The organism is Acidimicrobiales bacterium, assembly GCA_022452145.1.
In the GTDB taxonomy this organism is placed as follows: Bacteria; Actinomycetota; Acidimicrobiia; order Acidimicrobiales; family MedAcidi-G1; genus UBA9410.
This window is the reverse complement of sequence record JAKURY010000019.1, coordinates 1-41,390: the sequence shown is the minus strand read 5'-3', so window position 1 is coordinate 41,390 and position 41,390 is coordinate 1. Positions and strand designations below refer to the sequence as shown.

General features: G+C 68.8%; 42 protein-coding genes, 2 tRNA genes and 1 other RNA gene. 29 read left to right on the top strand and 16 right to left on the bottom strand.

The window, feature by feature from the left end:
- Positions 1–174: 174 nt before the first annotated feature.
- Positions 175–2,622, bottom strand: coding sequence for an FAD-dependent oxidoreductase (locus tag MK177_08130; GenBank protein ID MCH2427283.1), 2,448 nt, complete (start codon positions 2,620–2,622; stop codon positions 175–177).
- A gap of 193 nt (positions 2,623–2,815) precedes the next feature.
- Here MK177_08130 and MK177_08125 point away from each other — a divergent pair, with 193 nt between their 5' ends.
- The 8 genes from MK177_08125 to MK177_08090 all read left to right on the top strand — a co-directional run bounded on the left by MK177_08125 (position 2,816) and on the right by MK177_08090 (position 12,834).
- Positions 2,816–4,186: an aminotransferase class III-fold pyridoxal phosphate-dependent enzyme gene (locus MK177_08125; GenBank protein ID MCH2427282.1), complete on the top strand. Its 1,371-nt coding sequence runs from the start codon at positions 2,816–2,818 to the stop codon at positions 4,184–4,186.
- Positions 4,187–4,303: 117 nt separating this feature from the next.
- Entirely contained in the window at positions 4,304–5,110 is an 807-nt protein-coding gene (locus MK177_08120) for an ABC transporter ATP-binding protein (GenBank protein MCH2427281.1), read from the top strand.
- Positions 5,107–5,958 (top strand): ABC transporter permease subunit, encoded by an 852-nt coding sequence (locus tag MK177_08115; protein ID MCH2427280.1) that lies wholly within the window; start codon positions 5,107–5,109, stop codon positions 5,956–5,958. Before MK177_08120 ends, MK177_08115 begins: the two co-directional genes overlap by 4 nt.
- Positions 5,959–5,989: 31 nt before the next feature.
- The gene (gene eutD, locus MK177_08110) at positions 5,990–6,895 is read left to right on the top strand and encodes a phosphate acetyltransferase (protein MCH2427279.1); all 906 of its coding nucleotides are present in this window, start codon (positions 5,990–5,992) and stop codon (positions 6,893–6,895) included.
- A gap of 15 nt (positions 6,896–6,910) precedes the next feature.
- Positions 6,911–7,708 carry an EamA family transporter gene (locus tag MK177_08105; protein ID MCH2427278.1) on the top strand — a complete coding sequence of 266 codons (798 nt, stop codon included), beginning with the start codon at positions 6,911–6,913 and terminating at the stop codon, positions 7,706–7,708.
- A gap of 87 nt (positions 7,709–7,795) precedes the next feature.
- Positions 7,796–8,371, top strand: coding sequence for a WHG domain-containing protein (locus MK177_08100; protein MCH2427277.1), 576 nt, complete (start codon positions 7,796–7,798; stop codon positions 8,369–8,371).
- Positions 8,372–8,427: 56 nt separating this feature from the next.
- On the top strand, positions 8,428–9,966 hold the full coding sequence (nrfD, locus tag MK177_08095; protein MCH2427276.1) for a polysulfide reductase NrfD: 1,539 nt from the start codon (positions 8,428–8,430) through the stop codon (positions 9,964–9,966).
- A gap of 21 nt (positions 9,967–9,987) precedes the next feature.
- Entirely contained in the window at positions 9,988–12,834 is a 2,847-nt protein-coding gene (locus MK177_08090) for a molybdopterin-dependent oxidoreductase (protein ID MCH2427275.1), read from the top strand.
- A gap of 54 nt (positions 12,835–12,888) precedes the next feature.
- Here MK177_08090 and MK177_08085 read toward each other — a convergent pair whose 3' ends face one another.
- Positions 12,889–13,554 (bottom strand): TetR family transcriptional regulator, encoded by a 666-nt coding sequence (locus tag MK177_08085; GenBank protein MCH2427274.1) that lies wholly within the window; start codon positions 13,552–13,554, stop codon positions 12,889–12,891.
- Between the two features lie 107 nt (positions 13,555–13,661).
- Here MK177_08085 and MK177_08080 point away from each other — a divergent pair, with 107 nt between their 5' ends.
- Genes MK177_08080 through MK177_08070 form a run of 3 tightly spaced genes read left to right on the top strand, consistent with a single transcriptional unit; the run spans position 13,662 to position 17,178 of the window.
- The gene (locus MK177_08080; protein ID MCH2427273.1) at positions 13,662–14,942 is read left to right on the top strand and encodes an amidohydrolase; all 1,281 of its coding nucleotides are present in this window, start codon (positions 13,662–13,664) and stop codon (positions 14,940–14,942) included.
- A 47-nt stretch (positions 14,943–14,989) separates the two neighbouring features.
- The gene (locus MK177_08075; protein MCH2427272.1) at positions 14,990–16,285 is read left to right on the top strand and encodes an amidohydrolase; all 1,296 of its coding nucleotides are present in this window, start codon (positions 14,990–14,992) and stop codon (positions 16,283–16,285) included.
- Entirely contained in the window at positions 16,285–17,178 is an 894-nt protein-coding gene (locus MK177_08070; protein ID MCH2427271.1) for an SDR family NAD(P)-dependent oxidoreductase, read from the top strand. The genes MK177_08075 and MK177_08070 overlap by 1 nt, the downstream gene beginning before the upstream one ends.
- A gap of 26 nt (positions 17,179–17,204) precedes the next feature.
- Here MK177_08070 and MK177_08065 read toward each other — a convergent pair whose 3' ends face one another.
- From MK177_08065 to MK177_08050, 4 genes are read right to left on the bottom strand one after another with little or no spacing between them, the layout of a single operon-like run.
- A complete protein-coding gene (locus MK177_08065) occupies positions 17,205–18,035 on the bottom strand; it encodes an SDR family oxidoreductase (protein ID MCH2427270.1) in 831 nt (276 codons plus the stop codon).
- A complete protein-coding gene (locus MK177_08060) occupies positions 18,032–18,253 on the bottom strand; it encodes a hypothetical protein (protein ID MCH2427269.1) in 222 nt (73 codons plus the stop codon). The genes MK177_08065 and MK177_08060 overlap by 4 nt, the downstream gene beginning before the upstream one ends.
- A gap of 33 nt (positions 18,254–18,286) precedes the next feature.
- Entirely contained in the window at positions 18,287–18,562 is a 276-nt protein-coding gene (locus MK177_08055) for a hypothetical protein (GenBank protein ID MCH2427268.1), read from the bottom strand.
- Positions 18,563–18,586: 24 nt separating this feature from the next.
- On the bottom strand, positions 18,587–19,639 hold the full coding sequence (locus MK177_08050) for a hypothetical protein (GenBank protein ID MCH2427267.1): 1,053 nt from the start codon (positions 19,637–19,639) through the stop codon (positions 18,587–18,589).
- Positions 19,640–19,694: 55 nt separating this feature from the next.
- Between MK177_08050 and MK177_08045 the strand changes: the two genes are divergently transcribed.
- The 3 genes from MK177_08045 (at position 19,695) to MK177_08035 (ending at position 22,760) form a co-directional block, all read left to right on the top strand.
- Positions 19,695–20,279, top strand: a complete 585-nt coding sequence (locus MK177_08045; protein MCH2427266.1) for a WHG domain-containing protein — start codon at positions 19,695–19,697, stop codon at positions 20,277–20,279.
- Positions 20,276–21,142: a sugar phosphate isomerase/epimerase gene (locus MK177_08040; GenBank protein ID MCH2427265.1), complete on the top strand. Its 867-nt coding sequence runs from the start codon at positions 20,276–20,278 to the stop codon at positions 21,140–21,142. The genes MK177_08045 and MK177_08040 overlap by 4 nt, the downstream gene beginning before the upstream one ends.
- Positions 21,143–21,215: 73 nt before the next feature.
- Complete coding sequence (locus tag MK177_08035) at positions 21,216–22,760, top strand: hypothetical protein (GenBank protein MCH2427264.1); 1,545 nt, start codon at positions 21,216–21,218, stop codon at positions 22,758–22,760.
- A 36-nt stretch (positions 22,761–22,796) separates the two neighbouring features.
- Here MK177_08035 and MK177_08030 read toward each other — a convergent pair.
- The 3 genes from MK177_08030 to ffs form a co-directional block, all read right to left on the bottom strand.
- A tRNA-Ser gene (locus tag MK177_08030) sits at positions 22,797–22,886 on the bottom strand.
- 56 nt (positions 22,887–22,942) lie between these two features.
- On the bottom strand, positions 22,943–23,428 hold the full coding sequence (locus tag MK177_08025; GenBank protein MCH2427263.1) for a nucleoside deaminase: 486 nt from the start codon (positions 23,426–23,428) through the stop codon (positions 22,943–22,945).
- Positions 23,429–23,474: 46 nt separating this feature from the next.
- An RNA gene (ffs, locus tag MK177_08020) (signal recognition particle sRNA small type) lies at positions 23,475–23,573 on the bottom strand.
- Between the two features lie 105 nt (positions 23,574–23,678).
- Between ffs and MK177_08015 the strand changes: the two genes are divergently transcribed.
- From MK177_08015 to MK177_07995, 5 genes are all read left to right on the top strand, one after another.
- Positions 23,679–23,765 (top strand) — tRNA-Ser (locus MK177_08015).
- 57 nt (positions 23,766–23,822) lie between these two features.
- The gene (dnaX, locus tag MK177_08010) at positions 23,823–25,619 is read left to right on the top strand and encodes a DNA polymerase III subunit gamma/tau (GenBank protein ID MCH2427262.1); all 1,797 of its coding nucleotides are present in this window, start codon (positions 23,823–23,825) and stop codon (positions 25,617–25,619) included.
- Positions 25,620–25,640: 21 nt separating this feature from the next.
- Positions 25,641–26,243, top strand: a complete 603-nt coding sequence (gene recR / locus MK177_08005; protein MCH2427261.1) for a recombination mediator RecR — start codon at positions 25,641–25,643, stop codon at positions 26,241–26,243.
- 318 nt (positions 26,244–26,561) lie between these two features.
- Positions 26,562–26,963, top strand: coding sequence for a methylmalonyl-CoA epimerase (gene mce / locus MK177_08000; protein MCH2427260.1), 402 nt, complete (start codon positions 26,562–26,564; stop codon positions 26,961–26,963).
- Between the two features lie 21 nt (positions 26,964–26,984).
- Positions 26,985–27,875, top strand: coding sequence for a flap endonuclease (locus tag MK177_07995; GenBank protein ID MCH2427259.1), 891 nt, complete (start codon positions 26,985–26,987; stop codon positions 27,873–27,875).
- Between the two features lie 36 nt (positions 27,876–27,911).
- Here the strand turns inward: MK177_07995 and MK177_07990 are convergent, their stop codons facing one another.
- Entirely contained in the window at positions 27,912–28,478 is a 567-nt protein-coding gene (locus MK177_07990; protein MCH2427258.1) for a TIGR00730 family Rossman fold protein, read from the bottom strand.
- A gap of 66 nt (positions 28,479–28,544) precedes the next feature.
- Here MK177_07990 and MK177_07985 point away from each other — a divergent pair, with 66 nt between their 5' ends.
- On the top strand, positions 28,545–30,101 hold the full coding sequence (locus MK177_07985; protein MCH2427257.1) for an acyl-CoA carboxylase subunit beta: 1,557 nt from the start codon (positions 28,545–28,547) through the stop codon (positions 30,099–30,101).
- 17 nt (positions 30,102–30,118) lie between these two features.
- Complete coding sequence (locus MK177_07980; protein ID MCH2427256.1) at positions 30,119–30,295, top strand: hypothetical protein; 177 nt, start codon at positions 30,119–30,121, stop codon at positions 30,293–30,295.
- Positions 30,296–30,308: 13 nt separating this feature from the next.
- On the opposite strand, the gene aat is transcribed toward MK177_07980, so the two are convergent.
- Together aat and MK177_07970 are read right to left on the bottom strand one after the other, a co-directional pair.
- Positions 30,309–30,986 (bottom strand): leucyl/phenylalanyl-tRNA--protein transferase, encoded by a 678-nt coding sequence (gene aat / locus MK177_07975; GenBank protein ID MCH2427255.1) that lies wholly within the window; start codon positions 30,984–30,986, stop codon positions 30,309–30,311.
- 33 nt (positions 30,987–31,019) lie between these two features.
- Entirely contained in the window at positions 31,020–31,811 is a 792-nt protein-coding gene (locus MK177_07970) for a peptidylprolyl isomerase (GenBank protein MCH2427254.1), read from the bottom strand.
- 106 nt (positions 31,812–31,917) lie between these two features.
- Between MK177_07970 and MK177_07965 the strand changes: the two genes are divergently transcribed.
- The 4 genes from MK177_07965 to MK177_07950 all read left to right on the top strand — a co-directional run bounded on the left by MK177_07965 (position 31,918) and on the right by MK177_07950 (position 36,009).
- A complete protein-coding gene (locus tag MK177_07965) occupies positions 31,918–33,135 on the top strand; it encodes an aspartate kinase (protein ID MCH2427253.1) in 1,218 nt (405 codons plus the stop codon).
- Between the two features lie 8 nt (positions 33,136–33,143).
- Positions 33,144–34,199, top strand: a complete 1,056-nt coding sequence (locus MK177_07960) for a hypothetical protein (GenBank protein MCH2427252.1) — start codon at positions 33,144–33,146, stop codon at positions 34,197–34,199.
- Entirely contained in the window at positions 34,199–34,915 is a 717-nt protein-coding gene (locus tag MK177_07955) for a hypothetical protein (protein ID MCH2427251.1), read from the top strand. The genes MK177_07960 and MK177_07955 overlap by 1 nt, the downstream gene beginning before the upstream one ends.
- A 68-nt stretch (positions 34,916–34,983) precedes the next feature.
- A complete protein-coding gene (locus MK177_07950; GenBank protein ID MCH2427250.1) occupies positions 34,984–36,009 on the top strand; it encodes an aspartate-semialdehyde dehydrogenase in 1,026 nt (341 codons plus the stop codon).
- Between the two features lie 27 nt (positions 36,010–36,036).
- On the opposite strand, the gene MK177_07945 is transcribed toward MK177_07950, so the two are convergent.
- Entirely contained in the window at positions 36,037–36,288 is a 252-nt protein-coding gene (locus MK177_07945; protein MCH2427249.1) for a pyrophosphohydrolase, read from the bottom strand.
- 82 nt (positions 36,289–36,370) lie between these two features.
- Between MK177_07945 and MK177_07940 the strand changes: the two genes are divergently transcribed.
- A complete protein-coding gene (locus tag MK177_07940; protein ID MCH2427248.1) occupies positions 36,371–36,676 on the top strand; it encodes a hypothetical protein in 306 nt (101 codons plus the stop codon).
- A 59-nt stretch (positions 36,677–36,735) separates the two neighbouring features.
- On the opposite strand, the gene MK177_07935 is transcribed toward MK177_07940, so the two are convergent.
- Together MK177_07935 and MK177_07930 are read right to left on the bottom strand one after the other, a co-directional pair.
- Positions 36,736–37,254 carry a hypothetical protein gene (locus MK177_07935; protein MCH2427247.1) on the bottom strand — a complete coding sequence of 173 codons (519 nt, stop codon included), beginning with the start codon at positions 37,252–37,254 and terminating at the stop codon, positions 36,736–36,738.
- A complete protein-coding gene (locus tag MK177_07930) occupies positions 37,251–38,168 on the bottom strand; it encodes a DMT family transporter (protein MCH2427246.1) in 918 nt (305 codons plus the stop codon). The genes MK177_07935 and MK177_07930 overlap by 4 nt, the downstream gene beginning before the upstream one ends.
- 66 nt (positions 38,169–38,234) lie before the next feature.
- On the opposite strand from MK177_07930, the gene MK177_07925 reads away from it, so the two are divergent.
- The 3 genes from MK177_07925 (at position 38,235) to MK177_07915 (ending at position 40,859) form a co-directional block, all read left to right on the top strand.
- Entirely contained in the window at positions 38,235–39,725 is a 1,491-nt protein-coding gene (locus MK177_07925) for a sulfatase-like hydrolase/transferase (protein ID MCH2427245.1), read from the top strand.
- Positions 39,726–39,925: 200 nt separating this feature from the next.
- Positions 39,926–40,150 carry a hypothetical protein gene (locus tag MK177_07920; GenBank protein ID MCH2427244.1) on the top strand — a complete coding sequence of 75 codons (225 nt, stop codon included), beginning with the start codon at positions 39,926–39,928 and terminating at the stop codon, positions 40,148–40,150.
- A gap of 40 nt (positions 40,151–40,190) precedes the next feature.
- Positions 40,191–40,859, top strand: a complete 669-nt coding sequence (locus tag MK177_07915; GenBank protein ID MCH2427243.1) for a class I SAM-dependent methyltransferase — start codon at positions 40,191–40,193, stop codon at positions 40,857–40,859.
- 20 nt (positions 40,860–40,879) lie between these two features.
- Here the strand turns inward: MK177_07915 and MK177_07910 are convergent, their stop codons facing one another.
- Positions 40,880–41,074: a hypothetical protein gene (locus tag MK177_07910; GenBank protein ID MCH2427242.1), complete on the bottom strand. Its 195-nt coding sequence runs from the start codon at positions 41,072–41,074 to the stop codon at positions 40,880–40,882.
- Positions 41,075–41,390 lie beyond the last annotated feature (316 nt).

Below are 41,390 nucleotides of genomic sequence, written 5' to 3'. Positions count from 1 at the left end.
GGAGCAGACCCTCTACGCGGAGATCGGGGAGGGTGACCGGGAAACGCTGGCGCGCCTACTGGAGACCCTGCTCGACGCCCAACTGGACTGAGCGACCCGACGAAGACACGTTCCGATCCCGTCCGATGGGCCACGGCGTACGGGCCAGCCGCAGACTGGCCAGCGGCGGACGGGCTAGAGGCGGACCCTGTTGCTGTCCGGATCGTAGAACGGGCGGTACGAGGCGGTCGCCTGGACCCGTACGCCGTTCACGTCGACCTCGAAGGCGCCCTCGAGCACCTGGGCTCGCGGCGTGCCGGGCTCACAGCCGACGTATGACATGCCGAGCGCCGCTCCCACGGTGTGGCCGTACATGCCGGAGGTGATGCGTCCCACCAGGTGGCCGTCCCGTAGGACCGGCTCGTCGTGGTAGAGCAGCGGCTCGGGGTCGTCCAGGCGGAACTGCACGAGGCGCCGGGTCACGCCGGCGTCCCGTTGGGCCACCAGGGCGTCGTGGCCGATGAAGCCACCGGGCTTGTCGAACGCCACACCCCACGAGAGCCCCGCCTCCAGTGGGGTGTCCTCGTCGGCGATGTCGTCGCCCCAGTGGCGGTAGGCCTTCTCCATCCGCAGGGAGTTCATGGCGTGGTATCCGGCCGCAACCAGGCCGTTTGGGGCACCCGACTCCCAGAGGGCGTCGAAGGCTCCGAGGGCGAACTCGGTGGGTAGGTAGAGCTCCCAGCCCAGCTCACCCATGTAGGTTCGGCGCACGGCGATGGCCCGGGCGTAGGCCAGGTCGACCTCCTGGAGGGTGCCAAACGGGAAGGCCTCGTTGGAGAGGTCGGCGTCTGTCAGCGGTGCCACGATGTCGCGGGCACGGGGGCCGAACACGCCGAGCACCGCGTAGCCGGACGTCACGTCGGTGACGGTCATACAGGCGCCGTCAGGGGTGTGGCGGGCGATCCAGTCTGCGTCCTTCACCTGCGCGGAGAAGGCTGTGACCACCAGGAACCGGTCCTCGCCGAGGCGGTTCACGGTCAGGTCGGCCTCGATGCCACCGCGGTCGTTCAGCCAGGTGGTGTATACCGACGTACCCGGCTCCACGTCCACTTCGGCCGATGAGATGCGGTTCAACACGGCGCAGGCGTCCGGCCCCTGGACCAGCAGCTTGGCCAGCGACGTCTGGTCGAAGTAGGCGGCGCCCTCTCGGCAGGAGCGGTGCTCGGCCGCCGAGTGCTCGAACCAGTTCTGTCGACCGTAGGTGTACTCGTAGACCGGCTCGACGCCTTCGGGGGCGTACCAGTTGGGTCGTTCCCAGCCGCCGCTCTCGCCGTGGCAGGCCCCCAGGCCCACCAGTCGGTCATGGACCGGCGAGCGGCGCACGCCACGGGCCGTCTCGACCTGGCGGAACGGCCAGTGCATGGCGTACAGCAGGCCGAGGGCCTCGATCGACCGGTCGTGGAGGTACCGGCGGTTGGTCTGGAAGGGCTGCATGCGCCGCACGTCCACGTCCCACAGGTCCATGGGGGGCCGACCGTCGACGATCCACTCGGCGAGGACCTTGCCGGCGCCTCCTGCCGACTGCATGCCGATCGAGTTGAAGCCGGTGGCCACCCAGTGGTTCCGCAGTTCCGGTGTCTCGCCCAGCAGGTACCGGTCGTCGGGGGTGAAGGACTCAGGGCCGTTGAAGAACAGGCGGATGCCCACGTCGGCCAGGGCCGGGATGCGCTCGCAGGCCGCCTCGTAGACTGGGGCCAGGTGTTCCCAGTCTTCCTCCAACTGCAGGAACGGCTGGTCGGTGGGAAGGCCGCCCATGCCGTAGGGCTTGGCCACCGGCTCGAAGGCGCCGACCATCAGGCGCCCGGCCTCCTCCTTCACATAGATGCAGTTGTCGGTGTCGCGCAGCACCGGTAGGCCCGACGGCAGGTCCGGGATCGGTTCGGTCACCAGGTAGAAGTGCTCGCAGGCGTGGAGGGGGATGTTCACCCCGACGTCGCGTCCCAGTTGGTGTGACCACATGCCGGCTGCGGTGACGACGTGCTCGGCGTCGATCGGCCCCTGGTCGGTGTCCACGCCGATGGCACGGCCGTGGGCGGTGCGGATGCGCTCGACCGAGACGCCCTCGAAGATCTGGGTGCCCCGCTCTCTGGCCACGGCGGCCATGGCCATGGTGGTGTCCACGGGCGATGCCTGGCCGTCACCGGGCAGCCAGACGCCACCGACGATGCCTTCGGGGTTGAGCAGCGGGTACCGACCGCACAGGGCCTCGGCGGTGATGACCTCGACTTCCACGTCGAAGGCGTTGGCCATGCCGGCACCCCGTACCAGCTCCTCCATGCGCTCCGGGTTGTCGGCCACGCTGAGCGAACCCACCTTCTTGAAGCCGGTGGCGTGGCCCATGTCGCGTTCTAGCGACTCGTAGAGCTCGGCCGAGTAGGCGGCCAGGCGGGTCATGTTCTGCGTGGCTCGGAGGCAGCCGACCAGGCCGGCGGCGTGCCAGGTGGTTCCGCTGGTCAGGGTGTTGCGCTCCAGGAGCACGACGTCGTTCCAACCCAGCTCGGTGAGGTGGTAGGCGATGCTGGTACCGACGATGCCACCACCGATGATGACGACCTGTGCCCGCTCGGGGATCTGCTTTGCCATAGGAGACGTGTCCCTGGTGTGGTCGGCGGAGGCTCTGACGGGTTCCGGGAAGGGGCGAACCCCTTGTTGTTAGATGCCTTTGTGATTAAGTTACAGACTCTAACTCCAGTGACGCCGGTCACCCGGCTGCCGTCCGCAGGAGTGTACGGCCCGATCGATCGGTGGAACCCATGAGTACGCAGACGGAGAACCCATGAGCACCCCCCGGGAACTCGCCCAGAAGCACCTCGTTCCCCACTTCACGAAGAAGGGGGCCTGGCACACCGACGCCCTGCCGATCATCGAGCGGGGTGAGGGTTGCTACCTCTACGACACGGACGGCAACGAGTACCTGGACGGCCTGGCCGGCCTGTTCTGCGTGAACATCGGCCACGGTCGGTCCGACCTGTCGGCTGCCGCCGCCAAACAGATGGACACGCTGGCCTACTCCACCAACTGGGGCTTCGCCCACCCGCCGGCCATCGAGGCGGCCGCCATGATTGCCGGCTTCGCCCCCGGCGACCTGAGCGAGACGTTCTTCGTGAGCTCAGGCTCGGAGGCGGTCGAGTCGGCGATCAAGTTCGCCCGCAACTACCACGTGGCCCGGGGTGACGAGAGCAGGTACAAGGTCATCTCCCGCAACTGGTCGTACCACGGGACCACGCTGGGAGCGCTCTCGGTCACCGGCATCCCGAAGTTCCGCGATCCCTACCTCCCGATGCTCTGGGGCGGCACCCGGCACGTGCCCAACACCCACCAGTGCACCTCGCCGGCCGGCACCCCGGCCGCCGAACTGTCCTGTGTCCGGGCCATCGAGGAGATGATCCTCGCCGAGGGCCCCGAGACGGTCTCCATGGTCATCGCCGAGCCCGTCCAGAACGGTGGCGGTGCCCTGGTGCCACCCGCCGGCTACTGGCAGGAGCTCCGCCGGATCTGCGACGAGAACGGAGTGCTCCTGGTAGCCGACGAGGTCATCTGCTCGTTCGGCCGGTTCGGCCACTGGTTCGCCAGCCAGCGCAACGGCGTCGTGCCCGACATGATCACCTTCGCCAAGGGGGTGACGTCGGCATACCAGCCCCTGGGCGGCGTGGTCATCCGCGGCCCGCTGGTCACCGAGCTGTTCGACTCCCCGATGGGCTCATACGTGCATGGTTCGACGTTCGGTGGCCACCCGGTGGCCACGGCGGTGGCCGTGGCGAACATGACGGCCATGCGCGATGAGGGCCTCATGGGGCACGTGCTGGCCAACGAGGGGTACTTCGGCCAGCAGCTCCGGACCATGGCTGCCGCCCACCCGAGCATCCGCGAGGTCCGGGGGACCGGCTACTTCTACGCCGTCGAACTGTGTGCGGACTCGGCCGTCGACCGCGACCTGAGCGGCACCCAGGAGGCGGCCCTGCAGGGCGGCGTGCTGGGGGGCTTCGTCCGCGATGAGCGGATCACCATCCGCCCGGACGACCGGGGCTACACGGGCCTGACGATCTCGCCGCCCCTGATCGCCGACAGGATGGTCATCGACGACCTCGTCGGCAGGGTGGACCGGATTGCCGATCGGGTCGACGGGTGGCTGGCAGAGAACGACTGAACGACGGGTTGGACGGATGGCTGGCAGAGAACGACCGAACGATGGGTGCCCGCCGGGCACCCTTCTACGATCTGTGAGGCTACGTCCGGCGAACGACGTGGCAGGGGGGACGATCAGATGAAGGATCTGTCGGTAGACGGGCTGGGCATGATCTACGAACTTCCGAAGGGCGGTTCGGTCCAGGCCCTGCACGAAGTCTCATTCGACCTGGAGGCCGGGCGCCTGCTGACGCTGCTCGGGCCCTCGGGGTGTGGCAAAACGACCCTGCTCAACATCGTCGCAGGCTTCCTGGCGCCGACGTCCGGATCGGTCACCCTGGGAGGTGATCCCATCACGGGGCCGGGCCAGGAGCGGGGCATGGTCTTCCAGCAGGGCGCCCTCTTCGAGTGGCAGACGGTCGCCCAGAACGTGGCCTTCGGGCCACGCATGAATCGGAAGGGGAAGTCGGAGACCCATGACCTTGTCCAGGACCTGCTGTCCACGGTCGGCCTCCAGGGATTCGGCGACAAGGCGGTGTACGAGCTGTCGGGCGGTATGCAGCAGCGTGTGGCCCTGGCGCGCTGTCTGGCCAACGATCCCGAAGTCATCCTCATGGACGAACCCCTGGGAGCCCTGGACGCCCTCACCCGAGAGAAGATGCAGGGCCTCATCCTGAAACTCTGGCAGGAGACGGGCAAGACGATCGTGCTGGTCACCCACAGCGTGGAGGAGGCCCTCTACCTGGGCGACCGGCTGTTCGTGATGGCCCCCCGCCCGGGCCGGATCGAGCGCGAGTACGAGCTGCCGTTCGCCCAGCAGGGCCTCCACGTCGACCCGCGCGAGATGAAAGCTTCACCCGAGTTCATCCAGAAGCGCGAGGAACTGCTGTCCCTCATCTGGGAAATGGAGGAACAGATCATGGGCCACGAAGGGGGCACGCCATGAGCCTGCACGAGAAGCTCCGGGGTGGAGGCAGGGGCTCCAACACCCGCAAGACGGTCACCTTCGGCGATGCCGCCGAGGTCAAGGGCTCGCCGGGATGGAGCGTGGTCTCGCTCCTGGGGCTCGTCGGCCTCTGGTGGTTCATCAAGCAGGGCTCTGAACCGATCGTTAACGACCGCACCTTCCCGTCGCTCCGCCAGACCTGGGATGCCCTGATCGAGTTGATCAACAGGGGCTACCGGCGTGTCGGGCTGTGGGACCACACGTGGGCCAGCCTCTGGCGGGTGCTGAAGGGCCTGCTCTACGGCGTGGTGGTAGGCGTGCCGGTCGGCTTCGCCATGGGACTGTCGAACCGCCTCCGGGGGATCTTCGACCCGATCGTGGAGCTGCTCCGCCCGGTACCGCCGCTGGCCCTGCTACCGCTGTTTATCGTGTGGTTCGGCATCGGCGAGGGTTCGAAGGTCAACCTGCTGTTCTTCGCCGCCGTCTGGATCATGGTCATTGCCGCTCGGGCCGGCGTCCTGGGCGTCCAGCGTTCCAAGGTCCACGCGGCCTACTCGCTGGGCGCCAACAGGTGGCAGATCCTGCGCTACGTGATCCTTCCCAACGCCCTGCCGGACATCTTCACCGGCATGCGCGTCGCACTCGGCGTCTGCTGGGGGACCCTGGTGGCCGCCGAGCTGACCGGTACCACGACCGGCCTGGGCGCCATGATCTTCGCGGCCTCGAAGTTCTTCAGGATGGACATCGTTGTGGTGTCGATCATCATCATCGGGGTCATCGGCGTGACCATGGACCTCGTCATGAGGTTCCTGGAACGACGCCTCATCCCGTGGCGGGGCAGGGGCTGAACCTCCTGGCGCACGAACGGGAGGACCGCGGGTGAACGGGCGCTCCCGATCGGGCGTGCTGGCCGACTGGCATGCCCGGGCGGCGACGGATCCGGCACGGGTCGTGCTGGCCGACCTCGGCGACCCCCGGGCCGACGCCGCTGCATCCGTTCTGGTAAGCGGCGGGTTGACGATCCCGGTCGACCCGGTGCTGGACCGGTCGGTCGGAGCCGTTGCCGATGCCGCCGCCCACGCAGAGGCCGGTGGGCTGGACCCCGACGACCCGGTCGTGGCGGCAGCCGTCCTGGTCCGGGCCGGGGTGGTCGATGCGGCAGTTGCCGGGGCCACCCGCCCGACTGCCGACGTCCTGAGGGCCGGCCTGAGGGTGCTGGGGCTGGCCCCCGGTACCGACGTGGTCTCCAGCTGCTTCCTACTGGTCCTGCCGGACGGTCGACCGGTGGCCTTCGGCGACTGCGGGGTGGTGCCCGATCCCGATGCCGAGCAGATGGCGTCGATTGCCATCTCGACGGCCCGGACGTACGCCGCCCTGGTCGATGCCGAGCCGCGGATCGCCATGCTCTCCTTTTCCACGAAGGGCAGCGCCGAACACGCCCGGGTCGACAAGGTACGGCTGGCCACGGCGCTCGTCGGTGAGCGGGTACCGAACCTGGTCGTCGACGGAGAGCTTCAGTTCGACGCCGCCTGGGTTCCCGAGGTGGCCGAGGCCAAGGCACCGGGATCACCGGTGGCCGGAACGGCCAATGTGTTCGTCTTCCCCGACCTGGACAGCGGGAACATCGCCTACAAGGTCGCTGAGCGAATGGGTGGAGCCCGGGCGTTCGGCCCGTTGCTACAGGGGCTGGACGGCGTGCTGCACGACCTGTCGCGTGGCTGTTCGGCCGAAGACATCGTCGACGTGGCGGTGATAGCGGGGCTGCAGGCCCGCGCCACCACCTGATCGGCGCGGCTACCCGTGCCGACCTCCGCCGTACTCCTCGTCCTGGCCTCGACGGTCCTGCACGCCGGGTGGAACGCCCGCCTGCACAGGACAGCGGACCCGGAGGTCGTCATCGCCCTCGCCTACCTGGCCGTCGGCATCGCACTGCTGCCTGCAGCGGTCGTCGACCCACCGGTCGAGGTGATCGGCGCGGTCCTGGCATCGTCGATGGCCCACGGTGCGTACCAGACCCTGCTGGGAACCGGCTACCGGGATGGCAGCCTGGGCGTGGTCTACCCAATCGCCCGGGGCACCGCCCCGCTGCTGATCGGCCTGGGCGGTTGGTTGCTGCTGGACGAGAGCCCGTCCGTCGCCACGGCCGTAGGGCTGGTCGTGCTCCTCGTCGGCCTCCTGCTCCTGGCCGGCCTGGGCAGCCGACTCCAGGAGCGCAAGGCCGTGGTCCTGGCTGTGGGGACCGGCCTCTGCACGGTGAGCTATTCGCTGATCGACGCCCGTTCGGTCGACCTCACCGGGGCCCTCGGCTACCTGTCCGTGATCATGGTGCTCAGCTCGTGCACCGTGCTGCTGGTACGTCGGCCCGGGTGGGGTCGGCTACGGCCCGTGCTGGGGGTCGCCTCGTTGGTGGGAGTGGGCCAGGGTGGGGCCTACGCCCTCGTGCTGCTGGCCTTCCAGCGGGCCCAGGCGGGCCAGGTGGCCGGCCTCAGGCAGGTCTCGGTCGTGCTGGGTGTCCTCATCGCCCGCGAGGCTCTCGGGACCCGCGCTCTCTGGGGAGCGGTGCTGGTGGCGGCAGGTGCCGCCCTGGTGGTTTGGTGACCGCTCCGGGAGCACCAGGGTGATGGCTCACGAAAACGACAGCGCTCATAACTAGCGCGTGAGAGTCTCTAACACTAGGATCCGGACATGAGCAGGCGAACTCTCGACACCGACCAGGTGGTGGACTGCGCAGCCGAGTTGGCTGACGCCGAGGGGCTGGATGCCGTCACCCTGACCCGTGTGGCCGAACGCCTCGGCGTCCGACAGCCGGCCCTGTACCGCCACGTAGACAACTACGACGCGCTGATCCGGGCGCTGGGCCTGCGGGGTCGTGAGATCCTCGCCAACCGCCTGGGCGAGGCCGCCGTGGGGCTGGCGGGCGACGACGCCGTCCGGGCGATGGGCGGCGCATGGCGGGCCATGGTCGGTGACCATCCCGGCCTGTATGCGGCCACCGACCGCTACCCGTGCTCGTCCGACGCCGAGTTAGAGGCTGCCGTGGAGCGGGTCGTCCAGGTGCTGGGCCAGGCCCTGGCCTCCTACGGGCTGGCCGACGACGAGCGCATCCACGCTGCCAGGACCCTGCGGAGTGCCTTCCACGGCTTCGCCCACCTGGAGGCCGGCGACGGCCATCCCTTCGCACTCAACCTGGACGGCAGCTTCGACCGGATGGTCGTGCTGTTGTGCGCCGGGATCCGACAGATGGCCACGGTCGCCGCCTGACCGGCAGACCCGACCGCCTGCCAGACCTGGATAGCCACCCCTATGACACACCTCCTATGACACGCCTCGGCTTCGTCCTGGATTCCGGAAGCTGCATCGGCTGCCACGCCTGCACCGTGGCCTGCAAGAGCGAGCACGACGTGCCGCTCGGGGTGAACCGCACGTGGCTCAAGTACGTCGAGACCGGCACCCATCCGGACAGCGAGAGGCACTTCTCGGTCATGCGGTGCAACCACTGCGACGATGCACCATGCATGGCCATCTGCCCGACCTCGGCGCTGTTCCGTGCCGAGAACGGTGTGGTCGACTTCGACGACGACAACTGCATCGGGTGCAAGGCCTGCATGAACGCCTGCCCCTACGACGCCATCTACCTCAACCCGCAGACCGGCACGGCGCACAAGTGCAACTTCTGCAACCACCGGATCGAGGACGGCCTCGAGCCTTCGTGCGTGGTCGTGTGTCCCACCCGGGCTATACGGGTCGGCGACCTCGACGATCCGGGGTCCGAGATCTCGCTGCTCCTCACCACCGACGGTGCGGTGCGTTCCCCGGAGCAGGGGACCAGCCCGAAGGTCGTGTACAAGGACGCCACTGCGTCCTCGCTGGATCCGCTGGCCGCCTACATCGCTGCCGACGGGATGATCTGGGCCGAGACACGATCCGACCATCCCACCCCCACGCCAGTCGCGCTCACAGCCGCACCCAGCCGGGACGATGGTGAGGCCATGGCCCGTACCACCTACACCACCCAGCATCCGCCTGCCTGGGGTTCGATGGTCTCGGGCTACCTGGTCACCAAGGCCATAGCCGCCGGCGTGATGCTGGTGGCCTCGATGCTGGTGCTGCTGGGCCACGGGGGCTCACGGGCAGCCGTGGGCGTCGTGCCCCCGATGCTGGCCGGTGCGTTCCTGGCCCTCACCGGTGCCCTGCTGGTCGCCGACCTCAAGCAGCCGAAGCGCTTCGTGTACCTCCTGACCCGGGGCAACCGCACCTCGTGGTTGGTGAAGGGCGCCTACGTACTCGGCGGGTTCGGGGCCGTGGTGGCAGCCTGGTGGGTGGCCGGGCTGACCGGCGCCGATGGTCTGTTACCCGTGCTGGTGGTGCCGACGGTGCTGCTGGCGCTGGCCACCGCCGGCTACACCGCCTTCCTGTTCGGTCAGTGCGAGGGTCGGGACCTCTGGCAGGAGCCGCTGCTGCTTCCCGTCCTGCTGGCCCAGGCCGTCGTCGCCGGGGGCGCGTCGTACTCGTTGCTGGCGCTGTTCATCGACGTGCCGGGGGCGGCCGCCATCCAGTGGGCGTTCCTGATCGGCCTGGCCGCAAACGGGCTGCTGGTGGGCCTCGAGGTGCGCGGCGACCACTCGCGGCACGTGACCATGGCCCTGACCGAGATGACGAGCGGCGGCCAGCGGAGGTCCTTCAGGCAGTGGCGCCTCAACGGGCTGGCCATACCGCTGGTCCTGGTGGCCGTGTCGATCGCCCTGGGGCCTGATGGCCTCTTCCTGTCCGCCGTAGCCGCACCGTTCGTGCTTCACGGCCTGTTCGCCTACGAGGACGCCTATGTGAGGGCCGGCCAGTCGGTCCCCCTCTCGTAGCGACGGATTCGGAGCACCACGATGACCATCGACGACACTGCCCCACCCCGGAAGGAGGGGACAGGCCTCTCGAGCTATCCGCCCGAGGAGACCTGGGACCACGTCGACGCGCTGGACGCAAAGGCGTGGCCGACCAGGGTCCGGCGGGCCCACCGGCTGGTGCCCACAACGTGCTTCAACTGCGAGGCCAACTGCGGCCTGCTGGCCTGGGTCGACAAGGAGACCGGCCGGATCTCGAAGTTCGAGGGCAACCCTGTCCATCCGGCCAGCCGTGGCCGCAACTGCGCCAAGGGCCCGGCCACCATCAACCAGGTCGAGGACCCCGAGCGGATCCTGTATCCGATGAAGCGGGTCGGCGACCGGGGCGAGGGCCTCTGGGAGCGCATCTCCTGGGAACAGGCCCTCGACGAGGTCGGTACCCGCATCGGGAACGCCTTCCGGGAGGAGCGCCACCACGAGGTCATGTACCACGTCGGTCGGATGGGCGACGACACCTACATGGAGCGGGTCCTCCACTCATGGGGCATCGACGGCCACAACAGCCACACCAACATCTGCTCCAGCGGTGCCCGGGTGGGCTACGCCTCCTGGATGGGATTCGACCGCCCCTCGGCCGACTTCGCCAATGCCAAGGTCATCTTCCTCATCTCGTCGCACCTCGAGGCCGGGCACTACTTCAACCCTCACGCCCAGCGGATCATCGAGGGCCAGGCCAACGGCGCCACAGTCATCTGCGTCGATCCCCGCCTGTCCAACACGGCCTCCAAGGCCGACCACTGGTTCTCGGCCTGGCCGGGTACCGAGGCCTTCCTGCTGCTAGCCATCGCCCGCCTGCTTATCCTGGGCGGCACCTGGGACGCGGCGTTCTTCGAGCGCTGGGTGAACTGGGAGACCTTCCTCCGGGAGGCCCGCCCCGACCTGGAGCCTGTGTTCGCCAACGTAGGCCCAGCCCTGCTGGAGCTCTACGCCGAGTACACGCCGGAAGCCGCAGCCCGAATCTGCGGCATCGACGAGGACCGCATCCGCACCGTCGCCCGCATCATCGGCGAGGGCCTCGGCAGGTTCGCCTCCCACACCTGGAGGGCTTCGTCGGCCGGCAACGAGGGCGGATGGATGGTGGCCCGTTGCCTGCAGTTCCTCAACGTGCTGACCGGGTCCGTCGGCACCGTGGGTGGTACCAACGCCAACGGCTGGAACAAGTTCATCCCCGTCACACCGATACACCCCGAGCCCCAGGGGCGGTGGAACGAACTGCAGTGGCCGATCGAGTACCCGCTCAGCCACCACGAGATGTCGATGCTGTTGCCCCACTTCCTGAAGGCAGGTCGGGGCTACATCGACACCTACTTCACACGGGTCTACAACCCGTTGTGGACCAACCCGGACGGCTTCACCTGGATGGAGGTGCTACGCGACCCCGACAAGGTCGGATGCCACGTGGCGCTCACCCCCACCTGGAACGAGTCGGCGTGGTTCGCCGACTACGTGCTGCCCATGGGCATCGCCTCGGAACGACACGACGTGTCCAGCTTCGAGACCCACAACGGACGCTGGATCGGGTTCCGCCAGCCGGTCCTCCGTCGCCACCGGGAACTCGACGGCGAGACCTTCGAGCGGACCCATGAGGCCAACCCGGGCGAGGTCTGGGAGGAGCAGGAGTTCTTCATCGACCTGTCGTGGCGGATAGACCCCGATGGTTCGCTGGGCATCCGTTCGCAGTTCGAGAGCCTGGAGAACCCCGGCACCCCGCTCACCCTGGACGAGTACTACGCCATGCTGTTCGAGGGCTCAGTGCCGGGGCTGCCCGAGGCGGCCGCGGCCGAGGGCCTCACCCCGCTGGAGTACATGCGGCGCAGAGGCTCGTTCTCGCTGCCCGGAGACCAGACTCAGGTCTACGAACGCCACGTGCCCGCCGCTGACCTGGAGGGCGCATTCCGGGACGAGGCCGGCGTCTGGCGTCGACCGGGTACCGCCGGCTCCCACGAGGCGTTGGAGGACATCGAAGGCCACATGCCGTTCATCGGCGACGGCTCGCCGGCCGTCGACATCGACGGCGAGGCCAGGCTCGGATTCCCCACGCCGTCCAGGAAGCTGGAGTTCTTCTCGGCGACCATCCGCGACTGGGGCTGGCCCGAGTACGCCATGCCGACCTTCATCAGGAGCCAGGTCCACTGGGAGGACCTGGACATGTCAGCCGGCGAGCGCATTCTGGTGCCGACGTTCCGCATCCCGACGCTCATCCACACCCGGTCGGCCAACAGCAAGTGGCTGAACGAGATCAGCCATCGCCATCCGCTCTGGCTGCACCCCACCGATGCCGAGCAGCTGGGCATCGAGGAGAACGGGCTGGTCCGGATCACCACCCGAATCGGCCACTTCGTCATCCAGGCGTGGCGTACCGAGGGAATCCGCCCCGGGGTGGTGGCTGCCAGCCACCACATGGGTCGGTGGCGCCTCGAGGACGACAAGGCCCGGTCGTGGGGTGCCGGGAAGGCCTCCATCGAACGGGACGATGACGGTAGGTGGCGGCTCCGGCGGGACCACGGGGCGGAGGCGTACCAGAGCGACGATCCGGACACCGACCTGATCTGGTGGACCGACACCGGGGTGCACCAGAACCTCACCTTTCCTGTCCAGCCCGATCCGGTCAGCGGCATGCACTGCTGGCTGCAGAGGGTGACCGTCGCCCCGGCCGAGGTCGGCGACGCCTACGGCGACGTGGTGGTCGACACCGGGGCGTCGCAGCGGATCTTCGAGGAGTGGCTGGCCAAGGCCCGTCCGGGTCCCGGCCCCGACGGCCTACGCCGCCCGCTCTGGTTCGCCCGCCCGGTCAAGCCGAGGGCGACCGCATACCGCTACGAGGGCTGATCCCGGCCTGTCCCACCGTTGCGACGGTTGATCCCGGCAGGTCCGGGGTCGGTGCTACAGGTAGGCGTTGACGGAGAGGTCGGCGGGGACGACCGAGTTCACGACGGCCCGCAGCGTCGCGTCGAACAGCGACGGGAGGTGGCTGCTCGTGGCCAGGGAGGCGCGGGTGCCAGGGTCCAGGTCCGGGTCCTCCAGGTGGGCCAGGACCGAGGTACGGCGGTGGTCCGTCGGGATGACGTCGTCGAGCATGGCGGCGACGATGAAGCCGCCGACACAGGCGGTGATGGCCCGTAGGGCGTCCCGAGCGGCATCGCCCACCACGCCGGCCTCCTGGAGTTCCCGCGCCATGGCCAGTTCGAGGTGCTGGGCGTGGAGCGAGGAGGCCCCGTGGGTACTGGCCAGTCTGGTGATCTCCCTGTGCTCCAGGGAGCCCTCCCAGATGAGGCGGGCGACGGCCAGCACCCGGTCGCGGGACGTGTCTCCGGTGACCGGCGCCTCGGCCAGGTGCTCGCCGTGGCGACTCACCATCGCCGTGACCAGCTGCTCGCGGTTGCCGACGTGCCAGTAGATCGACGTCGTGGCAACGCCCAGTTCGGAGGCCAGTCGGCGCATCGTCAGGGCGTCGGCACCCTCGGCCTCGACCAGGGAGATGGCACGGTCGAGGATCTCTGCGGGATCGAGGCCAGCGTGACGGCCGGTCCTGGCTGGGGTGTCGTCCATGGGTCCTCCAGCGCCCGGGTTGCGGTCCTGCGTACTCTCTGCGACAGTGTACAAGGAAGTCTGTGACGCTGTCCAAGAGAGCAGCGCCCCACGAGGAGAGGCCCACAGTGGATCGAGAGGTAAGCACCGGTAGCGAGCCGTACATAGTCGTCTCGTCGGACACCCACGCCGGACTGCAGTGCGAGGAGTACCGCCCGTACCTGGAGTCCTCGCTGCACAAGGAGTTCGACCAGTACGTCGCGGAGCGCCACGAGCACCGACGGATCGCCGAGGAGGTGAATGCCGAGTTCATCGCCGAGTGGGAGGGCGAGAACGAGTGGGGCCTCCAGGGCGCCTACGACCCCGAGGTCCGTGATCCGGTGCTGGATGCTGACGGTGTCGCCGGCGAGATCATCTTCGCCGACGGTGACGCCGTGACAGGCCAGGAGTCCCCGCCGTTCGGCGCCGGGCTGCATGCAGGCCAGATCACCGACCCCCGACTGGCCTTCGGTGGAGCCCGTGCCCACAACCGCTGGCTGGAGGAGTTCTGCGCCACCAACCCGGTACGTCGGGCCGGCGTGGCGCTGGTGCCCATAACCCACGACGTGGACCTGGCCGTGGCCGAGATCGAGTCCCTTGCCGGAAGGCCGGGGATCAAGGGGATCATGGTGCCGACCATGTGGCACGGGTTCCCGGCTTACGGCACCGACCACTACGACCGGGTCTGGGCGGCCTGTGCCGATACCGGGCTCGTGGTGCACACCCATTCCGGCGAGGCCGACTTCGACTCGTACGGCCAGAACGTGGCCATGTACATAAGCGAGGTCCCGTTCTGGACCCACCGGATCCTCTGGCAGCTGCTGTTCTCCGGCAAGTTCGACCGGTTCGAGAACTTGCGGTACGCCGTGGTGGAGTGTGGCTCGTACTGGATCGGCGATCTGCTCTGGAAGACCGACGTCAACTTCGGGGCCAGCTGGAAGATCAAGAAGATGGGATCCCGCATGAAGGGCCTCATCACCCGTCTGCCATCCGAGTACTTCGGCACCAACGTCTTCATCGGCGCCTCCACCATGTCCACCGAGGAGATCCGCCGACGGCACGTCAACGGCATAGACGCCCTCATGTGGGGAACCGACTACCCGCATCCCGAGGGATCCTGGCCCAAGACCAGGGAACGCCTGGAAAACGACTTCCAGGACGTCTCGATCGAGGACACCCGGCTTCTCCTTGGCCTCAATGCCATCGACTGCTACGGCCTGGACGAAGCCGGTCTGCGAGTCGTCGCCGACCGGGTCGGGCCCACGCCGGAACAGCTGGGTCAGTCACCGGACCTCCGGACGCCGGCGGATGCCGTGGAGACCGCTCGATGGTGGATCAACGAGTACGGCTGCGAGATGCAGTACGCCTGAACCCGGTGCCGGACCAGGGACTTACGAGACCAGGGAGTGAAAGCACGATGAGCGAACGACACGTGGTCATCTCGGCCGACACCCACTGCGGTGCGGCACTACACGACTACAAGCCGTACCTCGAGAAGAAGTACCACGATGAATTCGACGAGTGGGCCGTGGCGATCCAGGAGGCCGAACGACGGACCGCCGAGGTGTTCAATGACGCTGACCGGTCACCGCTGAACGTCGGTGTGGACGGCGACCCGACGGTCGACGGCAACCGCAACTGGTCCACCGAGCGCCGCCTGCGCGAGCAGGAGGCCGACGGCGTCGTCGCCGCCGTGCTGTTCCCCAACACCCAGCCTCCGTTCGCGCCTGCATCATCCAGCCAGTTCGAGGCACCTCCCTACAGCGACGACATGGACCGTCGTTGGGCCGGTCTCAGGGCGCACAACCGGTGGCTGCTGGACTTCGTATCCGAGGCGCCGGAACGCAGGGCGGGTATCGCCCAGATCTTCCTCGGTAACGTGGAGGGTTCCGTTGCCGAGATCCAGTGGGCAGCCGAGAACGGCCTGCGCGGCGGGATCCTCGTGCCGGGTGCCCCGCCTGACTCACCCTTCGAGCCCCTCTACTCGGCGGCCTACAGGCCGATCTGGGCGGCGGCCGAGGCCTGCGACATGCCCCTGAACCACCATTCAGGTGGAGCCACCCCGAACTTCGGGAACCACTTCCCGGCCTCGCTTGCGATGTTCATGCTGGAGGTTTCGTGGTGGAGCCATCGGGCCCTGTGGCACCTCATGTTCTCCGGCGTCTTCGAACGCCACCCGGACCTCCAGTGGGTGAACACCGAGACCGGTACGACCTGGGTTCCGGACACGCTGGAGAAGCTGGACTCGTTCTACGAGCGGATGAAGTACTCCACCTACGGTTCCGAGGCGATCTTCGGTGGTGTCGCCGTGGCCGAGATGTCGTTGCGACCGTCCGAGTACTGGCAGCGGCAGTGCCACGTCGGGGCCAGCTTTCTGCGTCCCACCGATATCGAGGCGGTCCGCCAGATAGGCATCGGAAAGGTCATGTGGGGGTCCGACTACCCGCACATAGAAGGGTCACATCCCCATACCGACGAGCACCTGAGGCTCACCTTCGGGGAGATGACCACCGACGAGGCCACTTCGCTGCTGACCACCAATGTTGCGGCTCTCTACAAGTTCGACGTCGAGAAGCTACGACCCCTGGCCGACCAGCACTGCCCGACCAAGACGCACGTAAGCGGTGGCATTTCGTACGTCGACATCCCGGAGACGGCCAAGGGCTGTCCTGGCATGGCGCCGCAGAACCAGACGCAGGAGGTAGCCGCCTGATGACGGTGCCCCTGGAGGTCGCAGGGTCGGTCGCCGTCGTGACCGGTGGTGCCAACGGCATCGGGAAGGGCATCGTGCGCGCCCTGCTGGAGGCGGACGCCACCGTTGTCATCGCCGACATCGAGCAGGACGTGATGGACACGACGGTTGCCGTGCTGTCGGCCTCCTTTCCGGGACGGGTGTCGGGGATACTCACCGACGTCTCCGACGCCGACTCGGTCGAGTCGTTGGCCGACCAGGTGTTCACGGTGCACGGGCGTTGCACCCTTCTCTACAACAACGCCGGCGTGGGTTCGGGAGGAGGAGGTCGGATCTGGACGCACGAACCGAACGACTGGAGATGGTGCTACGGCGTCAACGTGTTCGGAACCGCAAACGGGATCATGGCCTTCGTTCCCCGCATGCTGGCTTCCGGCGAGCCGGGGCACGTCGTCAACACCTCCTCGGGTGACGGTGGTTTCGCACCGGTGCCGTCGGCTGGCCTGTACGCCTCCAGCAAAGCGGCGGTGAGCTGCATGACCGAGACGCTGGACCACCAGCTCCGGGCCGAGTCCGAGGCCATGGGAGCGTCGGTGTTCTACCCGTCCGGGGGGCTGATGGACACCGGGCTGTTCACCTCGCAACGCAACCGGCCGACAGAGCTGGAGCGGGTGCGCGGGGGTACCGGCCGCAAGAGCATGTCATTCGTCGAGATGAAGGACCTGTTGGCGAAGGCGGGACGGGATGTCACGGTCGCCGACCTGGACGAGTTGGGGCGCTTCGTCGTGGGGTGCACGGCCCGACGCCAGTTCATCATCGGCCGGAAGCTCGATGACATCGTCGGGTTGCTCCACGAGCGGGCCGATGCCATCGGGCGCTTCGAAGTCCCTCCTCACCACCGGATCGGCTTGTAGGGGAGGTAGTCCGCCGGCCAACCGGGTCAGCGGGCGTTCGAACCGTCCAGGTGTACGGTCAGCCCCTCGTCGTTGGCCGGTCGGGTGCGTGACAGGAACGCCCCTGCGTCGGCCAGCAGGAACTGCCCGGTGATGCACCGGGCCAGGTCGCTGGTCAGGAACACGGCCAGGCGGGCCAACTCGTCGTGCTCGACCATGCGTCGCAGCGGGGTGGCCTCGACGATTGCAGCCATGCGCTCCTCGGTGAACGCAGCCGCCACCGTCTCGGTCAGCGTGGTGCCCGGTGCCATGGCATTGACCCGGACGCCGGCCGGTCCCAACTCCACGGCCATGGTGGTCACCAGGTGGTTGACCGCGGCCTTGGCCGCCGCGTAGGCAGCGTTGTAGGGCGCCGGCCGGGTGGTCTCGCCCGACGTCACGAACAGGATCGAGCCGCCTCCCCCCTCGACCATCACCTCGGCCTCGGCCCGGCCGCACAGGGCCGCCGTGACCAGGTTCTGGTCGACGATGTCGCGCCAGTCCTCGCCCCGGGCCTGCACGAACGGCTGGGGGCTACGCCCCGGAGGCAGCATCCCGACGTTGTTGACGGCGATGTCCAGGCCCCCAAGGCGATCCAGGACCGTGGCGACCATGGCGTCGACGGCGGCGTCGTCCCGACAGTCCGCGACCACCGGTACCGCCGACCCGCCCTCTCCGTCGATCTCGGCCGCCACAGCCTCGGCCCTGTCGGCCCGTAGGTCGTTGACGGCAACTGCCGCACCGGCCCGGGCCAGCCAGAGGGCGACCTCCCGACCGATTCCGGCGCCTGCGCCGGTCACCAGGGCGGTGCGTTCGGTGTGGTCGATCTGGATGGTCACGGGGCGCCGCCGGTTCCGGTCAGGAGGCCGAGCACCTCGTCGACGATGCCGTCGGCCCGCCTTCGGACCTCGTCGGGGTCGATGCCGCCGACGGGGTGCTCGACGGACACCACCCGCAGGTCGGCCAGGCCCAGGTCTGCAGCGGTCTGGTCTGCCAGCTGCCGAAGATCACCGGTGGCCACCAGAACGGTGGGCCGACCGGCCTGCTCGAGCTTCACGGTGTCGTGGACACTCCACGACGTGCAGCTCCCTCAATCGGCGGTGCCGGTGAGGATGACGTCCACCTCCTCGGCCAGTAGGCCCAGGACCTGGTCGTCACACGGGATGGCGGCGTTCTTGGTATCGACGCGTACGACGGTGGCGCCGGTCCGCTCGACGAGGCGCTCGGCCAGGCGTTCGAGGAGCACATCGGCGTTGGGCTTGCGGTTGTCGAGGATGCCGATACGTCGTCCGGAGAGCACGTGGGGAGATGGGGCGAGGGTGGCGGGCGGCGTGGCCACCGATCCGTCAGGGCGGATGATCTGCATGGTCGTCTCCGATCTGTTCGGGGTTCAGGCCTCGACGGGGAGGGTGACGCTCCGGGTCATTCCCCAACTGGGTATGACGGAACTGTGCTTGCCGGGTCCCCCGACGACCAGCACCCGGATGTTTCCCGCCTCCCCGGTCATGGGGACAAGCTCATCATCCTCCAGCCGGTCCATCCACGGGGCCCACGCCCGGTGCGCGAAGGCCGCCCGTAGTTCGCCGGCTGGCAGCCGGGCCCGTTGGAACAGGTAGGAGGCGACGTCGCATCGGGACCACCCGGCCTCGGCACACGTGGCGGCGTGTTCCGGGCAGAGTGCCACCACGTACTCGCCCTGGCTGATACAGGCGTTGTTCTGGGCGGTGGTGGCCATCGCCGAGGCCACCTTGTCCAGGATCCGTGCCGGGTCCGACGACTCCATGTCGTGCACGTTGTGTGGTGCCTCGCCACAGTGGACGGTCACCGCTGATGGGGCGTCCACGCCGATGGAAGCCGCGTAGCCGGCCCACGGTGAGGCATCCAGGTTCTCGGCCACGCAGAAGCCGTACTTGCCCGGCCCACCCTGGGTCGAGGCGTCCCCGTCACCCGGCGTGGCACCGGCCACGTGCAGGAGTACCAGGAGGAGGGCCCGACCGGTGGTGGCATTGGCCCGATTACCGGGTCCGAAGGCACCCGGGCCGCTGTTGTAGCCGCCGCTGCGGGCCACCTCTCCATGGACGACGAGCAGAGGGGCGACGCAGTGGGTGGTTGCGTTTACGCCACGGAGGTTCAACTCGGGGTGGGCCAGCGCACGCACGGCCGACACCAGGACCGGGAGGTGGTCGGGCAGGCAGCCGGCCATCACGGCGTTCACGGCGATGGCCAGCCTGGTGGCCTCGCCGAACCGGGGAGGGAGCACGGCGATGACCTCGTCGGGGTCGGCGCCGGCACAACCTGCGAGCATCGCCTCGACCCGTCCGGGGGTGGGGGCGACCAGCGGCAGGCCGTCGCCCCAACCGTGGGAGGAGAGCACCTCGATCAGGTCGGCGTCGTCGTCCACCTCGAGGAGGGCCGTTCTGGGGCCAGCAGTGTCTACAGTCATCAGACATAAGCCTGCCCTAGTTCGACTAGGTTTGCAAGGAACGCACGGAGGGGTGATGGCCGCACGACGAGGGGTGACCGCCGACCAGGTGGGCCGTGCCGCTCTGGAGGTCCTCGACGAGATCGGAAACGTCGACGGGGTGGGACCGGTGATGGTGGCGGCCCGACTGGGCATCAGGTCACAGTCGCTCTACGCCCACGTGGACGGCGTGGAGGGGCTCCGTCGGCTCCTGGCCCTCCGGTCGCTGGCCGACCTGGGCGATGCGGTGATCGGAGCAGCCGTGGGACGGTCGGGTCGCGACGCCGTCGACGCCGTAGTCCGGGCCCACCTGGGCTTCGCCATGGCGTGGCCGGGGCGCTTCAGCGCCGCCATCCACCCTCCCGGTAGTGACCCCGACCTGCTGGCAGCGGTGGAACGCGTCGGCAGCCCGCTCCAGACTGTCCTGGAGATGATGGGCCTGGACGCCGACGCGAGGGTCCACTGGACGCGGCTGCAACTGTCCCTCGTCTGGGGGTTCGCCACCCTATGGCGGGATGGTCGTCTGACCTTGGAACCCGCTCCGGAATCCACAGTCGACCACCTGGTAGCCGCCCTCCTGGCCCGCCTGGAGCCGGCCCTCGTGCCGGGAACCCCGGCGTGACCGTTGAGCGCCGTAGGCGAGACGACCTGTTCCTCTGTCCCAGCACCCTCCTACCCGACACGTTCGACCTGGACGGAGCCGGCTTCGAGGAGTACGTGGAGGCGACCGTTGCCGCCGGCGCTGTCGGTATCTCCTTCTGGACCCTCCACGAGGTCCTCCTGAAGGCGCGGGGATGGACCTCAGCCGGCATCAGGGCCCGACTCTCGGCGGCCGGCCTACGGGTCGCCTGCGTCGAAGCCATCTACGGCTGGGCCAACGCAACCAGTCCGGCAGTGGCCGTCGAGGATTCACTGGACTCGATCGACATCGCTGCGGCCCACGGGTCGCCGAACCTCGCCGCTGTGGTACTACAGCCCGAGCTCGTGTCCATGGAGGCGACGGTTGCCAACCTCGCAGCGGTGGCCGATCGGGCCGCGGAGGTCGACGTGGCCATCTGCGTGGAGTTCTTACCGTGGTCCGGAATCCCGGACATCACGACCTGCTGGGAGATCCTTCGGCGTACCGGGCAGCCGAACGTGGGGGTGCTGCTCGACTCCTGGCACTGGCACCGCCAACCTGGTGGCCCGTACGGACGCCACGCCGAGACCCTGGCCTCCATGCCCGGCGAGGCCATCCGGGTGTTCCAGTTGTGCGACGCCGGAGCCGAGCCCTGGGATGATCCGATGGCCGAGTGCCTGGCCGACCGCCCCCTGCCCGGCGAGGGCGTGGTTGACCACGACCACCTGTTCGGGTTGTTGCGGGACATCTCCGCAGATCCGGTGGTTGCGCCCGAGGTATTCAACACCGGGTTGACCGCGCTGGGCATGGGCCCGATGGCCCGCCGCATCGTGGAGGCCAGCAGGGCGGTCCTGGTCGGGTGGTGACCGATCGCCCGGATCGCGTCTACCGTCTAGCGAGTCCATCTGGTCCATGGAGCGGCCGGAGGGGGGAGCTGGGATGAGTGGATCGGTGCGACGCCTGGTCCGGCTCGGGGTGGCCCTGGCCCTGGCGCTGGTGGCCGGTGGCTGTGGCGGCGGTTCGTCACCGTCGGCGTTGGTGGGGGTGCCGGTCGACACCACCCTGGGAACGGTGCCGACCACATCGGCGGAGGCGGTGGCTCCGACGACACCGTCGGCTGACGAGGCGGTAGAGGCATCCACCACGACCACCGGGACGCCGGTAGAGGCATCCACCACGACCACTGGGCCGCCGGTAGAGGCATCCACCACGACTGTCGAGGTGTCGGTCGAGGCAACCACCACGACGACCACCGAGGAACCGCCTGAGACCACGACCACGGCGGCTCCAATAGTCCTTACCGACTCCTTCCGGGGCGTCACGTCGGCGACCATCAGAATCGGCTTCACGTCCATCGACTTCGAGAAGTTCAACGAGACGTACGGGTTCAACCTCACCTATGCCAACTACCAGGGCGCGGTGGACGCCTACGTCGCCCACATCAACGCCACCGGAGGGGTGCTCGGTCGGATGGTCGAGGTCGTCCACGGGACCTTCCTCCCGGTCGGTGCCACCACGGCCGAGGCGGTGTGTGTGGAGATGGCTGAGGACCACCAGGTGTTCGCCGTGCTGAACGGCTTCGCCGGCCCCGGAGCCGAGGGCGTCAACGAGTGCTTCGGTGGCCTCTACGACACGATCCTCGTGGGGGGCAAGCCCACCCCTGAACAGCTCGAAAGGGTGACCGCCACCTGGATCAGCGATGACATCAGCCTGGGTCGACGTGGCAGGGCCTTCGTGAACCTGCTGCGGGAGACCGGACGACTGGCCGACCTGGGCACCTTCATGCTCTACGGGGCGAACGGCGACTACGAGCCGACCATCGCCGACACCAGGGCGGCGCTCGAGGAAGCGGGTGTGACGGTCGCTGTCGCCGTGTACAACCCGAACACCGGCGATGAGGTGGCCACGATCACCCACATGGAGGTGCTCCTGGAGCGGGCCCGGGTGGAGGACGTGTCCACGGTGTTCTTCATCGGAGAGGCCGCTTACGCCCAGGAGGTCCTGTTTGACCTTGGTGACGAGTTCGTCGTGCTCATCCTGAACGGCGATTCCACCAACCGCTGGAAGACGGATCCCCCGCAGGGCATCGATGGTGCCGGCACCCTGCTCACCAACCGGTCGTTCGTCTCGTCAACCGATCCGGCCATGGCCGACTGCCTGGACGTCATCGAGGCGGGCCTGGGCCTCGAGGTGCGATCGGTTGAGTTGCTGGAGGAGGGTGAGCCCAACTACTGGTCGGCCACCCAGAGTTCCTGCAGGTTGTTCGAGTTGTTCCGGCAGATCGCCACGGCGGCCGGTCCCGATCTGACCAACGAATCGTTTGCTGCTGCTGTGGATGGTCTCGGTTCGTTCTCGATATCGGGCCAGCTGTACAACTCGCTGGGTCCCGGTAAGTACGACGCCCGCGACACCCTCAGTCTGGCCGAGTGGGACCACGAGATCGGGTTCTGGCGTGCCATCTCCGATCCCACCGACGTCGGTTGAGCGCGGCAGTGACCGGGTCCGGGACCCGGTCACTGATGGCGGAAGGTGTGGGATTTGAACCCACGGTGACCCGGAGGCCACAACGGCTTTCGAGGCCGCCCCATTCGTCCGCTCTGGCAACCTTCCGCTGACGAGGTTACTGAGGTGCCGACGGGCGACCAACCGGACCGATCGGCCGCCAATCAGCGGTGGCGGGCGAAGAACGCGGTGAGCAGGTCCGCACTCTCCTCGGAGCGGATACCGCCGGTCGCCGGGTATTCGTGGTTCAGACGGGGGTCGGATCCCAGGTTGTAGAGGGAGCCGACGGACCCCGCGTCCGGGTTGGGTGCTCCCCAGACGAGGCGGCCGATGCGGGCCGCCCAGGCCGCTCCGGCGCACATAGGGCAGGGCTCCAGGGTCACGACCAGGACGGCGTCGTCGAGGCGCCACCGTCCCAGCGCCGTGGCGGCGTCGCGCAGCGCCAGGACCTCGGCATGGGCGGTGGGGTCGCCGGTGGCCTCGCGCTCGTTGTGCCTCCGGGCCACGATCCGATCGCCGACGGCCACCACGGCGCCAACCGGTACCTCGCCTACCGCCGCCCCGAGAGCGGCCTCGGCCAGGGCCGCGCCCATCAGGCCATGGTCGGTTGGGTCCGGATCGTCAACCGACTTTGTTCCACCGTGTTCCACGTGGGCGACGATAGGGGCGGGCGCGGTGGCACCCGTCCTCGAGCGTGGCGGCCAGGTGGTCTGCGGCACTCCGGGGGTTCCGCTGAGAGCTGCTGCCTTCCGGCCCTGACTCGGTTCACGGGCCCCGGTCGCACAGGACCCGACCGCCACACTCCAAGACGGATGCACCTCAACGATACCTGTACCGCCCGGATCCCATCATGGGTTTCGATATCCTTGTCGCCCGGATCCCGGCCCAGCGTCGGGTCCCGGAGGGATGCGAGAGCGGACGATTCGGCACGCCTGGAACGCGTGTGTGGCTTCACCGTCACCGTGGGTTCGAATCCCACTCCCTCCGCCGATCACCGGTACTTGGCCAGCGGTCCCTGTTGCGGTGCCGCAGTAGGGTCGGCGCATGGAGTACACGTCGCTCTACCGGCGCTTCAGGCCCCGGCGATTCTCGGAGATCCGGGGACAGGAGCACGTGGTAGCCGCCCTCCGGAATGCCGTGCGGGAGGACCGGGTACTCCACGCCTACCTGCTCAGCGGCCCCCGTGGAACCGGCAAGACTACGGCCGCGCGGGTCCTGGCCAAGGCGCTGAACTGCACGGACGTGGTCGACGGTGAACCGTGCGGGACGTGTGAGTCCTGCGTGTCCATCGATGCCGGTACCTCGTTCGACCTGCACGAGCTGGACGCGGCGTCCAACAACAAGGTCGACGACATGCGCGACCTGCTCGCCAGGGTCGCCCTGGGCACCCCGGGCCGGACCAAGGTGTACCTCCTCGACGAGGTCCACATGCTCACCGCCGGTGCCGAGAACGCCCTGCTCAAGACGCTGGAGGAACCGCCGGACCATGTGATCTTCATCCTGGCCACCACCGAGCCACACAAGGTGGTCGAGACCATCCGGAGTCGCTCCCAGCACCTGGAGTTGAACCTGCTGACCGCCGTGGAACTCGAGTCACTGGTGCGCGACGTCGTTGCCGAGGCGGGTCTGGACGTGGACGAAGAAGGCATCACCCATGCGGTGCGGGCCGGCCGGGGGTCGGCCCGGGACGCCCTCTCGGCTCTCGACAGGGTGGTGGTAGGTGGTATCACCGACGACGAGACCTCGACCGACGAGTTGCTGGCCGCCCTGGCCGAGCGGGACCCGGGCCGGGCCCTGGCCGCCCTGGCCGCCGGCATCGCACGCGGGCGGGAGCCCAGGGTCACCGGTGAGGCGCTTCTGGGCGCCCTGCGGGAAGCCTTCCTGGTGGCCATGGGCGTACCACCGACCCAGTTGCCTGCCGCCGATCGGGACCGGGCGGAGCGCTTCGCCGAGATGGTCACGCCGGCGGTCACGACCCGGGCGCTGGAGGTGCTGGGGACCGCCCTGGTCGACATGCGACGGTCGCCCGATCCGCGGGTTGACCTGGAGGTGGCCCTCGTGCGGCTCACGGCGTCGGCCGCCGCCGGGAGCGGAGATCCGGCTGACCTGGAGGCCCTGACACGTCGGGTCGAGCAGTTGGAGGCGGCGCTGGCCGAGCGCGGTGTCCCGCCGGGTCCGCGGACCGGTGGCAGCCCACCCCCTCCGCCCCCTCCCCCCCGGACAGGTCCGGCGGCCGAGGGTCGGGCCAGGTTGGCCGCTGCCGCTGCCGCTGCCGCTGCCGCTGCCGCTGCCGCTGCCGCTGCCGCTGCTACTGCTACTGCCGAGCCGTCGCCCCCTTCGGCGCCGACGCCGCCGCCTGCAGCAGGGTCCGATGGTGGGGGCGCTGCGGAGGCAGGGTCCACGGCACGGGTCGTCGGGCAGGCCCCGACCGACACGGCCACGACCCTGACCCGCGACGAGCTCGTACTGGCATGGGGGGACGACCTCCTGGACCGGCTGGGCAGGAAGGCCCGGGCCAGGTTCTCCGCGGCCCGCTTCGTAGCCGTGGAGGACGGCACCGCGGTCATGGCGCTTCCCAACGAGCCCCACATGCGGCGTTGCGAGGACATGCGACCCGAGCTGGAGAAGGCTCTGGCAGACCGGTTCGGTGTAGCGGTTCCCGTGCGGTTGATCGTGGACGGGGACACCCGGCAGTCCGTCCGGGAGCCGGTGGTGGCCACCCCGGTCGCCGACGAGGCCGTCGACCTCGACGGGCTGGTGGACGCCGACATCGCCGAGGGTTCGGCTGTCGAGAAGTTGACCCAGGCGTTCCCGGGCGCCTCGCTGGTCGATCCGACCTGATCGGGCGGCGGAGCGAACGACGTGTACGCCGACGCGGTGCAGCAGGTGATCGACGAGCTGGGACGCCTTCCGGGCATCGGGCCCAAGTCCGCCCAGCGCCTGGCCTTCCACCTCATGAAGGTGTCCGTCGAGGACACCTCCCGGCTGACGGTGGCCATCGACGAGATGAAGGCGAAGGTCCGATTCTGCGATCGGTGCTTCAACCTGGCCGAGGGCGATCTCTGTGCGGTGTGCACCGACGACCGTCGGGACGCGTCGGTGCTGTGCGTGGTGGAGGATCCCCGCGACATCGTGGCCGTCGAGCGGACCGGCGAGTTCCGCGGCCGGTACCACGTGCTGGGAGGGGCGATCAGCCCGATTGAGGGCATCGGTCCGGACCAGCTCCGGGTGAGGGAGTTGCTGGTCCGCTTGGAGCCGGAGGGCGTGGAAGAGGTGATCCTGGCTACCAACCCGAACATCGAGGGCGAGGCCACGGCGATGTACCTGGCCCGCCTTCTCGCCCCGCTGGGCATGGATGTCACAAGGATCGCCAGCGGACTGCCGGTGGGTGGAGACCTGGAGTACGCCGACGAACTGACCCTGGGCCGGGCATTGGAGGGTCGCCGGCGCCTCGACGGCGGATGACGGGCCTGTGGAAGACCGGCGCGGAGCATGGAAACGCCCTCCGGTGGCTCCCGCCGGACCGGAGGGCCGTTCCCGAGTTGGGTGGAGGGGTGGTTCCCAACTGTTGCAATCATATTACGACAATGAAGAGATCATGACAAGTCAGACACGATTCGTCGTTCGGCCGTCACAAAACGGACCACCAGCACGCAATGGGCCGCCCATGGCCCTAGTGGCACTTATCCACAGCCCAGTCCACAGGCGCGTACCGCCGCACCACCACGGCACCAGGTGGATCCAGTCGGCGAACGACACCATCCGAGCCTCCGGGAGCCCCGCGTGCTGCTGACCCAGATAGATCACGTTGCCATCGCGGTCCACGACCTGGAGGCGGCCATCGCCTACTACCGGGCGGCCTTCGGTGCCGAGGTCCACCACCGTGAGGTCGTCGAACGGGACGGCGTCGACGAAGCCCTGCTGAGGGTCGGAGAGTCCTACATCCAGCTCACGACCGGGACCCGACCCGATTCGGCGATCACCAGGTTCCTGGAGAAGCGTGGCGAAGGCATCCACCACGTCGGCTACCGGGTCGACGACTGCGCCGAGGCCCTGGAGGCCATCGTGGCAGCCGGTGGTCGGGCCATCGACGTGGTCCCCCGTCCCGGTTCGCGTGGTACGACCGTGGCCTTCGTCCACCCGAAGGGATCGTTCGGAACGCTGATCGAGTTGGTCCAGGAGTAGCCGGGGGTACCTGGAGACGCCATGGTCGGTATCGACGTCCACCTGGTGGACGGCACCTACGAGCTCTTCCGCCACCACTTCGCCGTGCCATCCCACGTCACCGCCGAGGGCGTGGAGGTGGCGGCCACCCGTGGGGTGCTGGGTTCCATGCTCAGGCTGCTGGCGGACGGAGCCACCCACGTCGGGGTGGCCACCGACCGGGTGATCGAGTCGTTCCGCAACGACCTGTTCGACGGCTACAAGACCGGGGAGGGCACGCCGCCGGAATTGTTCGCCCAGTTTCCGCTGCTGGAGGCGGCGCTGGAGGCCGCCGGGTTCACGGTGTTCGGAATGGTCGAGCACGAGGCCGACGATGCGATGGGGGCCGCAGCCGTCCGGGCTGCCGTCGATCCGCGCGTTGGTCGGGTACTGGTGTGCACCCCGGACAAGGATCTTGCCCAGGTGGTGGACGACGCAGCCGGCATCGTGCAGGTCGACCGCAGGCGGGAGATCACCTACGACCGGGCCGGTGTGGTGGAGAAGTTCGGCGTGCAGCCGACGTCCATCCCGGACTGGTTGGCGCTGGTGGGCGACACGGCCGACGGCATCCCGGGCCTGGCCGGCTGGGGCGCCAAGTCCTCGGCTACGGTCCTGGCCCGCTACGGACACCTTGAGGCCATTCCCGACGACGCCCGGGAATGGGACGTTGCCGTCCGTGGTGCGACGAATCTGGCCGTCACCCTGGCAGCCGGCCGCGAGGAGGCTCTGCTGTACCGGAGACTGGCCACCCTGGACCTCGACGCACCGGTGATGGAGGACGTGGAGGACCTGCGCTGGAGCGGCCCGGCACGCCACCTGGAGGACGTGTGCTCCCACCTGGACGCCCCCCGGTTGGCCGAGCGGGCGCGACGCCTCGCCGCCGACCGGCGCTGACCCCGTCGTAGGCCCGCCGGCGGCGGTGGTCCGACGTCAGCGGTCGAGGATCGCCAGCGCCTCGGCAACCGAGGTCGCCCGCGACACGATCCCGCGGTTGCCCGGCTTCACGAACCCGTCGGAAACTGCCCTGTCCAGGAAGGCCTCGAGGCCTGACCAGAAGCCGTTGTGGTCCAGCAGGACCACCGGCTTGTGGCGGTCGTGGAGGCCCAGTTGTGTCCAGGTGGCCGCCTCGAACACCTCCTCCAGAGTTCCGTAGCCACCGGGCAGGGCGCAGAAGGCGTCGGCACGTTCGTACATGGCCCGCTTCCGGGCATGCATGTCCGGCACCTCCACGAGTTCGGTCAGGTTCCCGTGGGGGACCTCCCGGCTGAACAGGCCGACGGGTATAACCCCGACCGCTGTTCCCCCCGCCTCCAGCACGGCGTCTGCCAGGGAGCCCATCACGCCGATGCACGTTCCGCCGTAGACCAACCCCACGCCGCCGGCCGCCATGGCCGATCCCAGTTCCCGGGCCAGGGTGTGGACGCCACCGTCGTTGCCGACCTTCGATCCGCAGAAGACGGCCAGGCATCGTCTGGCTCCACCGGTGGCGTCGGGCATCTCAGGAAGGTACCGGCGGGCAGACACTCCTGCCGGTTGATTCCAGTTCGGTACCCTGTGGCCACCATGGTCGACTACTCGATGAACGAACGCCTCGACGAACTCCACAAGCGCAGGGAGGCGGCGATCCACGCCGGCACCGAGCGGGCAGTCCAACGGCAGCACGACAAGGGGAAGATGCTGGCCCGGGAGCGCATCGACCACCTGCTGGACCCAGGCTCGTTCCACGAGCTGGACATGCTGGCCCGCCACCGGGCGCATGAGAGCGGGATCGAAGAACGGCCCTACACCGATGGCGTCATCACGGGCTGGGGCACGGTCGACGGTCGCAAGGTCTTCGTCTACTCCCAGGACTTCACCGTGTTCGGGGGCGCCCTGGGAGAGGTGTTCGCCGAGAAGATCCACAAGGTCATGGACCTCGCCCTGAGCGTCGGTGCCCCGATGATCGGTCTCAACGACGGTGCAGGAGCCCGTATCCAGGAGGGCGTGGTCAGCCTCGACGGCTACGGGGGGATCTTCTGGCGCAACGTCCAGTCGTCGGGGGTGATCCCCCAGATCAGCGTCATTCTCGGCCCGTGTGCCGGCGGAGCCGTTTATAGCCCGGCCATGACCGACTTCATCTTCATGGTGCGCGAGAAGTCCCATATGTTCATCACCGGACCGGACGTGGTCAAGACGGTCACCGGCGAGGACGTCAGCCTCGAGGAGCTCGGCGGGGCCGGCAGCCACTCCACCAAGTCGGGGGTGGCCACGTTCGTCTGCGACGACGAGAGGGAGGTACTGGACGAGGTCAAGGCCCTCCTGGCCCACCTGCCCTCCAACAACCTCGAGGAGGCACCGGTCCTGGCGACCGACGATCCGCCGGACCGCCTCTGTCCGGAGCTCACCGGGCTCATGCCGGACAGTGCCAACCTCCCCTACGACATGCGTACGGTCATCCAGACGGTTCTGGACGACGGTGGGTTCCTCGAGTACCACTCGGCGTGGGCAGCCAACATCGTCTGCGGGTTCGGACGGCTCAACGGCCGGAGCGTCGGGGTGGTCGGCAACCAGCCGATGCACTTTGCAGGGGTGCTGGACATCGGTGCTGCGGAGAAGGCTGCCCGGTTCGTGCGCACCTGCGACGCCTTCAACGTGCCGCTGATCACCTTCGTCGACGTGCCCGGCTTCCTGCCCGGCGTCGACCAGGAGTACGGCGGGATCATCCGGCACGGCGCCAAGCTGCTGTACGCCTACTGCGAGGCGACGGTGCCCAGGATCCAGGTCATCACCCGGAAGGCCTACGGTGGGGCCTACGTCGTCATGGACTCCAAGTCGGTGGGATCGGACCTCTCGTTGGCGTGGCCTTCGGCCGAACTGGCGGTCATGGGCCCCCAGGGCGCAGTTGAGATCGTCTACCGGCGGGAACTCCAGAACGCGGCCGATCCGGTATCCCGTCGGGCCGAGCTGGTCAACGAGTACATGGAGAAATTCGCCAATCCGTACGTGGCCGCAGAGCGGGGCTACGTGGACGACGTGATCGATCCTGCCGATACCCGGGCGAAGCTGATCGCCGGCCTGGAGATGCTGGCCTCGAAGCACGAGGAGACCCCCCGGCGCAAGCACGGGAACGTGCCCCTCTAGGGGAAGCGGGTATTCCGATGGTCCGCATAGTCGCCGAGGGTGCCACCGAGCAGGAGTTGGCTGCCATCCTCGTCGCCTACGAGGCGCTGTGGCCGAAGCCGTCGTCTGCCCTGGAGCCTCCAGCGGCCCCGACTGCCTGGCGGTTTTCCGGGCGCTGGTGGCATTCCGGCGGCATCAGCACCTTCTGGGGCTGACCGCCGGCATCGGTTACCAGGCCGACCAGTCCGGGCCGACTGCGAGCGTCAGGTCGGGGAGGCGTTCCAGGTAGTCCGCACGGCAGAGTTCGGTGGCACCCAGGCGTTCCAGGTGCGGGGTGCACCACTGCACGTCGATCAGCCGGTCGTCGTCGTCTCCCAGGAGGCCGGCGAGCCCGGTGAGGGCGACCTTGGAGGCGTCGGTCCGACGGTGGAACATGGACTCGCCGGCGAAGAGGCCGCCGATGGCCACGCCGTAGAGGCCTCCGGCCAGACCGTCCTCGTCCCAGGCCTCGACCGAATGGGCCCAGCCGAGGCGGTGGAGCTCGGTGTAGGCCGAGGCGATCCGCTCGTCGATCCATCCTCGCTCCCGGGCCGGGTCGGCGCAGGCCACCACCACGTCGGCGAAAGCCGTATCGACCCGGATTTCATAGCGGTCGATCGAACGCCTCAGGGACCGGCTGATCCTCACCCCACGGGGGGCCAGGACGCCCCGTGGATCGGGCGACCACCAGGCCATGGGCCCTCCGGCCTCGATCGGCATGGGGAACATGCCGCTCCGGTAGGCGGCCAGCAGGGTGCCGGGATCCACGTCGGCCCCGACGCCGACCACACCGTGCTCGTCGGCCGAGCGGGCCGACGGAAACGCCCACGTGCTGGCCGGTGGTTCGACGGGTCTCTGCCCGGCCATCGGACGGCTCCCGATCCGGTTCCGACCCGGGGGTCAGCCGACCTCGATGGTGACCGACCGGACGATGACCTCGCGGATCGGTCCACCTCCGTACTGCGAGGTGTCGTCCAACCGGTAGAGGCCCATCATCGCCTGCAGAACGGCGATGCCGGCCTCGTCGGCATGGCCGAGCACCAGGTACGTGCCCTGGTTGTCCAGGAGCGCGACCTCCGGGCCCGTGGCGAAGAAGAACTGGGCACCCGAACTGTTGGGCCCTGCCGAGCGGGCCATCACCAGGTCGCCGGCCCGGTAGGTGAAGGGTCCGCGCAGGCCACCGCCGGACAGCGGTAGGAACTCACCGCCCTCGTCGGGGATGGTGTAGCCGGGTCCCGGGTCCGACCAGCTGTTGGTCGTGGGGGCGCCGCCCTGGATGATGGCGATGGTCGGGTCGAAGCGGAAGAGCAGGGTGCCGTCGTAGTACCCGTACCGGGTGAGGACGACGAAGTTGTTGACGGTCTCCGGGGTCCGCCCGCGGTCCAGGGTCACCCGGATCTCACCCTCGGTCGTGTCGAACACGGCCGTGTAGTCGGCGCCGGATCGGAGGCACCACGTGGGGCGGCTGTCGAACGCCAACCGGGGTGCGTCCGACTTGTCCGTGGCAGGGCAGTCGTCGGGAGCCGGGACGGTAGGTGCCGGGGCGCCGGAGTCCCCTCCGGAACCGGCCACGACGACGAATATCAGGCTGCCGACCATCATGAAGGCCAGCAGCCCGGCGACGAGGCGGGTCGTCGGGGAGAACCGGTAGGCGGCGGGCTGGGTGGCGGGGCGACGGGACTTGGTGGCCATGGGGCGGCACCCTACCGAGGCCCGGCGGAGGACCGGAGAGCCGTGGCCCGTGGTTCGGCAATACCGTCGACAGTGCCCCGGAGCCGCGCCGATAGCGTGGTGTCCCGTGGCCCTCCTCATCCAGAAGTTCGGTGGCACCTCGGTCGCGGATGCGGATCGCATGCGCGAGGTGGCCGACCACGTTGCCCGCACCGTCAGGCACGGCAACCAGGTGGTGCTCGTCGTTTCGGCCATGGGCAAGGAGACCGACGAACTCCTGCGACTGGCCGGCGAGGTGTCAGCGATCCAACCGGGCCGCGAGATGGACATGCTCATCACGGCCGGCGAACGCAAGGCCATGGCACTGGTGTGCCTGGCGCTACACCACATCGGCATCGACTCCGAATCGTTCACCGGAAGCCAGGCCGGGTTCCTGACCGATACCAGCCACCAGAACGCCCGGATCGTGGAGGTCCGCCCCGACCGCGTCCGGGCCTCGCTGGATGCCGGGCGGGTTCCGGTGATCGGTGGGTCCCAGGGCGTGTCGACCAACAACGACGTGACCTTCCTGGGACGGGGCGGCTCGGACACCACGGCGGTGGCCCTGGCCAACGCCCTGGGCGCCGACGCCTGCGAGCTCTACACCGATGTCACCGGGGTCTTCACCACCGATCCGCGCGTGGTGCCGACAGCCCGACGGATGCACAGCATCTCGTTCGACGAGTTGCTGGAGATGACGGCCACCGGGTGTCCAAAGCCGGCCATGCGATCCGTCGAGTACGCCCGTACCCACGGTGTGCGACTGCATGTCCGTTCCGCGTTCACCTGGCAGGAGGGGACGTGGGTCGATGAGGAGGAAACCGATATGGAACAGGCCATCGTCTCGGCGGTCACCCACGACACGACCGAGGCCAAGATGACGATCGCCGGCGTGCCCGACCAGCCGGGCGTGGCGGCCACCGTGTTCCGCGCCATGGCCGACCTGGACGTCAACGTGGACATGATCGTGCAGAACGTTTCCGACCACGGTGTGACCGACATCTCGTTCACCGTGCCCCACGGTGACCTGGTCCGGTCCGTGGATCTGGCCGAGCGGCTGGCGGCCAAGATCGGCGCCACCGGGGTGTCGTCCGACGACTCGATCGCCCGGGTGAGCGTGATAGGTGCCGGCATGCGGACCAATCCGGGCGTGGCGGCCACCATGTTCGAAACGCTCTCGGCGTGCGGCGTGAACATCCAGATGATCTCCACGTCGGCCATTCGGGTGAGCTGCATGGTCGACGGGGACCGGGTCGAGGAGGCCGTCCGGGCACTCCACGACGCCTTCGGCCTGGCCGAAGCCTGACCCGTACGGTGCGGTTCTCCGGACCGGCGTGGGCCGGCCCCGCCACCTTGGCGGTCCTCTCGATAGTCCTGCTCCTGAGTGCCTGCGGGTCGACCGCCGACGGGACGGAGCGGGCGACGGTGGTACCGACGACCACGGTCCTGGAGGTGGCCACGACCACGGTGACGCCGGCCGCCGCCCGGTCCGGCTTCGTGGCCGGGGCGGCCGATGGCGCCCCCATACTCGGCGGCCTGACCGACCACGACCTGGCCTGCGTGGCCGACCGCCTGCTCGAGGAGCTGGAACCGGCAGAGGTCATCGCCCTGACCCGGAACGGCCCACGACCGGGCCAGTCCGCGCTGGCGGTGCAGGCGCTGAGCGCCTGTGACCTGGTCATAGAGGTGGTCACCCTCGGGCTGCAGGACGCCATCGAGGCGGATCCGGAATCCCCTCCCATCGACGCCGCGTGCCTGCTCGAGGGCGTGGATCCCGTTGACCTGGCCCCCTATCTGGAGGCACGGTTCGCCGAGGGCTTCGTGGCCCTCAGAGACGAGGAGGCCTCCGACCTGCTGGCCGGGACGCCGATCATGGCCAACACGATGCGGTGCAGCACGCTGGCGGCGTTCGGGGCGGCGGACGCAGACACCCCGGCGGTCTGTGCCGGCCTGGCCCAGAGGCTCGGAGACATGATGGCCGTGCTGCTGGAGGCCGACGACGTTGACAGGGGACCGGACCCGCTGGTCCTGGCCCGGGTATTCGCGGTCACCAACGAGATCTTCGCCTGGCTAGTCGATGAGGTCCCTGTCGGCTTACAGGCTGACGCCGCCCTGGTGCACGACACCACTGCCCGCGTCGGGGACCTGATGGTCGAGGGGTTCGCCCGACTCGACCTGGACGATGCCGATGATGAGGAGGCCATGCTTGCCTTCCTCGGTGTGATGGCCCGCATATCGGCTGAGCTCGATGCGTCGGAGGACGACCTGGACACCGCCACCAGGCGGCTGCGGACCCACGTGGTGGAGACGTGCGGTGAGTCCTCCTCGATCTTGTTCGAGCTGCTCGTCGGGGTCGGAGCCACCGCCTGATGGGGTTGACACGACGGTTCCCCGTCGTGGCCCGCCGGGCCGCAGTGGTGGCAGTCCTGGCGACGACGGTGGCATGTGGTGGGGCCGCGCTCACGGTTCCCACCCCGACCACCGTCGGGCCGGCCGATGTCGCACCGAGTTCCACCATTGGGGCGGTAGCCGAGCCGGCGCCCACGACCGTCGCTCCCGTACCGGTATCGACGACGGTGGCACCCGTGCCGGTATCGACGACGGTGGCACCCGTGCCGGTATCGACCACCACCCTGGCTGGTGGCCCGATCCCGGCTGCAGCACCGGGCTTCTGTTACGACCTGGCGGTCATCTCCGGCGAGATCGTCCTGGAGGTCGAGTCCGTCGTGGCCGCCGACGGGGTGCTCGACGCCCGCAGCCACCACGGCCTGCTGTTGGCCACGCGGAACCTGCTGGCGTGGACCAGCAACCGTGTACCCCCGGCGATGTCGTCCGATCTGCGCCTGCTCACCGGGGTCTACGCGGACCTAGGCGTCCAACTGGACAGGCTGGACCCGGAGACGGTGACCATGCCCCGTCTCCAGGCCCTCGTCTTCACCTACGTCTTCGACTCGGCGGAGGTGGACGGTGCCGAGTTGGACCTCTCGGCCCGGCGCCTCTCGGCGTTCGTGGCCACTTCGTGCGGCCACGGCTATCCGTTGATGGAGTCGCTGGCCGACCTGTTCGCCGACGTCCGCGAGGATTGAGGCGCTGGGTGACAGTCCCGTCTGTTTCCATGGCGAGCGCCGGATGGTGCGTCGATAGCCTGTAGCCCATGAACACCGCAGTCGTAGGCGCCACCGGTCAGGTGGGTGTGGTCATGAGGGCCCTGCTCCACGAACGCGCCTTCCCGGTCGGGAACCTCCGGTTCTTCGCATCGGCCCGCTCGGCCGGTACCACGCTGCGGTGGGCGGGTCGGGATCTGGTGGTGGAGGACACCGCCACGGCCGACTGGTCGGGCATCGACATCGCCCTGGTCAGCGCCGGTCGGACGGCCTCTGTGGAGTACTCCCCGAGGATCGTCGCGGCCGGTGCCACGGTCATCGACAACTCCTCGGGCTGGCGGATGGACCCCGACGTCCCGCTGGTGGTACCCGAGGTGAACGCGGCGGCCCTGGACGACATCCCGAAGGGCATCGTCGCCAACCCGAACTGCACCACCATGGTGGCCATGCCGGTCCTGGCGCCCCTGCACGCCGAGGCGGGCCTGCGGTCGCTGACCATCGCCACCTACCAGGCCGTGTCGGGTGCCGGTCTGGCCGGCGTCGAGGAACTGGCCTCCCAGGTGGGCGCCGTGCTGGACGGGGCCCCGGACCTGACCCACGACGGTCGGGCGGTCGACTTTCCCGAGCCGTCGTCGTTTCCCCGACCCATAGCCTTCAACGTGGTGGCCCATGCCGGCTCTTTCGTAGACGATGGTCGAGGCGAAACCGACGAGGAGCAGAAGCTCCGCAACGAGAGCCGCAAGATCCTCGGGATCCCCGACCTGAAGGTCTCCGGGACCTGTGTACGGGTCCCGGTGTTCACCGGCCATTCACTGGTTGTCCACGCCGACTTCGACCGGCCTATCAGCCCCGAGCGAGCCACCGAGCTGTTGGCCGGGGCGCCGGGAGTCGAGCTGGCCGACGTTCCCACGCCGCTGGACTCCGCCGGGGTGGACCAGACCATCGTCGGTCGGATCCGTACCGACGAGACCCTCGAGCACGGCCTGGCCCTGTTCCTCTCCGGGGACAACCTCCGCAAGGGAGCGGCTCTCAATGCCATCCAGATCGCCGAGGAACTCCTGCGTCGCAGGGCGTGACGCCCGCCACCCGCACTCCGCCGGCCGCTAGGGCGGATCGGTCACGTAGCGCGCCATCGCCTCGTCGAGCGAGAGGTCCAGTTGGTTGGCCAGGCTGGCCAGCCACGCCAGGACGTCGCCCAACTCGTGGAGTTGTTCGCCCGGGGTGCCCTTGCGGGCGGCCTGGGCCAGCTCGCCGAGTTCCTCGCACAGCCAGGCCACGGTGGCCGGGACCCCGCGCTCGCGATCGGCGGTTCCGTAGAGCTGCTCCATGAGCTGCTGGACGTCGGTGAGTTCCATGCAGCGGACGGTAGCGGCCGGCGGCGAGCGACCATGTCGGGGGATCCACGCGTCGCGCGTGTGTTCGGTCCACACTCGGGTCGTGCTCACCGACAGCGAAGCAACCCAGGTCCTGCGAGCCCTGGACGCCCTCGACGAGTTGGAGGCGGCAGCGATCAAGTTGGTGCGGGCCGAGCTCGCATGTGGTCCGGCCCTCGATGGCCTGATCGCCGACCCGCTCACCCTCGGCACCCGTCTCGACATGCTTTGCCTGGTCGACACCATGGCCGCCGACCTCCTGGCTGCCCTGGGACGCCGCGACACGGTCCGATGCCTGGTCGACGAGGCCCCTTCCGGTAGCGCACGTGACGCCCTGGACGAGCATCTGGCGGGTCACAGCAGCGCCTGAATGCGGTCCTGCTGGTCGGGCTGGGACTCAGGAGTCGGCGGAAGCCGGGTGGGCGGGTATCAGGCGTCGTCTGGTGCCGGTCGGGCCAGGCCGTCGACGGCCTCGGCTGTGGGGAGCTTCAGGAGCCCGGCGGGTGGCAGCAGGAGCTTCCGATCGCGGCTTCCACCACCCACCACGACCCGGCCCCGCTCCATGACGGCGGCGTCGATCCAGATCGGGAGTTGGGACGGTAGGCCGAAAGGCGTGACCCCACCTATCGCCATGCCGGTGATCCGTGCGGTCTCCTCGGCTCCGGCGAACGAGGCCTTTCGGGTTCCGAGCCGTTTCCGCACGGCGCCGTTGACGTCGAGGCGGTGTGTGGCGAGCACCAGGCAGAGGGCCAGCGGCCGGTCCTCGTCGGGCCTCGGCTTCCCGGCTACGAGGATGGCGTTCGCCGAATCCTCGGGATCGATGCCGTAGGCGGCGCAGAAGTCGGCGGTGTCCGCCAGGTCGGGATCGCACGGCATGACCTCATGGTCCACGCCCAGGTCGGCCAGATGGGCGAGCACCGGGTCGAACCCGCCGGTCGGGGAGATCACGATGACCTCGGTGGGCCCGCCTGGACCTCGGCGGCCGGTCCGGTCAGACCGTAGAACACGGCGACCACCACGATGGTCCCACCGATGAAGGTCGGGGTCGGGGGCACCTCGTCGAACCACATCCACACCCAGAGGGAGGCGGCGATCGTCTCGACCGGGGTGAACAGGCTGACCTCGGCCGCCGTTGCATGGCGGGTGGCCGTCGACATGCAGAGCCTGGCGGTGGGCCCGAAGAATCCCCCCATGAGCAGTGTGGCCACCAGGGCCCGTCGATCCAGCAACGAGGTGTCGGCGGGGATGGCCGTCGCCAGGGCGGTGGCTGTAGCGGTGGCCGCCACCACCAGGGTGCGGGGAAGGTCGGGGTGACGACGCCAGATCACGAGGTTGACGGAGAAGACGATGATGGCCACGAGGGCGAGCAGGTCCCCGTTGCCGCCACCTGCGGCCATGGAGCCGCCGACGATGACGGTGACGCCGACGACCGTGGCGCCGATGGCCCGCCAGGTCCGGCCCGACGTGCGTTCACGGAGGGCCATGCGCGCCAGGACGGCCGAGAAGATGGGGGCGGCTGCGATGATGGCCACGACGTTGGAGGCCGCGGTCAGGGTCACCGCCGTCAGGAAGGACGTGGTACCGACCGCACCCAGGATGCCGGTCAGGAGCAGCGTCCGCTTCCAGCGGACGACCGTAGGGACGGTGGCCCGGCCCAGGGACCGGATGGCGATCGACCAGGCCACCGGCGTGGAGAACAGGCCGACCATGAAGGCGATGGTCCACCCGTCCACCTCCGAGTCGCGTTCGGCTACCCGGATCAGCAGCGAGTCGGTGGAGACCAGGAACATCCCGCTGAAAGCCAGGAGCAGTCCCAGTCGGCGTCCCGAGCGCGGGATCTTGTCCAGGAGGAAGGTGACCATCGTCGGACACTAGTTGCGGGGGCTGGCAGGATGACCGGACGGAGCCCGGGCCCGGGAGGGGTAGGCATGCGTCGTCCGAACATCCTGTTCATCACCCTCGACCAGTGGCGCGGCGACTGTCTCGGCTCTGCCGGGCATCCGGTGGTGGAGACTCCGAACCTGGACCGCCTCGCCTCCGAGGGCGTCCGGTTCACCTCGCACTACGCCCAGACCGCCCCCTGTGGCCCCAGCCGGGCCAGCCTGCTGACCGGTACCTACCAGCACGTCCACCGGTCGGTCCAGAACGGCACGCCGCTGGACGCACGCTTCACCAACGTGGCCCTGGAGGCCCGTGCAGCCGGGTACGACCCGGTGCTGTTCGGCTATACGGATACCACGGTGGACCCGCGCACCGTGCCCGACGACGATCCGCGCCTCGAGGACTACGAGGGACCCCTTCCCGGATTCCGGGTGGCGCTGGACCTCCCAGAGGACCGGGAGGCCTGGTACCGGTGGCTGGAGGACCGGGGTCACGATGTCTCGGACCGTGACCGCTTCCTGCGTCCTAGGACCGATGTGGCCGTTCCACCGGGACGCGGCGCCACCTGGGCACCCCCACCCTTCGCCGCCGACGAGACCGAGACGGCATTCCTGGTGGGCGAGGTGGTCGACGAGTTGGAGGGCCTGATTGCCGACGGTCGGCCCTGGTTCGTACACGCCTCGATCTACCGACCGCATCCTCCGTTCGTGGTGCCCGAGCCGTACAACGACCTGGTGGATCCGGCATCGGTTCCGGAGCCGCTAGCCGACGAGTCGGGCGACGGGCATCCGTTCCTGGCCGCCGCCCGGTCCTGGCGACACACCCGTCCGCCGTCGGAGCCGCTGGACCTACGCCAGCTGCGTGCCACCTACTACGGGATGATGTCCGAGGTGGACGACCAGGTCGGTCGGCTGCTCGCAGCCCTGGAATGGACGGGTGCTGCTGACGACACCATCGTCGTCGTCACCTCGGACCACGGGGAGATGCTCGGCGACCACGGCCTCATGTCCAAGCTGGGCTTCTTCGACCAGGCGTTCCACATTCCGCTCATCGTCCGCTACCCGCCCGTGACGGGCGGGTCCGCGGAAGCCGGTGGCGCCGGTCGGGTGGTCGAGGCGTTCACCGAGAACGTGGACGTCATGCCGACGCTCCTGGACCTGGCAGGCGTCGACGTGCCACGCCAGTGCCAGGGGCGGTCGCTCCGGCCCTGGCTGGAAGGGGCCGATCCTGCCGACTGGCGGTCGGCGGTGCACTGGGAGTTCGACTTCCGCCTGTTTGCCGGGGCCGTGGACCTACCGGGTCACCTCTGCAACCTGGCGGTGCACCGGGACCGCGCGGGAAAGTACGTGCACTTCGCCGGGTGGCCGGCGTTGTTCTACGACCTCGAGGACGACCCTGAGGAGCGTCGGCCGCTGGCTGGCCACCCCTCGATGGCCGGGTACGCGGCGTCCCTCATGGACTGGCGGATGGCCACCGACGACCAGGTGCTTGCAGACCACCTGGCGGCTCCCGGCGGGATGGTGGTGCTGGACGCGTAGCCCCGGGGGCGGCCCTGCGACAGGCGTCACGTGTGACAACAGTCGCCGTGCTTTCGCCTGCACCGGCTCCAGAATGGTGCCACGGCCACAGCGACCGACAGCTCCCTCAGGGATGCCCGTAGCTGCAGGTCAGACACGTAAACCAGCAGGCCCGGGAGTCCCCGGAACCACCTACCAGTGCCATGAAGGCAGGATTCCCGATGCGATTCAGCACACGTTCCATCCACAACCTCCGTCATCCGCAGGACGACGTCTACCGGGCCGTGAAACGTTTCGTCGGCCCCGGCTTCGCGATGGGCTCCACCGACCTGGTGCTGAGCATCGTCCTCGACGGTGCCGGTCAGATCGCCGCCAACCAGCGGCTCGCCGTGGACCCGGTCGCACTGGCCGTCGGCCCGGACGCCGACGCGGACCTGGTGGCATAGGCGAACTTCCACCGGCACCTGAAGCGTGCCAGAGTCGGGCATGGGCGGTACCGGACCCGACGACAAAGGTGGCCTAGACCTGGCCGCCGCCTATGCGGTCGAGACGCCGGACGACAGCCGTGACCTGTATGCACGCTGGGCCACCACCTACGAGTCGGGCTTCATAGCCGACCACGGGTACGTGTACCACCTGGGTGTGGCAGGTGCCTTCGCCGGGGCTGCCATCGACGCTGACAGCCCTGTTCTGGACGTCGGATGCGGCACCGGCCTGGTGGGTGGCGTGCTGCGGGCATTCGGGCCGTGGACCGTCGACGGCCTCGACCTGTCTCCCGAGATGTTGGATCAGGCCCGAGCCAAGTCGGACGAGGGTGGCGACCCGGTCTACCGCCACCTGCACGAGGGGGACCTGACCGCCACCCTGGACCTGCCGACCGGTGGCTACGGGGCAGTGGTCAGCTGCGGAACCTTCACCCACGGACACGTCGGGCCGGGGGCGTTCGACGAACTGCACCGCATCGCCCGACCGGGTGCCCTGTTCGCAATCGGGATAAATCCCGACTACTTCACCAACCTCGGCTTTGCCGACCGGTTCGCAGACGACGTGACGGCGGGCCGCATCACCGAACCAGTGGTCCACCGGGTGGCCACCTACGAAACGGGCGACCACGCCGGGCAACTCTCTCCGGTGGTCGTCTTCCGGACGTTCTGACGGTCGGCGATCGAGTCAGGTCAGTTGACGGCGCACGACATGTCGGCGCCGCAGCACATCGGAGACTTGATCTTGCCGTGGTCGTTGGGGCACCTCGAGACCTGGACGGTCGAGCCGTCGTCCTTGGCCAAGGTGTCGTTCACGAGCGGGGCGCCACAGGCACCGCAGGTGGCGTTGACCGACATGCCGCAGGACGGGCATTCGTAGGTGGCCATTGGGGTTTCCCTCTCCGTAGTGGTCGCCACCGATCCTGCCATACCGGCCTCCGACCCTCCGAACGGGCGAACCAGCCCCGGTGGTGGGGCTCGTTCCTGCGATCCGCCGTTTCCGAGCCGGTTCGAACCGCCGCTCCGTGCCCCGGTCGCCTCGTATCCGTCCGGTAACCGTTGGTGGGTTCCTGTGGTCTACTCATGGGGGTGGATAGTTCTGAGTCCTCCGACCATGTGGCATCGAACCGAATCGTTTGGGACAGCTGGGCTGACGAGTACGTGGCGGCTGGCCGGCGGGCCTGGGGCGGCGATCAGCCCCAAT

Bases quoted from the DNA above. Each gene is read 5' to 3' on its own strand.
- dnaX (MCH2427262.1), top strand. From the start codon at position 23,823: ATGGAGTACACGTCGCTCTACCGGCGCTTCAGGCCCCGGCGATTCTCG.
- aat (MCH2427255.1), bottom strand. From the start codon at position 30,986: ATGGCCGGGCAGAGACCCGTCGAACCACCGGCCAGCACGTGGGCGTTT.
- MK177_08100 (MCH2427277.1), top strand. From the start codon at position 7,796: ATGAGCAGGCGAACTCTCGACACCGACCAGGTGGTGGACTGCGCAGCC.
- MK177_08070 (MCH2427271.1), top strand. From the start codon at position 16,285: ATGACGGTGCCCCTGGAGGTCGCAGGGTCGGTCGCCGTCGTGACCGGT.
- MK177_08045 (MCH2427266.1), top strand. From the start codon at position 19,695: ATGGCCGCACGACGAGGGGTGACCGCCGACCAGGTGGGCCGTGCCGCT.
- MK177_07950 (MCH2427250.1), top strand. From the start codon at position 34,984: ATGAACACCGCAGTCGTAGGCGCCACCGGTCAGGTGGGTGTGGTCATG.
- MK177_08130 (MCH2427283.1), bottom strand. From the start codon at position 2,622: ATGGCAAAGCAGATCCCCGAGCGGGCACAGGTCGTCATCATCGGTGGT.
- MK177_08085 (MCH2427274.1), bottom strand. From the start codon at position 13,554: ATGGACGACACCCCAGCCAGGACCGGCCGTCACGCTGGCCTCGATCCC.
- MK177_07995 (MCH2427259.1), top strand. From the start codon at position 26,985: ATGGTCGGTATCGACGTCCACCTGGTGGACGGCACCTACGAGCTCTTC.
- MK177_07955 (MCH2427251.1), top strand. From the start codon at position 34,199: ATGGGGTTGACACGACGGTTCCCCGTCGTGGCCCGCCGGGCCGCAGTG.
- MK177_08075 (MCH2427272.1), top strand. From the start codon at position 14,990: ATGAGCGAACGACACGTGGTCATCTCGGCCGACACCCACTGCGGTGCG.
- MK177_08120 (MCH2427281.1), top strand. From the start codon at position 4,304: ATGAAGGATCTGTCGGTAGACGGGCTGGGCATGATCTACGAACTTCCG.
- MK177_07990 (MCH2427258.1), bottom strand. From the start codon at position 28,478: ATGCCCGACGCCACCGGTGGAGCCAGACGATGCCTGGCCGTCTTCTGC.
- MK177_07930 (MCH2427246.1), bottom strand. From the start codon at position 38,168: ATGGTCACCTTCCTCCTGGACAAGATCCCGCGCTCGGGACGCCGACTG.
- MK177_07910 (MCH2427242.1), bottom strand. From the start codon at position 41,074: ATGGCCACCTACGAATGCCCGTCCTGCGGCATGTCGGTCAACGCCACC.
- MK177_08035 (MCH2427264.1), top strand. From the start codon at position 21,216: ATGAGTGGATCGGTGCGACGCCTGGTCCGGCTCGGGGTGGCCCTGGCC.
- MK177_08115 (MCH2427280.1), top strand. From the start codon at position 5,107: ATGAGCCTGCACGAGAAGCTCCGGGGTGGAGGCAGGGGCTCCAACACC.
- MK177_08050 (MCH2427267.1), bottom strand. From the start codon at position 19,639: ATGACTGTAGACACTGCTGGCCCCAGAACGGCCCTCCTCGAGGTGGAC.
- MK177_08125 (MCH2427282.1), top strand. From the start codon at position 2,816: ATGAGCACCCCCCGGGAACTCGCCCAGAAGCACCTCGTTCCCCACTTC.
- MK177_07980 (MCH2427256.1), top strand. From the start codon at position 30,119: ATGGTCCGCATAGTCGCCGAGGGTGCCACCGAGCAGGAGTTGGCTGCC.
- MK177_07985 (MCH2427257.1), top strand. From the start codon at position 28,545: ATGGTCGACTACTCGATGAACGAACGCCTCGACGAACTCCACAAGCGC.
- MK177_07920 (MCH2427244.1), top strand. From the start codon at position 39,926: ATGCGATTCAGCACACGTTCCATCCACAACCTCCGTCATCCGCAGGAC.
- MK177_07945 (MCH2427249.1), bottom strand. From the start codon at position 36,288: ATGGAACTCACCGACGTCCAGCAGCTCATGGAGCAGCTCTACGGAACC.
- nrfD (MCH2427276.1), top strand. From the start codon at position 8,428: ATGACACGCCTCGGCTTCGTCCTGGATTCCGGAAGCTGCATCGGCTGC.
- MK177_07915 (MCH2427243.1), top strand. From the start codon at position 40,191: ATGGGCGGTACCGGACCCGACGACAAAGGTGGCCTAGACCTGGCCGCC.
- MK177_07925 (MCH2427245.1), top strand. From the start codon at position 38,235: ATGCGTCGTCCGAACATCCTGTTCATCACCCTCGACCAGTGGCGCGGC.
- MK177_07970 (MCH2427254.1), bottom strand. From the start codon at position 31,811: ATGGCCACCAAGTCCCGTCGCCCCGCCACCCAGCCCGCCGCCTACCGG.
- MK177_08090 (MCH2427275.1), top strand. From the start codon at position 9,988: ATGACCATCGACGACACTGCCCCACCCCGGAAGGAGGGGACAGGCCTC.
- MK177_08055 (MCH2427268.1), bottom strand. From the start codon at position 18,562: ATGCAGATCATCCGCCCTGACGGATCGGTGGCCACGCCGCCCGCCACC.